Origin of the sequence: Blastococcus sp. TF02A-35, from assembly GCF_004571075.1 — a bacterium.
GTDB lineage: Bacteria > Actinomycetota > Actinomycetes > Mycobacteriales > Geodermatophilaceae > Blastococcus.
This window is the reverse complement of record NZ_SPQP01000026.1, coordinates 1-55,771: the sequence shown is the minus strand read 5'-3', so window position 1 is coordinate 55,771 and position 55,771 is coordinate 1. Positions and strand designations below refer to the sequence as shown.

56 protein-coding genes, 1 pseudogene and 1 riboswitch (1 of these 58 cut by a window edge) are annotated in these 55,771 nt (G+C 75.0%); of the genes and pseudogenes, 35 read left to right on the top strand and 22 right to left on the bottom strand.

Annotated elements, in window-relative coordinates:
• On the bottom strand, positions 1–1,061 hold the 5' end (the start) of the coding sequence (locus tag E4P43_RS13335; RefSeq protein ID WP_135145941.1) for a DEAD/DEAH box helicase. Its footprint begins 1,162 nt before the window's first position; 1,061 of the gene's 2,223 nt are visible here — the first part of the coding sequence; the start codon lies at positions 1,059–1,061; its stop codon lies beyond the left edge, outside the window.
• An 81-nt stretch (positions 1,062–1,142) separates the two neighbouring features.
• On the opposite strand from E4P43_RS13335, the gene E4P43_RS13330 reads away from it, so the two are divergent.
• Positions 1,143–1,976 carry a PHP domain-containing protein gene (locus E4P43_RS13330; protein WP_167759178.1) on the top strand — a complete coding sequence of 278 codons (834 nt, stop codon included), beginning with the start codon at positions 1,143–1,145 and terminating at the stop codon, positions 1,974–1,976.
• A 6-nt stretch (positions 1,977–1,982) separates the two neighbouring features.
• Here the strand turns inward: E4P43_RS13330 and E4P43_RS13325 are convergent, their stop codons facing one another.
• A complete protein-coding gene (locus tag E4P43_RS13325; RefSeq protein ID WP_135145939.1) occupies positions 1,983–3,140 on the bottom strand; it encodes a benzoate/H(+) symporter BenE family transporter in 1,158 nt (385 codons plus the stop codon).
• A gap of 42 nt (positions 3,141–3,182) precedes the next feature.
• Here E4P43_RS13325 and E4P43_RS13320 point away from each other — a divergent pair, with 42 nt between their 5' ends.
• Positions 3,183–3,716, top strand: a complete 534-nt coding sequence (locus E4P43_RS13320) for a GNAT family N-acetyltransferase (RefSeq protein WP_135145938.1) — start codon at positions 3,183–3,185, stop codon at positions 3,714–3,716.
• A gap of 4 nt (positions 3,717–3,720) precedes the next feature.
• Here the strand turns inward: E4P43_RS13320 and E4P43_RS13315 are convergent, their stop codons facing one another.
• Together E4P43_RS13315 and E4P43_RS13310 are read right to left on the bottom strand one after the other, a co-directional pair.
• Positions 3,721–5,433 carry a signal peptidase I gene (locus tag E4P43_RS13315; RefSeq protein ID WP_135145937.1) on the bottom strand — a complete coding sequence of 571 codons (1,713 nt, stop codon included), beginning with the start codon at positions 5,431–5,433 and terminating at the stop codon, positions 3,721–3,723.
• A 64-nt stretch (positions 5,434–5,497) separates the two neighbouring features.
• Entirely contained in the window at positions 5,498–5,899 is a 402-nt protein-coding gene (locus tag E4P43_RS13310) for a hypothetical protein (protein ID WP_135145936.1), read from the bottom strand.
• Between the two features lie 379 nt (positions 5,900–6,278).
• Between E4P43_RS13310 and E4P43_RS13305 the strand changes: the two genes are divergently transcribed.
• Together E4P43_RS13305 and E4P43_RS13300 are read left to right on the top strand one after the other, a co-directional pair.
• Positions 6,279–7,463: a Cache 3/Cache 2 fusion domain-containing protein gene (locus tag E4P43_RS13305; RefSeq protein ID WP_245159119.1), complete on the top strand. Its 1,185-nt coding sequence runs from the start codon at positions 6,279–6,281 to the stop codon at positions 7,461–7,463.
• A gap of 77 nt (positions 7,464–7,540) precedes the next feature.
• Positions 7,541–8,629, top strand: coding sequence for a PP2C family protein-serine/threonine phosphatase (locus E4P43_RS13300; RefSeq protein ID WP_245159118.1), 1,089 nt, complete (start codon positions 7,541–7,543; stop codon positions 8,627–8,629).
• Positions 8,630–8,632: 3 nt separating this feature from the next.
• Here the strand turns inward: E4P43_RS13300 and E4P43_RS13295 are convergent, their stop codons facing one another.
• The 3 genes from E4P43_RS13295 to rpsD all read right to left on the bottom strand — a co-directional run bounded on the left by E4P43_RS13295 (position 8,633) and on the right by rpsD (position 11,712).
• On the bottom strand, positions 8,633–9,154 hold the full coding sequence (locus tag E4P43_RS13295; RefSeq protein WP_135145935.1) for an RNA 2'-phosphotransferase: 522 nt from the start codon (positions 9,152–9,154) through the stop codon (positions 8,633–8,635).
• Between the two features lie 10 nt (positions 9,155–9,164).
• A complete protein-coding gene (locus E4P43_RS13290) occupies positions 9,165–10,850 on the bottom strand; it encodes a SpoIIE family protein phosphatase (protein ID WP_135145934.1) in 1,686 nt (561 codons plus the stop codon).
• Positions 10,851–11,109: 259 nt separating this feature from the next.
• Positions 11,110–11,712, bottom strand: a complete 603-nt coding sequence (gene rpsD, locus E4P43_RS13285) for a 30S ribosomal protein S4 (RefSeq protein ID WP_135145933.1) — start codon at positions 11,710–11,712, stop codon at positions 11,110–11,112.
• A gap of 65 nt (positions 11,713–11,777) precedes the next feature.
• Here rpsD and E4P43_RS13280 point away from each other — a divergent pair, with 65 nt between their 5' ends.
• The 4 genes from E4P43_RS13280 to E4P43_RS13265 all read left to right on the top strand — a co-directional run bounded on the left by E4P43_RS13280 (position 11,778) and on the right by E4P43_RS13265 (position 15,295).
• Positions 11,778–12,533: a DUF2470 domain-containing protein gene (locus tag E4P43_RS13280; protein ID WP_135145932.1), complete on the top strand. Its 756-nt coding sequence runs from the start codon at positions 11,778–11,780 to the stop codon at positions 12,531–12,533.
• A 46-nt stretch (positions 12,534–12,579) separates the two neighbouring features.
• The gene (locus E4P43_RS13275; RefSeq protein WP_135145931.1) at positions 12,580–12,990 is read left to right on the top strand and encodes a DUF4345 domain-containing protein; all 411 of its coding nucleotides are present in this window, start codon (positions 12,580–12,582) and stop codon (positions 12,988–12,990) included.
• A gap of 106 nt (positions 12,991–13,096) precedes the next feature.
• The gene (locus E4P43_RS13270; protein WP_209313876.1) at positions 13,097–13,816 is read left to right on the top strand and encodes a DUF998 domain-containing protein; all 720 of its coding nucleotides are present in this window, start codon (positions 13,097–13,099) and stop codon (positions 13,814–13,816) included.
• A gap of 81 nt (positions 13,817–13,897) precedes the next feature.
• Positions 13,898–15,295: a solute carrier family 23 protein gene (locus tag E4P43_RS13265; protein WP_135145930.1), complete on the top strand. Its 1,398-nt coding sequence runs from the start codon at positions 13,898–13,900 to the stop codon at positions 15,293–15,295.
• 82 nt (positions 15,296–15,377) lie between these two features.
• Here E4P43_RS13265 and E4P43_RS20240 read toward each other — a convergent pair.
• A pseudogene (locus tag E4P43_RS20240) lies at positions 15,378–15,941 on the bottom strand (hypothetical protein); the annotation flags it as partial.
• A gap of 166 nt (positions 15,942–16,107) precedes the next feature.
• Between E4P43_RS20240 and E4P43_RS13255 the strand changes: the two are divergent.
• The 3 genes from E4P43_RS13255 (at position 16,108) to E4P43_RS13245 (ending at position 18,845) form a co-directional block, all read left to right on the top strand.
• Positions 16,108–16,503: a hypothetical protein gene (locus E4P43_RS13255; RefSeq protein WP_135145928.1), complete on the top strand. Its 396-nt coding sequence runs from the start codon at positions 16,108–16,110 to the stop codon at positions 16,501–16,503.
• Between the two features lie 129 nt (positions 16,504–16,632).
• Positions 16,633–17,865 carry an EAL domain-containing protein gene (locus E4P43_RS13250; protein WP_135145927.1) on the top strand — a complete coding sequence of 411 codons (1,233 nt, stop codon included), beginning with the start codon at positions 16,633–16,635 and terminating at the stop codon, positions 17,863–17,865.
• 50 nt (positions 17,866–17,915) lie between these two features.
• Positions 17,916–18,845 carry an oxidoreductase gene (locus E4P43_RS13245; RefSeq protein WP_135145926.1) on the top strand — a complete coding sequence of 310 codons (930 nt, stop codon included), beginning with the start codon at positions 17,916–17,918 and terminating at the stop codon, positions 18,843–18,845.
• Between the two features lie 61 nt (positions 18,846–18,906).
• Here the strand turns inward: E4P43_RS13245 and E4P43_RS13240 are convergent, their stop codons facing one another.
• Complete coding sequence (locus tag E4P43_RS13240) at positions 18,907–19,467, bottom strand: hypothetical protein (RefSeq protein ID WP_135145925.1); 561 nt, start codon at positions 19,465–19,467, stop codon at positions 18,907–18,909.
• A gap of 47 nt (positions 19,468–19,514) precedes the next feature.
• Positions 19,515–20,648 carry a serine hydrolase domain-containing protein gene (locus E4P43_RS13235; protein ID WP_135145924.1) on the bottom strand — a complete coding sequence of 378 codons (1,134 nt, stop codon included), beginning with the start codon at positions 20,646–20,648 and terminating at the stop codon, positions 19,515–19,517.
• 123 nt (positions 20,649–20,771) lie between these two features.
• On the opposite strand from E4P43_RS13235, the gene E4P43_RS13230 reads away from it, so the two are divergent.
• From E4P43_RS13230 to E4P43_RS13205, 6 genes are all read left to right on the top strand, one after another.
• Positions 20,772–21,413 carry an NAD(P)H-binding protein gene (locus E4P43_RS13230; RefSeq protein ID WP_135145923.1) on the top strand — a complete coding sequence of 214 codons (642 nt, stop codon included), beginning with the start codon at positions 20,772–20,774 and terminating at the stop codon, positions 21,411–21,413.
• A 434-nt stretch (positions 21,414–21,847) separates the two neighbouring features.
• Entirely contained in the window at positions 21,848–22,168 is a 321-nt protein-coding gene (locus tag E4P43_RS13225; protein ID WP_135145922.1) for a hypothetical protein, read from the top strand.
• Between the two features lie 116 nt (positions 22,169–22,284).
• Positions 22,285–24,216, top strand: a complete 1,932-nt coding sequence (locus E4P43_RS13220; protein ID WP_135145921.1) for a RiPP maturation radical SAM C-methyltransferase — start codon at positions 22,285–22,287, stop codon at positions 24,214–24,216.
• A 2-nt stretch (positions 24,217–24,218) separates the two neighbouring features.
• Positions 24,219–24,623, top strand: a complete 405-nt coding sequence (locus tag E4P43_RS13215; RefSeq protein ID WP_135145920.1) for a hypothetical protein — start codon at positions 24,219–24,221, stop codon at positions 24,621–24,623.
• A complete protein-coding gene (locus E4P43_RS13210) occupies positions 24,623–25,753 on the top strand; it encodes a S8 family peptidase (RefSeq protein WP_135145919.1) in 1,131 nt (376 codons plus the stop codon). The genes E4P43_RS13215 and E4P43_RS13210 overlap by 1 nt, the downstream gene beginning before the upstream one ends.
• A gap of 83 nt (positions 25,754–25,836) precedes the next feature.
• On the top strand, positions 25,837–27,063 hold the full coding sequence (locus E4P43_RS13205; protein WP_135145918.1) for an EAL domain-containing protein: 1,227 nt from the start codon (positions 25,837–25,839) through the stop codon (positions 27,061–27,063).
• A gap of 9 nt (positions 27,064–27,072) precedes the next feature.
• Here the strand turns inward: E4P43_RS13205 and E4P43_RS13200 are convergent, their stop codons facing one another.
• The 4 genes from E4P43_RS13200 to E4P43_RS13185 all read right to left on the bottom strand — a co-directional run bounded on the left by E4P43_RS13200 (position 27,073) and on the right by E4P43_RS13185 (position 31,915).
• Positions 27,073–27,693: a dihydrofolate reductase family protein gene (locus tag E4P43_RS13200; protein ID WP_135145917.1), complete on the bottom strand. Its 621-nt coding sequence runs from the start codon at positions 27,691–27,693 to the stop codon at positions 27,073–27,075.
• A 68-nt stretch (positions 27,694–27,761) separates the two neighbouring features.
• Positions 27,762–28,670 carry a diguanylate cyclase gene (locus E4P43_RS13195; protein ID WP_135145916.1) on the bottom strand — a complete coding sequence of 303 codons (909 nt, stop codon included), beginning with the start codon at positions 28,668–28,670 and terminating at the stop codon, positions 27,762–27,764.
• Positions 28,671–28,817: 147 nt separating this feature from the next.
• A complete protein-coding gene (locus E4P43_RS13190; protein ID WP_135145915.1) occupies positions 28,818–29,900 on the bottom strand; it encodes an alkene reductase in 1,083 nt (360 codons plus the stop codon).
• 125 nt (positions 29,901–30,025) lie between these two features.
• The gene (locus tag E4P43_RS13185; RefSeq protein WP_280791004.1) at positions 30,026–31,915 is read right to left on the bottom strand and encodes an ABC transporter ATP-binding protein; all 1,890 of its coding nucleotides are present in this window, start codon (positions 31,913–31,915) and stop codon (positions 30,026–30,028) included.
• Positions 31,916–31,981: 66 nt separating this feature from the next.
• Between E4P43_RS13185 and E4P43_RS13180 the strand changes: the two genes are divergently transcribed.
• Positions 31,982–32,398: a MarR family winged helix-turn-helix transcriptional regulator gene (locus tag E4P43_RS13180; RefSeq protein ID WP_209313875.1), complete on the top strand. Its 417-nt coding sequence runs from the start codon at positions 31,982–31,984 to the stop codon at positions 32,396–32,398.
• 27 nt (positions 32,399–32,425) lie between these two features.
• The gene (locus E4P43_RS20860) at positions 32,426–32,551 is read left to right on the top strand and encodes a hypothetical protein (protein ID WP_280791003.1); all 126 of its coding nucleotides are present in this window, start codon (positions 32,426–32,428) and stop codon (positions 32,549–32,551) included.
• A gap of 22 nt (positions 32,552–32,573) precedes the next feature.
• On the opposite strand, the gene E4P43_RS19950 is transcribed toward E4P43_RS20860, so the two are convergent.
• Together E4P43_RS19950 and E4P43_RS13175 are read right to left on the bottom strand one after the other, a co-directional pair.
• Entirely contained in the window at positions 32,574–32,750 is a 177-nt protein-coding gene (locus E4P43_RS19950) for a hypothetical protein (protein ID WP_167759177.1), read from the bottom strand.
• Positions 32,751–32,834: 84 nt separating this feature from the next.
• Complete coding sequence (locus E4P43_RS13175; protein ID WP_167759176.1) at positions 32,835–33,332, bottom strand: DUF1992 domain-containing protein; 498 nt, start codon at positions 33,330–33,332, stop codon at positions 32,835–32,837.
• 135 nt (positions 33,333–33,467) lie between these two features.
• Between E4P43_RS13175 and E4P43_RS13170 the strand changes: the two genes are divergently transcribed.
• The 3 genes from E4P43_RS13170 (at position 33,468) to E4P43_RS13160 (ending at position 37,931) form a co-directional block, all read left to right on the top strand.
• A complete protein-coding gene (locus E4P43_RS13170) occupies positions 33,468–34,940 on the top strand; it encodes a SulP family inorganic anion transporter (protein ID WP_135145913.1) in 1,473 nt (490 codons plus the stop codon).
• A gap of 70 nt (positions 34,941–35,010) precedes the next feature.
• The gene (locus E4P43_RS13165; protein ID WP_135145912.1) at positions 35,011–36,024 is read left to right on the top strand and encodes an ATP-dependent DNA ligase; all 1,014 of its coding nucleotides are present in this window, start codon (positions 35,011–35,013) and stop codon (positions 36,022–36,024) included.
• A gap of 65 nt (positions 36,025–36,089) precedes the next feature.
• Positions 36,090–37,931 carry a sensor domain-containing diguanylate cyclase gene (locus tag E4P43_RS13160; RefSeq protein ID WP_135145911.1) on the top strand — a complete coding sequence of 614 codons (1,842 nt, stop codon included), beginning with the start codon at positions 36,090–36,092 and terminating at the stop codon, positions 37,929–37,931.
• Positions 37,932–37,944: 13 nt separating this feature from the next.
• Here the strand turns inward: E4P43_RS13160 and E4P43_RS13155 are convergent, their stop codons facing one another.
• Positions 37,945–38,931 carry a sensor histidine kinase gene (locus tag E4P43_RS13155; protein WP_135145910.1) on the bottom strand — a complete coding sequence of 329 codons (987 nt, stop codon included), beginning with the start codon at positions 38,929–38,931 and terminating at the stop codon, positions 37,945–37,947.
• A 151-nt stretch (positions 38,932–39,082) separates the two neighbouring features.
• On the opposite strand from E4P43_RS13155, the gene E4P43_RS13150 reads away from it, so the two are divergent.
• Complete coding sequence (locus E4P43_RS13150; protein ID WP_135145909.1) at positions 39,083–39,577, top strand: phosphoribosyltransferase; 495 nt, start codon at positions 39,083–39,085, stop codon at positions 39,575–39,577.
• Positions 39,578–39,788: 211 nt separating this feature from the next.
• Here the strand turns inward: E4P43_RS13150 and E4P43_RS13145 are convergent, their stop codons facing one another.
• A complete protein-coding gene (locus E4P43_RS13145) occupies positions 39,789–40,904 on the bottom strand; it encodes a methyltransferase (protein ID WP_245159117.1) in 1,116 nt (371 codons plus the stop codon).
• 91 nt (positions 40,905–40,995) lie between these two features.
• The gene (msrA, locus tag E4P43_RS13140) at positions 40,996–41,658 is read right to left on the bottom strand and encodes a peptide-methionine (S)-S-oxide reductase MsrA (RefSeq protein ID WP_135145907.1); all 663 of its coding nucleotides are present in this window, start codon (positions 41,656–41,658) and stop codon (positions 40,996–40,998) included.
• Between the two features lie 101 nt (positions 41,659–41,759).
• Between msrA and E4P43_RS20235 the strand changes: the two genes are divergently transcribed.
• From E4P43_RS20235 to E4P43_RS13115, 6 genes are all read left to right on the top strand, one after another.
• Positions 41,760–42,416 carry an SRPBCC family protein gene (locus E4P43_RS20235; RefSeq protein ID WP_209313873.1) on the top strand — a complete coding sequence of 219 codons (657 nt, stop codon included), beginning with the start codon at positions 41,760–41,762 and terminating at the stop codon, positions 42,414–42,416.
• Positions 42,413–42,793: a metalloregulator ArsR/SmtB family transcription factor gene (locus E4P43_RS20230; protein WP_245159116.1), complete on the top strand. Its 381-nt coding sequence runs from the start codon at positions 42,413–42,415 to the stop codon at positions 42,791–42,793. Before E4P43_RS20235 ends, E4P43_RS20230 begins: the two co-directional genes overlap by 4 nt.
• A gap of 48 nt (positions 42,794–42,841) precedes the next feature.
• On the top strand, positions 42,842–43,864 hold the full coding sequence (locus E4P43_RS13130) for an NADP-dependent oxidoreductase (protein WP_209313872.1): 1,023 nt from the start codon (positions 42,842–42,844) through the stop codon (positions 43,862–43,864).
• A gap of 28 nt (positions 43,865–43,892) precedes the next feature.
• Positions 43,893–44,099 (top strand): hypothetical protein, encoded by a 207-nt coding sequence (locus E4P43_RS13125; protein WP_135145906.1) that lies wholly within the window; start codon positions 43,893–43,895, stop codon positions 44,097–44,099.
• Complete coding sequence (locus E4P43_RS13120) at positions 44,096–44,782, top strand: alpha/beta fold hydrolase (protein WP_135145905.1); 687 nt, start codon at positions 44,096–44,098, stop codon at positions 44,780–44,782. Before E4P43_RS13125 ends, E4P43_RS13120 begins: the two co-directional genes overlap by 4 nt.
• A 73-nt stretch (positions 44,783–44,855) precedes the next feature.
• Entirely contained in the window at positions 44,856–45,299 is a 444-nt protein-coding gene (locus E4P43_RS13115; RefSeq protein ID WP_135145904.1) for a rhodanese-like domain-containing protein, read from the top strand.
• Here the strand turns inward: E4P43_RS13115 and E4P43_RS13110 are convergent.
• Together E4P43_RS13110 and E4P43_RS13105 are read right to left on the bottom strand one after the other, a co-directional pair.
• Positions 45,283–45,837: a GNAT family N-acetyltransferase gene (locus tag E4P43_RS13110; protein ID WP_135145903.1), complete on the bottom strand. Its 555-nt coding sequence runs from the start codon at positions 45,835–45,837 to the stop codon at positions 45,283–45,285. The two genes, E4P43_RS13115 and E4P43_RS13110, sit on opposite strands and share 17 nt — an antisense overlap.
• 16 nt (positions 45,838–45,853) lie before the next feature.
• On the bottom strand, positions 45,854–46,660 hold the full coding sequence (locus E4P43_RS13105; protein WP_135145902.1) for an SDR family NAD(P)-dependent oxidoreductase: 807 nt from the start codon (positions 46,658–46,660) through the stop codon (positions 45,854–45,856).
• Positions 46,661–46,867: 207 nt separating this feature from the next.
• Here E4P43_RS13105 and E4P43_RS13100 point away from each other — a divergent pair, with 207 nt between their 5' ends.
• The 5 genes from E4P43_RS13100 to E4P43_RS13080 all read left to right on the top strand — a co-directional run bounded on the left by E4P43_RS13100 (position 46,868) and on the right by E4P43_RS13080 (position 51,694).
• Complete coding sequence (locus E4P43_RS13100) at positions 46,868–48,160, top strand: Nramp family divalent metal transporter (RefSeq protein ID WP_135145901.1); 1,293 nt, start codon at positions 46,868–46,870, stop codon at positions 48,158–48,160.
• 27 nt (positions 48,161–48,187) lie between these two features.
• A riboswitch (TPP riboswitch) is annotated at positions 48,188–48,291 on the top strand.
• Positions 48,291–48,914, top strand: coding sequence for an ECF transporter S component (locus E4P43_RS13095; RefSeq protein WP_135145900.1), 624 nt, complete (start codon positions 48,291–48,293; stop codon positions 48,912–48,914). Its footprint overlaps the riboswitch before it by 1 nt.
• Before the next feature lie 11 nt (positions 48,915–48,925).
• Positions 48,926–50,389, top strand: a complete 1,464-nt coding sequence (locus E4P43_RS13090) for an ABC transporter ATP-binding protein (RefSeq protein ID WP_245159115.1) — start codon at positions 48,926–48,928, stop codon at positions 50,387–50,389.
• The gene (locus E4P43_RS13085; protein ID WP_209313871.1) at positions 50,386–51,141 is read left to right on the top strand and encodes an energy-coupling factor transporter transmembrane component T; all 756 of its coding nucleotides are present in this window, start codon (positions 50,386–50,388) and stop codon (positions 51,139–51,141) included. The genes E4P43_RS13090 and E4P43_RS13085 overlap by 4 nt, the downstream gene beginning before the upstream one ends.
• A 118-nt stretch (positions 51,142–51,259) precedes the next feature.
• A complete protein-coding gene (locus E4P43_RS13080; RefSeq protein WP_135145899.1) occupies positions 51,260–51,694 on the top strand; it encodes an ATP-binding protein in 435 nt (144 codons plus the stop codon).
• A gap of 12 nt (positions 51,695–51,706) precedes the next feature.
• On the opposite strand, the gene E4P43_RS13075 is transcribed toward E4P43_RS13080, so the two are convergent.
• Positions 51,707–54,259, bottom strand: coding sequence for a SpoIIE family protein phosphatase (locus E4P43_RS13075; protein ID WP_245159114.1), 2,553 nt, complete (start codon positions 54,257–54,259; stop codon positions 51,707–51,709).
• A gap of 1,261 nt (positions 54,260–55,520) precedes the next feature.
• On the opposite strand from E4P43_RS13075, the gene E4P43_RS20225 reads away from it, so the two are divergent.
• A partial coding sequence (locus tag E4P43_RS20225; protein ID WP_209313870.1) for a hypothetical protein occupies positions 55,521–55,771 on the top strand: 251 nt, incomplete at its 3' end.

Here is a 55,771-nt window from a genome sequence, read left to right as displayed (position 1 = left end):
AGGAGCAGGACGTCGGCGTGCTCGACGGCGCGGCCGGCACGGCCGACCTGCTGGTAGTAGCTGACCGGCGACGACGGCGCCCCGAGGTGGACGACGAAGCCGAGGTCGGGCTTGTCGAACCCCATGCCGAGGGCCGACGTGGCGACCAGCGCCTTGACCCGGTTCTCCCGCAGCGCCTCCTCGGCGTCCTTGCGGTCGGCGTCGTCGAGCCGGCCGGTGTAGGCGCGCACCTCGTGGCCGGCGTCGCGCAGCAGGTTCGCCGTCTCCTCGGCCGCGGCGACGGTGAGCGTGTAGACGATGCCGCTGCCCGGCAGGTCGTCCAGGTGCGAGGCGAGCCAGGCCAGCCGCGCGCGGTCCGACGGCAGCCGCAGGACGCCCAGCCGCAGCGAGTCGCGGGACAGCGGGCCGCGGACCGTCGTCACCTCGACGCCGCCGGCGCCCAGCTGCTCGGCGACGTCGGCCACCACGCGCTCGTTCGCCGTCGCCGTCGTGGCCAGGACCGGCGTGCCGGCCGGGAGCGTGCCCAGCAGGTCGCGGATGCGGCGGTAGTCGGGCCGGAAGTCGTGGCCCCAGTCGGAGACGCAGTGCGCCTCGTCGACCACCACCAGGCCGCAGCGGGCGACCAGCCCGGGGAGCTGCTCCTCGCGGAAGCGCGGGTTGGTGAGCCGCTCGGGGGAGACCAGCAGGACGTCGACGTCGTCGGCCGCGAGGCGCGCGGCGATGTCGTCCCACTCGGTCATGTTCGCGCTGGAGATCTCGACCGCGCGGATGCCGGCGCGGGAGGCGGCGGCCACCTGGTCGCGCATGAGGGCCAGGAGCGGGCTCACGAGCAAGGTCGGTCCCTTGCCCCTGCGGCGCAGCAGCGCCGTCGACACGAAGTAGACCGCCGACTTGCCCCAGCCCGTCCGCTGCACGACGAGCGCCCGCTGCGAGCGCTCGACCAGCGCGGCCACGGCGGCGTCCTGCCCCTCGCGGAAGACCGCGTCGGGCCGGCCGGTGAGCTCGCGCAGGATCTGCAGGGCCTCGTCGGCGATCTCCGACGGCGGGGCAGCGGTGGTCATGGGCACGACAGTAGGCACGACCGCCGACAGCGACGGGTGCCCGCGCGCGACCTGGGGACACGGGTGGAGAATCCACAAGCGATGGAACACGAGGGACAGCTCCCGCCCGACAACCACGTGCACACCCACTGGTCGTGGGACACGCCGGACTCCTCCACGATGCGCAAGGCCTGCGAGCGGGCGGTCGCCCAGGGGCTTCCGGCGATCGCGTTCACCGAGCACCTGGACTTCACCGTCTGGCAGGCCGAGGACCGCGCCACCGAACAGGGGCTGGTCGACCGCTACCCGGCCCACCAGCTGCCCATCGACGTCGAGGGCTACTTCGCCGAGCTCGCCGAGTGCCGCGACCGCTTCCCCGAGCTGCGCATCTGGTCCGGGATCGAGACCGGCGAGCCGCACCTGTTCGCCGCCAGCATCGCCAAGCACCTCGAGGACTCCCCGGTCGACCGGGTCCTCGGCTCGCTGCACTCCCTGGCCGACGAGGGCCGCCTGGTCGGCGTCGGCCGGCTGCTGCACGGGGACGCCGACGCCACGATGCGCCGCTACCTCGGCGAGATGGTCGGCATGATCGAGGGCAGCGACGTCTTCCAGGTCCTCGCGCACGTGGACTTCCCCCGGCGGTACTGGCCCGGCGGCAGCCACCGGTACGTGGAGAAGGACTACGAGGAGGAGTACCGGGCGGTGTTCCGGGCGCTGGCCGGCAGCGGCCGCGCGCTGGAGATCAACACCAGCAGCCCGCTCGCCTCCGCGGACCAGATCCGCTGGTTCCACGAGGAGGGCGGCGAGGCGGTCAGCTTCGGCAGCGACGCGCACGCGCCCACGGCCGTCGGGCAGAAGTTCGAGCTGGCCGTCGCGGTCGCCGAGGCCGCCGGCTTCCGACCGGGGCGCGACCGCTTCGACTTCTGGCGCCGCTGACGCCCCTCAGGCGGGGGACGGCCGGAACCACGCCCACAGGGCAAGCCCCACCACCAGCGACCAGAAGGCCGAGCCGACGCCGCCGACCGTGATCCCGCTGACGGCGACCAGCAGGGTCCCCAGGACGGGGATGCGGTCCTCGGCGCGCGCCAGCGCGGCGCTCAGCGACGACGCCAGGACCGGCCACAGGGCCAGCCCCGCCGCCGCGGCGACGAGACCGGCCGGCGCGCTGACGACGAGCGCGGCGACCGCGGCGGAGACGAGCGCGAGCCCGACGTAGGCCAGGCCGGCGGTGCGCGCGGCGAGGTAGCGGCGCGCGGGGTCGGCGTCGGCCTCCGGTCCGGCCGCGAGAGCGGCGCTGATCGCCGCCAGGTTGATCGCGTGACCGCCGAACGGCGCGCCCAGCACCGTGCCGGCGCCGGTGACGGCCATGGCCGGCCGCCAGGGCGCCCGGTAGCCGTAGGACGCGAGGACCGCCATCCCCGGCACGTTCTGCGAGGCCATCGTGACGAGGAACAGCGGCAGGGCGAGCCCCACCACCGCGACCGACCCGAGGTCCGGGGTCGTCCACTCCAGCCGGGGGACGAGCGCCGCCGCCGCGACCCCGCCGTCGCGCAGGGCCAGCCAGCCGATGAGGCCCAGGGTGACCAGGAACGCGGCCGGCACCGCCCAGCGCGGTGACAGCCGCAGCAGGACCACCCAGACCACGACCACCGGGACCACCAGCCAGGGGATCTCCAGCACCGCGCGGACCGGCTGCAGGCACAGCGGCACCAGGACGCCGGCGAGCATCGCCTGCGCCAGCACCGGCGGGATCGCCCCGATCGCGCTGCCGAGGCGGGGCCACACCGCGGTGAGCAGGACCAGCGCCCCGACGAGGACGAACGCGCCGACGGCCACCTCCCAGGACGGCGCGGAGGCGGTGGCCAGCAGGGCCGCGCCGGGGGTCGACCAGGCGACCGTGACCGGCATCCGGGTGCGCTGGGCCAGGAGCACGGTGCTCAGGCCCATCGCGACCGACAGGACCACCAGCCCGGAGGCCGCCTGGCCCGGCGAGGCGCCGACCGCGCGCAGGCCGGTGAGCACCACGGCGAAGGAGCTGAGGAACCCGACGAGGGCGGTCACCAGCCCGGCGACGGTCGTCGACGACGGGGCGGCGGGCACGGCGCGCGACGCTAGCGGAGCCGCTCTCTACCGTTGGTGATCATGGGTTCCTCTGCTCCGGTCGTGCGCGACGCCACCGCGGACGACGCGGCCGCCTGCGCCGCGGTCTACGCCCCCTACGTCACCGACACGGCGATCACCTTCGAGCTCGAGCCGCCGTCCGCGGCGCAGATGGCCGAGCGCATCGCCGCGGCGCAGCGCGCACACGCCTGGCTGGTGCTGGAGGAGGACGGCGCCGTCGTCGGATACGCCTACGCCGGCCCCTACAAGGAGCGGGCGGCGTACCGGTGGTCGTGCGAGGTGAGCGTCTACCTGGACGGCGGACGACGTCGGCGCGGGGGCGGGCGCGTGCTCTACGAGGCGCTCTTCGCCCGGCTGGCCGAGCGCGGCTTCCGCACCGCCGTCGCCTGCATCACGCTGCCCAACGAGCCCAGCACCGGGCTGCACACCGCGATGGGGTTCGAGCCGATCGGCACCTACCGGCGGATCGGCTTCAAGCACGGGCGGTGGCTCGACGTCTTCTGGACGCAGCGGGCGCTCGGCCCCTACGACGACGAGCCGACCGAGCCGGTCTGAGCGGTCAGGCCATGCGGCCGCGGAGGCCGCCCACCCGCGGCAGCGGCGTCGTGAAGTCGTCGGCTGCGGGCGCGGTCGCCGGGCGGGGCGCCGGCACCGGGGGCTTCCCGCGGCGGCCGGACCCACCGGGGACGACGAACCGGTAGGTGGCGTCGACGTCGCGCACGGCGAAGGTGTCCTCGTCCTCGCCGGCGTGGTGCAGCACGACGGTGTCGAAGCGCTCCGCCACCCGGTGCAGCGACTCGGCGTCGGAGACGTCGATGACGGTGCCGCCGGCGGCGAGGGCGGCGACCGGCACGATCCGGTCGGCGTGGCGGACGACGAACTCGTCGGCGGGGTCGTCGCGACCGCCCCGGCTCAGCCAGGCGCCGACGGCGGCGCAGGCCACGGCGAGGGCCAGGACGAGGACCGCGACCCCGCGGGCGACGCCGATCGGGACGGTGGCCCCGGCGACGGCGAACGACCGGGGGACGACCTCGTCGGTCGGCACGGCGGTCTCGGTGAGCGTGCTCAGCACGGTGTCGGCCTCACCGGCCAGCCGGAGCGAGGTCGGGTCGAGGGCGAAGGCGAGGGTCGCGGGCGGCTCGGTCTCGAACGGGATCCCCTGGACGGTGCCCGAGGTCGCCGTCGTGGGCGTGATCCGCAGCGTCGCACCGGCGGCGGCGCCGCCGACCTCCGCGTAGTGCTCCTCCAGCACCGCGGCGGCCGCGGCCGCGTCGACTTCGACGCTGGCGGTCGCGGCGCCGTCCTGCACCGGGACGACCGGCCCGCTGTTCAGGTAGGCGCTCCAGCCGTCCGGGGCCTCGATCGAGACGTCCAGGCGCAGGACGCCCTGGAGGTCGGCGAGGCCGTCACCGGTGACGGTGCTGGCGTAGGACACGGTCAGGCCGGTCGAGAGCTTGGTCCAGACCGTGTCACCGGTCTCGATGACCCCGGCCGGGTAGGTGGTGCCCCGGGCGGCGGTCCCGGAGTAGGTGAACGTCCCCTCCTCGGTCACCGCGACCGTCTCGCTGCCCGCCTGCGTGGAGGGGGCGAGGAACAGCCCCGCGGCCGCGACGGCGGCCACGAGCGCCACGGACCCGGCGGCCAGCGCCACCTGGCGGGCCTTCGCGCGCACGAGGAGGGGGACCGCGCCCGCCGACGGGCGGAGGACCGACAGCGCCGGCCCCGTGAGGGCCGGCAGGGAGACGGACGGGACGGACAGGGAGGGCATCGGGAGCGACGGCGCGCGGCGACGCCGCGACCGGCGGCCCCTGCTCTCCTTGCCGACCTTGGCCGAGCCCACGACCAGGACGGTGGCGAGTCCGACGACCGCCAGCGTCCACGGCGAGGTGAGCGTGGCCAGCACGTGGCCGCCGTTGGGGACGCGGAAGAACAGCGTGCCGAGGATCTCGTCCCGGGTCGGCCGGTCCTGGTCCAGGAAGTCGTTGTTGTCGCCCTGGGTGACGAACCCGTCGGCGTCCGCGGCGACGATCCGGTGCATGACGACCGTGTCGAGGGACTCGCTGCGGTAGGCGACGACGTCGCCCACCGAGTAGGTGGCGGCCTCGCTCAGGACGGCGATGTCCCCGGCGGAGAAGCCGGGCTCCATGCTGCTGCCGTACGTGGTGACGTACGTGGTGCCCCCGCCGAGCGACTGGGGCCAGAACAACCACAGGGTCGCGAGCACCAGCGCGGCTGCGGCGCTGGTGCTCGCGACTCGTGATGCGGCTGTCATGGAGGCACCGATCGGGGTTCGGGCGAGGCGGCCACGAGGGCCGCCTCGCCCAGGACGGGACTGCTTAGTTCGAGGTGACCGTCAGCGAGGTCTTGTCGAAGGACGTGATCAGCGGCGGCGTCGTCATGGTGCAGGTGACGAGGTTGTTGGCCGCCACGTAGCTGCAGGTGGAGGCGCCGTTGGAGATCGGGGCCGGGCTGCCGCCCAGGCCGTACAGGGTCATCCGCGACGACATGCCGGTGAGGTCCTCGGTCACGGTGAAGGCGACGCTCTGCAGGCGCGCACCGTCCGCGGCGGTCGGGGTGTAGGCGATGTTCGTGACCGTCACACCGGAGGTGACCAGCTCGCCGTAACCGGCGACGTTGTTGTCCACCGTCCCGAAGTTGTTGCTGGCGGTGAAAGCGGTGGTCGTGAGGCCGGCAGCGGCAACCGCGACTCCGGCGAGCAGAACGCGCGACTTGCGCATTGCCTGTGTCCTGTTCTCTCAGCGGCCCTGCCCGCCCGGATGCCTGTCATCCGGGTCATCGGCACTGGCCTGTCGTTCGACAACCAGGTCTTCGGCAACGCCCGGCACATTCTTAACTCTTGTCCCAAAAGAAACTGGAGTCTCCGTGTCGACAATTCTGGGAAGGTGACCGAATACCATTCTGGGAATTGGTCGGACGAACCGCCGTCGCTGCGCGGCGTGCCTCCTCGGATCGCCGGCCCAGCGGCCTAGGTTGTTCCGGAACCTCCTGCCCCCGGGCACGTCGAGGTGCGTTCTCGAGGTGCGGAGGAGGAGTCGGGTGGTGCGCTCGTCGACGTCGGTGGGGGCTGCGGCGCCCGCAGCGGGCACGGCCCCTCGGGTGACCGCTCCGCGGCGCGCCCCGGAGCGCGACACGAGCATGGAGGCGGCCGCCCAGCAGGCCGGCGTGCTCGCCCAGGCCTCCCGCGAGGTCTCCGACACCTCCCGCGAGGCCGCCGCCTCGCTCGCGGAGCTGCGCGTCGCCATCGGCGACATCTCCACCAGCACCAGCCGCGTCTCCGCCGTCGCGGAGGAGGCGGTGCGGGACGCCCAGGCCGTGGACGAGCGCATCGCCGCGCTGCAGACCGCCAGCGAGTCCATCACCCAGTTCGTCCGCATGATCACCGCGATCAGCCAGCAGAGCCGGTTCCTCGCGCTGAACGCCTCCGTCGAGGCGACGCGGGCCGGCGAGCTGGGCCGCGGCTTCGCCGTCGTCGCCGACGAGGTCAAGGAGCTCGCCGGCCGCACCGCCCAGGCGGCGCAGGACATCGACGCGCAGATCAAGGCCGTGCAGCACGAGACCGCCCAGGCCGTCCAGGTGATCCAGCGGATCACCGGCACCCTCGGCTCGATCGCCGAGGCGCAGGACGCCATCGCCGCCGCCGTCGAGCAGCAGCGGGCCGCCACCGAGCGCGTCGTCGAGAACGTGGACCGGGCCGCGAGCGGCTCGGCCCGCATCACCGACGCCGTCGGCCGGCTGGCCGAGAGCCAGCGGGTCGTCTACGTCCGCCGGGCGCTCGCCGTCGCCGAGCAGTGCCTCGCCGACCTGGGCGGGGCCCGCCTCGGGGAGCACCGCGCCACCGTCAGCGTGAAGGACCAGGCCACCGGCGCCGCCCACACCGCGCAGCTGCCCGATGTCCTCATCGGCGACGTCCCGCTGGAGCGCAGCGACGACCCGCGCCGTCCCGTGCCGCTGGTCGACGAGGTGGTGCGGCAGGTGGGCGGCAGCTGCACCCTCTTCCAGCGCCTGGACGACCAGGGGAGCATGGTGCGGGCCGCGACCACGGTGCTCAACCCCGCGGGCCGGCGCAACATCGGCACCTACATCTCCCGGGTGGGCGCCGACGGCACCCGCAACCCCGTGCTCGCCGCCGTCCTGGCCGGGGAGGTCTACACCGGCGAGGCGACGGTCGCCGGCCGGCAGTACTTCACCGCCTACGCCGGCCTGCACGACGACGCGGGCGTCCTCATCGGGATGCTCTACGTCGGCATGCCCCTGGACTCGATGCCCGGCTCGCCGGGCTGACGGCCGCCCCCGGGGCGTCCACTAGGTTGGAGGCTCGGTTCAACAGCAGCCGTGGCACCGGACCGGACGAGAGGTACGTGGTGAACCGGTCGGGACGCGTCGACGTGGCGCTGCCGGCCGTCGTCCTCCTCCTGGTCGTGCTGGCGGAGGTGGCCACCGGCCGCCAGCAGGTGGTGCTCGGGCTCAGCGTCATGGCCCCCCTTGTGGCCGCCACCTCGCTCAGCCGGCAGGCCACCGTCGCCTACGCGGCCACCACCTTCGTCGTCGCCACCCTGCTCGGGCTGTACTCGCAGCAGTACACCGCGGAGTCGGTGGTGGCCCAGTCGATCCGGCTGCTCGCCGTCGTCCTGGCCGGCTTCCTGGCCGTCGCCACCTGCGAGCGGCGGCTGCGCAACGAGGCGCACACCGCCCGGCTCAGCGCCGAGGCGGCCGCCACGCGCGCCGCGGTGCGCACCAGCGAGACGCTGCAGCGGGCGCTGCTCGGCTCGCCCCCTCGGGTCCCGGGGATGGAGACCGCCGCCCGCTACCTGCCCGGCGAGCAGGGCGCGCAGGTCGGCGGGGACTGGTACGACGCCTTCCCGCTGCCCGACGGCCGGATGATGCTGGTGATCGGTGACGTCGCCGGCCACGACGCGCCCGCCGCCGCGACGATGGCCCAGACCCGCGGCATGGTCCGTGCGCTCGCCGGCTCGGGGCACAGCTCACCCGCAGCGCTGCTCACGGCCCTGGACGCGGTCCTGGAGCAGATGGGCCTCGACACGCTGGTGACGGTGGCGGTCGCGACCGTCGACGTCCGCGGGGACGGCGCGACGGCCCCGCTGTGCTGGTCCAACGCGGGCCACCTGCCGCCGGTCCTGGTGCGCGCCGACGGCACCGCCGACCTGCTGGAGCGGACCCCCGAGCGGCTGCTGGGCGCGGGACGGGCGAGCGCCCCGCGGACCGAGCACGAGGTCGAGCTGCACCGCGGCGACTCGGTGCTCTTCTACACCGACGGCCTGGTCGAGCGCCGCGGCATGACCCTCGACGACGGGACCGCCTGGCTGCTCAGGGCGCTGTCCCGCGTCGGGCAGGAGCAGCTGGACCGGGTCTGCGACGGCCTGCTCGGCGCCCTGGGCTCGCGCGGCGACGACGACATCGCGCTGCTGGCCGTCCGCCTCCCCCGCTGAGCCTCAGCCCTCGAGCAGCGCAGGGTACGACGGCGGGACGGCGTCGACCAGCCAGACGCCGTTGGCCGAGCGGCTGAAGGTCGTGCCGTCGTCGGCCAGGCGCGCGGCGTCGACCCGCAGCACCACCGGACGGCCGCGCCGGGCGCCGACGGTGCGCGCGGTCGCGACGTCGGGGCTGAGGTGCACCGCGTGCCGCCGTCCCGGCCGCAGCCCCTCGGCGAGGATCGACGGGAGGAACCGCTCGACCGTCCCGTGAAAGAGCACGGGGGGCGGGCGCTCGGGGGCGTAGCCGAGCTCGACGGCGACGCTGTGGCCCTGGACCGCGCGGATCCGGTCGCCGCGCAGCTCGAACCGGCGCTTGTCGTTGGTGGCGACGACCCGCTCCAGCTGCTCGCGCGTCAGGTGGAGCGCGGCCAGCAGCCGGTCGACGTCCGCCCAGCCGGCCGGGTCCAGCTCGAGACCGACGGAGTCCGGGCGGTGGCGGAGGACGTAGGACAGGCGCTTGCTGGCCCGGACGACGTCCACGTGCCGGTCGTCAGCCGCAGCGGAAGAGGACGAAGGCGACGTCGTCGTCCGGGGCGTCGCCGAGCAGCCGCTCGGTGAGCAGGGCGCCCAGCTCCGCCGGGCCGAGGTTCCGGCCCTCGACGAGGGCGTCGGTGGCGCGGCCGATCCCCTCGTCCAGGGCCTCGTCGCGCCGCTCGACCAGGCCGTCGGTGTAGAGCAGCAGGGTCGAGCCGGGCGGCATCTGGACCTCCGCCTCGGGGCGCTCCCGGCTGTCGTCGACGGCCAGGGGGAGGGCGCAGCCCTCCTCCAGCTGCCTGGTGGTGCCGTCGGCGGCCACGAGCAGGGCCGGCGGGTGCCCCGCGCTGCTGTACCGGACGGTGCCCCTGCGCGCGTCGATGACGGCGCAGAACACGGTGCTCACGGCGGCCCCGGGGACCAGCGCGGCGAAGCGGTCGAGCGCCGTGAGGACGTGGGCCGGGGAGCGGCTCTCCAGCAGCAGCGCCCGTCCGGCACTGCGGAGCTGGCCCATCACCGCGGCCGCGGACAGGCCACGGCCGACCACGTCACCGACGACCACGCCGTAGCCGCCGTCGGGCATGTCGACGACGTCGTACCAGTCGCCGCCCACCTCCAGCGTGCCGGTGGCCGGCTCGTAGTGGACGGCGAAGCCCTCGGGCAGCACGGTCGGCCCGAGCACCGCGCGCTGGAGGGTGACGGCGACGTCGGTGAAGAACTGGGCCCGTGCCCGCTCCGACTGCGCCCGCTCCTCCGCCCGGCGCCGCTCGGCCGCGACCGCCTGCGCGTCGGTGACCGTGGCGGCGACCTGGCCCGCCGCCAGGGACATGAAGACGCGGTAGTCCTCGTCCAGGGGCAGGTGCGGGCTGGCGCCCAGGACCAGCGCCCCCACCGGGCGATCGGCGCCGGCAGCGGTGAGCGGCAGGACCACCGCGGTGTCGACGTCGGCGTGGGCCACCGGGCTGGCGCCGGCGGTGGCCAGGCCGGGGAACTGCGAGGCCAGCCCGGTCACCGTCTGCGGCTCACCGGTCGCCATCGCCCGGCGCACCTGCTCGGGGATGGGCCCCGTCGCCAGCTCCCCCTGCACGGCCAGGCCCTGCGCGGCGACGAGCCGCACGTGGCCGCCGTCGTCGTCGGTCAGGTAGACGATGCCGAACGGGCAGTCCTCGCGGGCGTCGGCCAGGATCCCGAGGGCGGTGGAGACGGCTTCGGTGGTGTCACCGTGCGCGGCGCGCGGGAGGCTGCCCAGCCGCTGCAGCACGCTGAGCCGACGGGCGGCGAGCACCCGGTGCGTGGTCTCCACGACCGTGTCGAGCAGGCCGACCACGTGACCGCCCGGCTCGACCACGGGGCTGAAGGAGAAGGAGAAGTAGGTCTCCTCCTCCCAGCCGTTGCGGGTCATGACCAGCAGCAGGTCCTCGGACCACGTGGCCCGCCCAGCCATGACCTCCGCGACCATGGGGTTCAGCGCATCCCAGATGTCGGACCAGACGTCCCGCGCGGAGCGGCCCAGCGCGGAGGGGTGCCGGGCGCCCAGCATGGGGGCGTAGTCGTCGTTGTAGATCATGACGAGCTCCGGCCCCCACATGAGGAGGAACGGGAAGCGCGAGTTCAGCGCGGTGCTGACGGCCGTCCGCAGCGTCGGGGACCAGTCCGCCTGCGGGCCGAGAGCGGTGGTCGCCCAGTCGTGCTCCAGGACCATCTGCTGCAGCTCGGTCCGGGGCGCGCCCGGTACGAGCTCCGCCAGATGCCTGTTCAGTGCCGCTCCCCCCACCGCCGGGCACGCCTCCGCCGGCCCGCCGGGGCCGCGACCGTGCTCGTGGGCATTCTTCCACCGCCGCTCCCGCGGGACGCATTGGGCACGACCGTTCCCCGGGTGGCGGCGATGGCGCGGCGGCACCGAACCGCACGAACTCGTGGCGATCAGCCCGCGATGACCACGAGTTCGTGCGGTCCGGGGGTCAGCGGGAGTAGTACTCCACGACCAGCTGCTCCTCGCAGACCACCGGGACCTCGTCGCGGGACGGCGTCCGCTCGTAGCGCGCGACCAGGTCGGCCAGCCGCACCTCGAGGTACTTCGGCGCCTCGGCGTGCGCACCGGAGGCGGCGACGACGAACGGCTCCTTGGTGCGCGACTTCTCCGCGATCTGCACGAAGTCGCCGGGCTTGAGCCGGTACGAGGGCCGGTCGACCCGCTTGCCGTTGACCAGCACGTGCTGGTGGGTGACGAACTGGCGGGCCTGGTAGATGGTCCGGGCGAAGCCGGCGCGCAGCACCGTGGCGTCCAGCCGCGACTCGAGGTCCTGGATCAGCGCCTCGCCGGTCTTGCCGCCGGTGCGCTTGGCCCGGTCGAAGGCCGCCCGCAGCTGGGTCTCGGAGATGTCGTACTGCGCGCGCAGCCGCTGCTTCTCCTTGAGCCGGGTGGAGTAGTCGCTGTCCTTGCGACGCTTCCGGCCGTGCTCGCCCGGCGGGTACGGGCGGCGCTCGAAGTACTGGACGCACTTCGGCGTGAGCGGGATGCCCAGCGCACGACTGAGCCGGACCTTGGGACGGGGCGTGTTCACTCAGGACCTCCGGTTTGGTTAGGCTCACCTTACTACTCGCTCCCGAGATCTCCGAGGTGGTCCCGATGACGGCCGGCCCGACCCACTCGTCCGCAGCCGTCGACCGGCAGCCGCCGGCGGCCGAGCGCGCCCGCACCGTCGCGCTGCGCCCGACCGCTGCCCTCCACGTCGCCGGGGCCGGCACCTGCCCGGTGCTCGCCGCGACGACCACGGGCGACGGCGACGTGCTGCTCGTCGTCCCCGCTGCCGGCGGCGCCGCCGCGGCGCTGCAGGCCTCGCCGCTGGGCGACGTCCCGGCCCGCCTGACGGTCACCGACCGTGCGCCGCTGGAGCTGCGCCACCCGGTGCGCGCGCTGGTGCAGCTCTCCGGCTGGCTCACGCCGGTCCCGGCCGACGACGTCGCCGGGCTGGTGCTCGACTTCGCGGAGACCTCGCCGGTCGACGCGCTGTTCGAGGTGGGGCTCTCCGCCGTCCTGGTGCGGATGGACCTGGCCGAGGTGACCCTGGAGGAGTCGGGGCAGTCCGTCGACGTGGACCCCGACGACTACCGGGCGGCCGCGCCGGACGCGGTGAGCCGGGTGGAGACCGACCTGATGGTCGCCGAGCGCCGGCCGCTCTCCCGCCTGTGCGGCCGGGTCCAGCACTGGGCCGGACGGCGGGACGACGTGCGCCTGCTCGGGCTGGACCGCTTCGGCGTCCGGTTCCGGGTGCAGAGCCGGCGCGGCTGCTACGACCTGCGGGTGCCGTTCGCCGTGCCGCTGACCGGGCCGGAGGGGTTCGCCGACGCCGTCGACCACCTGCTGACCTGCGGACCTGCCTGACCGTCCGCGCTGGTCGGACCGCCGCGGCTGTGCCACGGTCGCTGCCATGACCACCTCCGACGGCGGCCGTCGCGCCCTGCAGATCACCCTGGGCGCGGTCGCGGCCATCCCCTTCGCCTCCGGGCTCGCAGGCGCGCTGCTCGGCCCGGCCTCGCTGCCCGGGGCCGGCGGCGCGGTGACGCCGGAGGTGGAGAACGAGTACCGCTACACGCACGCCGTGTACGCCGCCGTCGGGCCGCTCGTCTGGGCGGCCCTCCCCCGGATCGAGCGGGAGGGTGCGCTGGTGCGCGCCGTCTCCGGCGCCCTGTTCGTCGGGGGCGCCACCCGGCTGCTGGCCTGGCGCGCGGCCGGCAAGCCGCACCCGGCCCTGGTCGGGGCGGCGGCCCTCGAGCTGCTCGGCACGCCGGTGCTGGTGGCCTGGCAGCGCCGCGTCGCCGCCCGGGCACACCGGCTCTGACCTCCGCCTGAGGCACCGGCCTGGCTCGCCCGACGCCGCCGATGAGTTCCACCCGGCGGGCCCGTCTGAGTACCGACGGGTGCAGCAACGCGGGAGGAACGCGGACATGACCATGCAGGCAAGCCACGGCGACGCCGTCCGGGACACCGGTCCCACCTACCTCGACCGGCCGTCGGCCGTCACGCGGTCGCTGCTCGGGTACGGGCCGCTGGCCGCGGTCGTCTACCTGGCGTCGGGCGTGACGCAGGGGCTCACCCGCGACGGGTTCGACCTCGGGCGGCACAGCCTGAGCCTGCTGGCCAACGGCCCGCACGGCTGGATCCACGTCACCACGCTCGTCGTCACTGGCCTGATGACCATCGCCGCCGCCGTGGGCGTGCAGCGGGCGCTGCGGGGGGCCGCGGACCGCACCTGGGCCGGTCGGCTGCTGGCGGGCTACGGGCTGGCGCTGGTGCTGGGCGGCGTCTTCGTCGCCGACCCGATGGACGGCTTCCCCCTCGGCACGCCGGCCGGCGCTCCGGTGGAGCCGACGCTGGGCGGGGTCCTGCACCTGGCAGCCGGTGGGCTCGGCTTCGCCTGCCTGGTCGCGGCCGCGGTCTCCCTCGCCCGCCGGTTCGCCCGCGAGGGGCGGACCCGCTGGGCGGCGTCCTCGGCGGTCACCGGGGCCGTCGTCCTCGCCGGGTTCGCCGGGGTGGCCGGCGGAGGGGCCTCCCCCCTGGCGGTGGCCGGTCTCTGGGCCGCGGTCGTGACCGGCTGGGCCTGGGTCGCCGCCGTGTCGGTGCACCTGTACCGGCGCACCCCGCACCCGACGCGCCCACGGGGCTGACACCCCGGCGGCCCTGACCGGGTGGCCCCTCCGCCTCTGGAACGATGCGCGCCGACGTTCCCGCAGGTCGAGGAGGCACCGATGGCGTTCGGCTGGAAGCTGTACGGGGACGGGAAGACCCCGCCGCTGGGCGAGGCGGTGGCGCCGGACGAGCGGCTCTCCTGGCCGCGCACGGTGGGCATCGGCGCGCAGCACGTCGTCGCCATGTTCGGGGCGACGTTCGTCTTCCCGCTGCTCATGGGCCTGGACGCCAACCTGGCGATCATGATGAGCGGGATCGCGACGATCCTCTTCCTGCTGGTCGTGCAGGGGAAGGTGCCCAGCTACCTGGGCAGCTCCGCCTCGTTCGTCGGTGGCGTGGTCGCCGTGCGGGCGGCCGGGGGGACGGACGCCGAGGTCCTGGGCGCGCTGCTGGTGTCGGGCGTCGTGCTCGCGCTGGTCGGGGTGCTGATCCACGTCGCCGGCGTGCGGCTGGTCAACCGCGTGCTGCCGCCGGCGGTGACCGGCGCCGTGGTCATGCTCATCGGCTTCAACCTCGCGCCGGTGGCGACGGCGACCTACTGGCCGCAGGACCAGTGGGTCGCGCTGGCGACGATGACCTTCGTCATCGTGGCCTCGCTGCTGCTGCGCGGCTTCCTCGGCCGGATATCGATCCTGCTGGGCCTGGTGTTCGGCTACCTGCTGTCGATCGTCCTGGACTGGGCGGCCGGGCCGCTGGGCTCGACCGGGGAGAGCCGGGTCGACTTCAGCGCCGTCGGCGACGCCCCGTGGTTCGGGCTGCCGACCTTCAACGGGCCGAGCTTCTCCTTCAACTTCGCGCTGCTGGTGCTGCCCGCGGTGATCGCCCTGGTGGCGGAGAACGCCGGGCACGTGAAGGCCGTGGCCGAGATGACCCGGCGCGACCTGGACCCGGTCATCGGGCGGGCGGTCTTCGCCGACGGCGCCGCGACGGTGCTGGCGACGTCGGTCGGCGGCTCCCCCACCACGACGTACGCGGAGAACATCGGCGTCATGGCGGCGACGCGGGTCTACTCGACGGCCGCCTACTACGTGGCCGCGGTGGTGGCGATCGTGCTGGGCCTGGTGCCGAAGTTCGGCGCCCTGATCAACGCGGTCCCCGGCGGCGTCCTCGGCGGGATCACCGTGGTGCTCTACGGGATGATCGGCCTGCTCGGCGCCAAGATCTGGAAGGAGAACCGGGTCGACTTCGCCAACCCGGTCAACCTGGTGCCGCTGGCCGCCGGGATCGTCATCGCCATCGGGAACGCGGGCGACGACGCCCCGCTGCTGCAGATCACCGACGACTTCTCCCTCGGTGGCATCGCGCTGGGGACCATCGTCGCGGTCGTCGGCTGGCACGTCGCCCGGGCGCTGGCGCCGGCGGAGATGAAGGCCTCGCTGCTGCGCGAGGGCCCGCACCCGGCGGCCGGCTCCACGTTCGGCCACGTGCACGGCGAGGAGACGCAGACCCCGCGCTGACAGCTCCACCGCGGCGACGGGTCGGTCGCGCCCGCCGCCTGACCGAGCCGCCCCCGGCTGCATCCCGCGGGCTCGCGGGCGACTAGGAGTGGTCCGGCGGGTGCTCGGCGCGCCACTCGTCGAAGGCGGCGAGGAAGGACTCGGCCATCTCCTTCTCGGCCACCAGCTGCTCGCGGTCCCGGTCGTCGACCATCCGCTCGCTCAACGCCATCGTGTTGAACCGGATCGCGCGGAAGTAGGGGATAAACGAGGCGGGCCGGAACGCCCGCTTCGACGGGTGCGGCTCGACCCCTTCGGGCTCCCACCCGGCGGCGGCCACCGGGTCGAGCCCGAGCTGCTCCACCGCGGCGAGCACCGGCTCGTCGTCGGTCCGGTCGGTGAAGTCCCGCGACAGCTCGCGGAAGACCTGCCGCCCGTCCGGGGCGACCGCGACGACGACCGGCCGGAAGATCGACGCGTCCTCGTCCCAGGCGCCCAGCGGCTTGGCGAGGCGCTCACCGTCCGGATCGCTCACCCAGCGGAAGGGGAGGTGCCAGGTCCGGTTCATCGCCAGCTGCACCTCCGGCGGGTCGACGGAGGCGAGCACGACCTCGGTGCCGGCGTCGGCGAGGCGGGAGAGGGACCGGGCCAGGCGGACCGCCTGGGCGCAGCAGTACGGCTACCAGTCGCCCCGCAGCCCGACCAGCAGGAGGGCAGCGCGCTCGTCCGAGCGCAGGGCGAGGAGATCGGCGTCCATCCCCCGACCGTACGGACGACACGGGTCCCCCGCAGCCGGGCTGCCGGAGCGCCGATCCCGCCGTAGCCTCCGGCGCGTGGGGACCGACGAGGCGCCGTCGGAGTTCGTCGAGCAGATGTACCTCGCCGTCGTCGAGGAGTCGTGGCTGTGGGAGGTGCCGCTGGGCGTCTCCGACGGTCACGGTGGCTACGAGCACGGGCCGTGGGACCCCGCCGACTGCTCCCGGCAGCTGCTGCAGTGGTTCGACGCCGGGCTCGTCCAGCTGTACGCGGACCCGCCGGACGACGCCCCGCGTCCGCAGAACGTCCGCGAGTGGCGGGCCTGGAACGACGGCCGCTACCGCCTGCTGCCCCACCCCGACATCGCTCGCGCCGTGCTCGCCGACCCCGTGCGCTGGACCGGCACCTCCGACATCGGCTTCCTGCGCCTGTGCCCCAGCGACGCCGGCATGAGGCCCGACGCAGCCTGGTGAGCCGGCCCGGCGCGGCGTGACACCGGTCACCCGAACGAGGGCAGAATCGGAACGAGTTCGGCCGTGCGCCTTCAGGCGCCGGGCCGTGGCGCCGATCGACGGGGCACTGGGATCCACGGGGGAGGTCGCGTGCAGGAGTACGGCTCCGAGGCGGAACGGCAGATCGCCCAGCTGCTCCGCACCGCCCGCACCAAGCTCGGCCTCAGCGTGGCGTTCCTCAGCCGGATCGACGAGACCACGCGCACCCTGCAGATCGTCGACTCCGCCCTGCCGAGCATCCAGGCCGGGTACAGCGGCCCCCGCGACACCGGCTTCTGCCTCGCCGTGGTCGAGGGACGGCTTCCCCAGGTCCTGCCCGACGCCCGCACGCACCCGGAGGCCGTGCGCCTGCACCCCGCCGACCTGCCGCAGATCGGGCCGCACATCAGCGTGCCGGTCGTGCTCAGCGACGGCGAGCTCTACGGCACCTTCTGCGCCTTCGGCCTCACCACCGAGCCCGACATCACCGCCCGCGACGTCCTGCTCATGGAGATCCTCGCCGAGGCCGCCGCCATGGTCATCGAGCCGCAGTTCCGCCTCGACCAGCAGCACGCAGTGATCCGGGACCGGCTGGCACCGGTGCTGGAGGCCGGCGGCCCGGACGTCGTCCTGCAGCCCATCGTCAGCCTCTGCAGCGGCGCCCGGATCGGCGCGGAGGCCCTCAGCCGGTTCCCGCTCGCGTGGGAGCGCTCCCCGGACGTCGTCTTCGACGAGGCGCACCGGATCGGGGAGGGCGACCGGCTCGAGCTGCTCGCGCTCGCCCGCGCCGTCGCCCTGCTCGACCGGGTGCCCGGCTACGTGTCCGTGAACGTCTCGCCGCAGACCGTCGTCACGCGGGCGTGCGGCGAGCTCCTGGCCCGCCTGCCGCTGGACCGCGTCCTCCTCGAGCTCTCCGAGCACGACCCGGTGCACGACTACGCCGTGCTGACGCGCGCCCTGGCGCCGCTGCGCGAGCGCGGGATGCGGCTGGCCATCGACGACGTCGGTGCCGGCTTCTCCTCGCTGCGCCACATCGTCATGGCCGCCCCCGACGTGATCAAGCTCGACCGCAGCATCATCAGCGGCGTCGACCAGGACCCGGTGCTGACCAAGCTCGCCCAGTCGATGGTCGAGTTCGCGCACAGCTTCGGCGCCTCGGTGATCGCCGAGGGGGTCGAGACGGCGGAGGAGTTCGCGCTGCTGCGCAGCCTCGGCGTCGACGGCGGGCAGGGCTGGCTCTTCGGCGGTGCCGCGCCGCCCGACCAGCTGGCGGACCTGGGCGTCGTCCTCGCCCTCCCCCCGGCCGACCCGCGGGTGCCGGGCCCGACCGCACCACGCGCCTGACCTCCGCACCCCGTCCTGCCGGGCGGCGTCGCGCCCAGCAGACTGCGGTCATGGCCTGGACCCCGGACGACATCCCCGACCTGAGCGGCCGCGTCGCCGTCGTGACCGGCGGGAACGGCGGCCTCGGGCTGGTGTGCGTGCAGGAGCTGGCGAAGGCCGGCGCGCACGTCGTCATCGCCGCGCGCGACCAGGAGAAGGCCCGCAGCGCCGAGGAGTACGTGCACGCCCGCAGCCCGCAGGCCTCCACGGAGATCGTCCCGCTCGACCTCGGCTCCCTCGCCTCGGTCGCCTCCGCCGCGGAGACCGTCCAGCGGACGCACCCCCGCATCGACCTGCTGCTGAACAACGCCGGCGTGATGGCGATGCCGAGGCGGAGCACCGAGGACGGCTTCGAGATGCAGCTCGGCGTCGACCACCTCGGCCACTTCGCGCTCACCGCGCACCTGCTGCCCGCACTGCTGCGCGCGGACGCCGCCCGCGTCGTCACCGTCACGAGCACTGCCCGCTTCGGCGGGGGCCCGGTGAACGCGGCGGACCCGCACCTCACCCGCCGCTACGGCCCGTGGCGCGCCTACGCGCAAGCCAAGTGGGCCAACTACCACTTCGGGCTGGGGCTGCAGCGGCAGCTCGAGAAGGCCGGCGTCCGCGCCACGAGCAACATCGCCCACCCGGGCCTGTCGAACACCGACCTGCAGTCACGAACCGTCCGGGAGGGCGGCGCCGGCTGGGTGGGCGCCTTCTCGGAGGTGCTGGCCAGACGCAGCGGCATGCCCGCGGCCCTCGGCGCCCGCCCGCAGCTGCGCGCGGCCACCGACCCCCGGTCCCGGGGCGGCGAGCTCTACGCGCCGCGGTACGCCTCGAACGGCCCCGCCGTCCGCCGTCCGGTCCTGCGCCGCTGGGACCTCGACCGGCGGATCGCCGACCTGTGGGCGCTCTCCCAGCGCGAGACCGACGTCCTCCTCGACGTCAGCCGCGCCTGACGACCGTGCGCGCACCCACCTCACGGGCGCAGCCAGAGGTGGACCCGCGCACGCTGACGGTCTAGGGCAGCCGGCCGGTCGCCTTCAGCTCGACCGCGGTCAGGACCTCCCAGCGGATGGCGGTGCTGCCGGGCCGGACCAGCCGCCAGTAGCGGTCGAACCGCGCCCTGGTCTGCGCGTCGGTCGACATCACCCGGGTCTCCGAGCTCAGCTCGGTGCCCCGCCCGCTCGGCGTCAGCCGGAAGTCCATCGCAGCCTTCACCCACCCGCGCTGGGTGAACCGGCGGAAGGCGGCGGCGTCGAGCTCCGGCCCGCTCTCGCCACCGGAGAGCTTCCAGGCCTCCAGCGCGCCGCCGAACACGACCGCCGTCGGCTCCTCCGACGCCAGCAGCGGTACCGGCAGCGCGTCGAGGAACGGGCGGTCGTGCAGCTCCCCGAACCCGCGGCCGGACAGCACCACCGGGAGGAACCGGGCGGCCGACAGCGTCAGCGTGACCGGCAGCTCCGACAGCCGCACGGCGTGCAGCGCCTCCCACACCGCGGACGGCGGGGCGGCGATCCAGCGCGACTGCCGGGTCACGTGCTCCGGCCGCGGAAGCACGGCATCGAGGTCCGTGGTCATGGGGACAGACCTACCGCACCCCGATGATCTTCGCCGCCCGACCGCGGTCAGCGCAGGGCGTCGTACACGGCCCGCACGTAGGCCTCGCTGCGCGGGGAACCGATCAGCCCACCGCCCATCCGGTTCATCATGTAGGTGATCGTCAGCCGCCGGTCGAGGTCCATGACCGCCAGCGAGCCACCCCAGCCGCCCCAGAAGAACGTCCGGCCCGAGGGCACGTAGGGAACGGTCGGGGAGCCGAGGCAGAAGCCCATGCCCCAGCGGAACGGCGCCCCCAGCACGAGGTCCACCCCGTCGGCCTGCTCCTCGAAGACCTTCTCGATCGTCGACGGCGACAGCAGCCGCACCCCGCCGGCCTCACCGCCCAGCGACAGCGTCCGGAGCACCTTCATCACGCCGCGCGCGTTCGAGTGCCCGTTGAGCGCACCGAGGTCCGCGGCGCGCCACTCCGGCGAGTTCGCCGCCTTCGCCGACGCCGTCGGGCCCGTGAAGGTCCTCACCGCGACCGACTCCGGGTCCAGCGTCCGCGGGTCGACGTCCGGCGGCGGGGGCGGGACCACCGGGGCGATGCGGGAGACCTCGGACTCGCGCGCCCCGATCTGGAAGTCCGCGCCCAGGGGGTCGGCGATGTGGTCGGCGACGAACCTCTTGAACGTGGTGTTGGTGATGCGCCGGATGACCTCGCCGACCAGGTGCCCCTGGTTGTTCGCGTGGTAGCCCGAGGCGGTGCCCGGCTCCCACCACGGCCGCTGCTGCGCCAGCCGCTCGGTGGCCGTCGGCCAGTCGTACATGTCGCGGATCGAGAACGGCTGCTCCCAGCCGGAGACACCGGAGGTGTGCGAGAGCAGGTGCCGCACCTGCACGTGCTTCTTGCCCTTGGCGCAGAACTCCGGCCAGTAGTCACCGACCGGGGCGTGCAGGTCCAGCTCCCCGCGCTCGACCAGCACCAGCGCGGCCAGCGCCAGCACGCACTTCGTCGTCGACCAGACGTTGACGATCGTGTGCTCCGACCACGGCTCGGTCCGGGCCTCGTCGCGGTAGCCGCCCCACAGGTCGACGACGGTCTCGCCGTCGAGGTCGACGGCGACCGACGCACCCAGCTCCTCGCCGTCCAGCTGCTGCGCGAGCGCCTCGCGCACGCCGGCGAACCGCTCGTCGCACCGCCCGTGGACCTCCGCCATCGACCCCTCCTCGCCCGCCGGCGACCCCGTCGTCGCCCCTGGGGAATGAGACCACGGCCACATCCGCGGCGGCACCCGCGGTCGGGGGCGGAATGGCCGTCCGACCGGGCGGGTTCCCCGGGCATGACACGGATCAGCGTCTTCGGCGGAACGGGCTACACCGGCACCCACCTCGTCTCGGAGGCGGCGCGGCGCGGGCACGAGGTGACGTCGTTCAGCCGGTCCCTGCCGGAGCAGCAGGTCGACGGCGTGCGGTACGAGCAGGGCTCGCTGCTGGACGAGGCGACCCGGCGCGCCGCGCTGGAGGCCGCCGACGTCGTCGTGGTGGCGGTCGCGCCCCGCGGCGACATGGCCGGCTCCGTGCGCGACGGCATCCGGGCGCTCGCCACCGAGGCGGAGCAGGCCGGGGTGCGGCTCGGCGTCGTCGGCGGCGCCGGGTCGCTGCACGTGGCCGAGGGCGGGCCCCGGCTGTTCGACACCCCCGACTTCCCGGCCGAGTACCGGCCGGAGAGCCTCGAGATGGCCGGCGCCCTCGACGACCTCCGCGCGACCGGCCGCCTCGACTGGTTCTACCTCTGCCCGCCGGCCGCCTACGGCGGCTTCGCCCCCGGCGAGGCTCGCGGGACCTACCGCGTCGGCGACGACCTGCTGCTCACCGACGAGCAGGGGAACTCCTTCATCGGCGGTGCCGACTTCGCCCAGGCCCTGGTCGACGAGATCGAGACGCCGGCCCACCGCCGGGCGCGCTTCACCGTCGCCTACTGAGCCCTCCGCCGACCGGCTGGGGGAGCCGCCGGACGACAGGGCACGGACGTGGGCGCTGGCCATCTCTGCCAGCGCCCACGCCGACACCCCGCAAACTTCTCCAACGCAGAATCGGCCAGAATGGTCGGCCGCAATTCACTTCGGTGCGGCACGAATGAAAGCGTGCGCACACCCCTTGACGGCGCAACTACGGCCTCGCCACCCTGCGCCTCGCATTCCTTCCACTTCCCTATCGGCGCACTCGCTTCCCCCATCGCGCTTCACGGATGACCTGTGCCATCCATTCCAGGTGCGGTCCGGGAATGGCAACCTGCCGTCAAGACGTGCGTTGCTGAGGCATGGGCTGCGAATGCCTCGGCTCCCCTCGTTCACGGACTGAATGGTGGGCGCTGGGTCGACCACGCACCGTCCACCCACCATTCCCGGAGGTACCCATGGCCCAGATCCCCGTGACCCAGGCCGACGTCCAGAGCCTCGGCGACAAGATCGCCGGTCTCGAACCCCAGCTCTCCGAGCAGGAGAAGGCCCTGCTCACCGGCGTCATCGCCGCGGCGTCGGAGTCCTTCAGCTCGGGCACCGGGCAGACCGTCGCCCGGGGAGGCAACCAGGACACGCCCATCTCGGTGGGCGTCGAGGGCGACCTCCCGCCGCTGCGGGACGCGTTCGTCGGCGCGTTCACCCCCGGCGAGGTCAGCGACGCCGGCGGCGCCGCGGCCATCAAGGTCGGCGGCAGCATCACGGTCACGATCGAGTAGCAGCCCTCCACGCGGACCCGTCACGGACGGACGCCGACCGGCGCACCCGCCCGTGACGGGGCCGCGCCGCCGGCTCCCCACCTCCTCCCCCGCACCGGTTCCAGAAGGGCCCTGCCATGTCGGCCGTTCCGCTGACGCTGTCCCGTCCCCCCGGCCGCGGCGCTCCCGGCCGCGACACCTTCCTCACCCCCGAGCAGCGAGCGCAGTGGCCGGTGGCCCTGGTGTCGATGCCGTTCATGGAGCACGACCGCCCGTCGATCCAGCTGGGCCTGCTGAAGGCCATCGGGACCGCCGCGGGCTTCCCCGTGACCACGCTGCACGCCAACCTGGACTTCGCCGCCCGGATCGGCACCGAGCGCTACGTGGTCCTCTGCGAGCAGCGGGGGCGGATGGTCGGCGACTGGCTGTTCTCCGTCGAGGCGTTCGGCGACGCCGCGCCGGACCGCGACGCCCGCCTGCTCGACGACTTCGCCGACGACCTGACCCACCTGGGCGGCACCGCCGACGAGGTCCGCGAACGGCTGCTCGCCACCCGCCTCGAGGAGGTGCCCGCGTACCTCGACGCGCTGGAGGAGGCGCTCCCGTGGGGGTCGATGAAGGTCGTCGGCTTCACCTCGACCTTCCAGCAGAACGCCGCCTCGTTCGCCCTCGCCCGGCGGCTGAAGGCGCGGCACCCCCACCTGGTCACCGTGTTCGGTGGCGCCAACTTCGACGGGGAGATGGGGCTGGAGCTGGTCCGGACCGTGGACTGCATCGACTACGCCGTCATCGGGGAGGGGGACAGCGCGTTCCCCGCCCTGCTCGACGCCCTGGCGGCGGGCGAGGACCCGGCGGGCATCCCCGGCGTCGCCCGCCGGCGAGGAGGACAGGTGGTCTCGACTCCCCCGGCCCCGCCGCTCACCCAGCTGGACGACCTGCCCATCCCCGACTACGCCGAGTACTTCCAGCGCACCGAGGACCTCGGGCTGCTGCCGCGCACCGGCCACCGCAACGTCTGGATCCCGTTCGAGTCCGCCCGCGGGTGCTGGTGGGGCGCCAAGCACCACTGCACCTTCTGCGGCCTCAACGGCGGAACCATGACATTCCGCTCGAAGTCGCCGGAACGCGTCTTCGACGAGCTCGCACACCACGCGAAGCAGTACCGCAGCTTCAAGTTCGGCGCGGTCGACAACATCCTGGACATGGGATACCTGAAGAAACTGCTCCCGGCGATCGTCGAGAGCGGCGCCGACTACGAATTGTTCTACGAGGTGAAGGCAAACCTCTCGCGGGCGCAGCTGAAACTGCTCGCGCAATCCGGCGTCACCCGCATCCAACCCGGCCTGGAATCGCTCAACTCGCACGTCCTCGCATTGATGCGCAAAGGCATCCGCGCTGCTCAGAACGTCAACCTGCTGCGCTGGGCGCAGTACTACGGCATCGGGGTGGCGTGGAACGTGCTGTGGGGCTTCCCGGGCGAGACCGAGGAGGACTACGCGGAGATGGCCCGGGTCGTCCCGCACCTGGTGCACCTGCGTCCGCCGGGCAGCGCGAGCCGGATCTGGATGGAGCGGTTCAGCCCGCTGTTCACCGAGCCCGACTCCTTCGGCCGGATGCGCCGCACACCCGAGGAGGGCTACCGGTACGTGTACCCGGCCACCGTGGACGGCGAGCGGATCGCCTACTTCTTCCAGTACGAGCTGGAGGACGCGCTGCCCGACAGCGTCTACGACCCGCTACGGACGGCGATCGCAGACTGGAACCAGGCGTGGCAGGGCGAGGAGGCCCCGGTGCTCACGTACTGGTCGGCGCCCGACTTCCTCCAGATCTACGACAACCGCACCCCGCAGAACCCGGGCACGTACACCTTCACCGGCGAGCTGGCGGAGATCTACCTGGCCTGCAGCGACCGGCCCACGACCGCCTCCGCCGTCCGGGACAAGCTGGGGCTGCGCCGGTCGGTCGAGGAGCTCCGCGAGGTCTTCGGCGAGTTCGGGGCCCGCGGCCTCATGTTCCTGGACGGCGACCTCGCCGTGGCGCTGGCGCTGCCGGCCGTGCCGGGGCGGTAGCCGTGACCGGTCCCGACGCCGGCGCGCCGTCCGCGGCGGGCCTGCCCGAGGTGATGCGCCCGAACGTGCGCGAGACGTTGTCGGAGGCCCTGCGGGACCCCGACGAGCGCGCCCGCATGGGCATCGACACCGACGAGGACGCGCCCGTCCCGATCATGGTCGAGCTGAACATCGCGCACCCCGGGGGGCTCGAGGCGGCCCGCGCGCGGCTGGTCGAGCTGTTCGCCCGCGAGCTGGGGGAGCCGGCCGGCCCGCGCGCCGTCTCGGGGTCCCTGTTCACCGCCCGGCTCTCGGTCGCCGACAGCCGGCGGCTGGTCGCCGCCGACGCCGCCGAGCCCGACCGCCGGCGCCGGGCGATCTACCGCGTCTGGCCCGACTTCCCGGTGCGACCGCTGAGGAGCAGCTGATGGACAGGTCCGTGGCCACCATCAAGGCCGACGCGGCGCGCCGCTCCTTCCAGGCCGACGGCGCCGGGATCGTGTGGGCGGTCATCGACTCCGGGATCGACGGGGCGCACCTGCACTTCCGGGAGCACGACACCCTCGGCGGATCGGTGGCGGAGCTGCACCGCGACTTCTCCGCCGTGCACGCGGACCCGGCCGAGTCGGCCGCGGCCGCGCTGCGCGACGGCTACGGGCACGGGTCGCACGTCGCCGGGGTGATCGCCGGCGAGCTGCCCCGTGCGGCGTGGGCCGAGGCCAAGCTCCGGGTGACCGAGCGGGTGCGCGACGTCTCGACCGGCGACATCGTGCACGAGGACCGGTCCCTCGACGGGATCCCGGCCCTCGCGGGGGTCGCCCCGCGCTGCAAGCTGGTCAGCCTGCGGGTCCTCGACGACAAGGGCGCCGGGCTGACCTCGGCGATCATCGAGGCCCTGCGCTACGTGCGCCAGGTCAACGTCGGCGGGAAGGGGCTGCGGATCCACGGGGTGAACCTCAGCCTGGGGTACGAGTTCGACGCACAGTGGTTCGCCTGCGGCCAGAGCCCCTTCTGCGTCGAGGTGAACGAGCTGGTGCGCAGCGGCGTCGTGGTCGTCGCGGCCGCAGGGAACACCGGCTACGGCCGGGTGGCCGCCCGCACGCGGTCGACCAGCACCGGCATGGCGCTGACCATCAACGACCCCGGCAACGCCGAGCTGGCGATCACCGTGGGGGCCACCCACCGCGACCAGCCCTACACCTACGGCGTCTCCTACTTCTCCTCCAAGGGACCCACGGGCGACGGGCGCCAGAAACCGGACGTCGTCGCCCCCGGCGAGAAGATCACGTCCTGCGCGGCCGGAGCGGCCCTGGCCCGGCTGGGCGACCTCGGCCCGGACGGCGCCCGGGCGGTCTACCTGGACGACGACGGGACCAGCATGGCCGCCCCGCACGTCTCCGGGGCCGCGGCGGCCTTCCTGTCGGTCAAGCGCGAGTTCATCGCCGACCCGGCGCGCGTGAAGCAGGTCTTCCGCGACACCGCCTCGTCGCTGGGGCGGGTGCCGGACTTCCAGGGTGCCGGGCTGGTCGACCTGATGCGGGCGATCAGCTCCGTGTGACCGCCCACCCGGCCGGGTGACGCCGCTCCAGCGCCGGCCCCGCCGTGCCGATGGAGGGGAATCGTCCCGGTGGAGGGGAGCCCGTGAGCAGAGATCGCTCGCCGGCCGAGCAGCAGATCGCCGACCTGCTGCACACGGCCCGCAAGTCGCTGCGGCTCAGCGTCGCCTTCCTCAGCCGGCTGGACGGCACGACGCAGCACCTCGAGGTCGTCGACACCTCGGTGCCGTTCCTCTTCCAGGAGGGCTACCAGCAGCGCCAGGAGGCCACCCTGTGCCAGGCGATCCTGGACAGGAAGCTCCCGCAGGTCATCCCCGACCTCAAGGACCACCCCGCGGCGATGGCGCTGCCGGCCGCACGCATGCCCCGCCTGCGCAGCTACGTCTCCGTGCCGGTGACCCTGAGCGACGGCTCCCTGTACGGCACCTTCTGCGCCGCCGGGCTCACCACCGACAAGAACCTCACCCAGCGCGACAAGGCGCTGATGGACGTGCTGGCGTCCGCCGCCGCCGTGATCATCGAGCCGGAGGTCCGCTCGCAGGAGCGGCGCGAGGAGATCTCCGGCCGCCTCGACCCCCTCATCGCCGCCGGCGGGCCCACGGTCGTCCTGCAGCCGATCGTCTCGCTCGCCACCGGCAGCCGGGTGGGCGCCGAGGCGCTCAGCCGGTTCCCCGGCGACTGGGGCCTGCCCCCGGACGTCTGCTTCGCCGAGGCGCACAGCATCGGTGCCGGCCACCGGCTGGAGGTGCTGGCCCTCGAGCGCGCGGCAGCCCTGCTGGACCGGGTCGAGGGCTACGTCTCCATGAACGTCTCCCCCGCCACGCTGCTCACCCCGGAGTGCGGCGAGCTGCTCGGCCGGCTGCCGCTGGACCGGATCCTGCTGGAGCTCTCCGAGCACGACCAGGTCGAGGACTACGCGGCGCTGACCGCCGTGCTGGCGCCGCTGCGCGAGGACGGGCTGCGGCTGGCCATCGACGACGTCGGCGCGGGGTTCTCCTCGCTGCGGCACATCGTGGTCACCGCCCCCGACGTCATCAAGGTCGACCGCAGCATCGTGGCCGGCCTGGACGCCGACCCGGTGCTGGCCAAGCTCGTCGCCTCGCTCGCCGACTTCGCGCACGGCTGCGACGTCCAGGTGGTCGCCGAGGGCGTGGAGACCGTCGCGGAGCACGCGGTGCTGCGGGAGCTGGGTGTCGACTACGGCCAGGGCTGGCACTACGGCCGTCCAGGACCGCCCGAGGCCCTCGCGGCGACGGCGGCACCGCGGATCCCCGCGCCCCGTCGCGAGCCCACCGCGACCGCGGACGTCTGACCGCCCCGCTCAGCCCGGCAGCGTGAAGTCGCCGGTCGTCAGCGCGCCCCCGCGCCGGTAGGTGGCGACCAGGGCACCGGCCGGCGTCGTCCTCGAGGCGGTGAGCCGCCAGGTGCGAGGGACCGCTCCGTCCCCGAACAGCCGCTTGCCCTCCCCCACGACGACCGGGAAGACCACCACCCGCAGCTCGTCGACGAGGTCCTCGCGCAGCAGGGTCTGCACCAGCCCCGCCGAGCCGTGCACCTGCAGCTCGCCGCCGTCCGCGGCCGTGAGCGCCCGCACCGCGCCGGGGACGTCGCCCTCGAGCAGCCGCGCGGTGTCCCAGCCCAGCGAGGTGAGGGTGCGCGACGCGACGTGCTTGGGCAGCGTGTTCAGCGCCGTCGCGATGGCGTCGCCCTCGGTCGGCACCTTCGGCCAGTGCGCGGCGAAGATCTCGTAGGTGGTGCGGCCGAGCAGGAAGTCCTGGGCCGTCGCGAACCAGGCGTCCATCTGCGCGCCCAGCTCCTCGTCGAAGTGCGGCACCAGCCAGCCACCCCAGCGGAACCCGCCGGTGGTGTCCTCCTCCGGGCCGCCGGGGGCCTGCATGACCCCGTCGAGGGTCAGGAACGTGGTGACGACGAGCGGGCGCACGAGAACCTCCTGGGGGGGTGGGTGTCACCGGGTCAGACGCCCCGCCCTCGGGGAACTCATCGCCGGCCTCAGGTGGACCGTGGCCGCCTGCGGCGCTGGTGGCTCTTCGCGCCGTACATGGCACGGTCGGCGCGGGCGACGACGTCGTCGGCCGGCTCCCCGGGCCGGCCGATCGCGGCGCCCACGCTGACGCCCACCCGCAGCGAGCCCTCCGGGCCCGGGAACGGGGCGCTCAGCCGGACGGCGACCCGCGCCGACAGCGCCCTCAGCTCCTGCTCGTCCGCGTGCGGGCACAGGATGACGAACTCGTCGCCCCCGAACCGGGCCACCAGGTGGTCGGGCCCGGCCACCTCCGCGAGCCGGCCCGCGGCCTCGACCAGCAGCCGGTCGCCCGTGGCGTGGCCGTGCAGGTCGTTCACCGCCTTGAACTCGTCGAGGTCGCAGAAGAGCAGGCCGCACCCGTTCGGCTCCTCGGCGCGCAGCCGGACCTTCAGGGCGTCGAACAGCGCACCCCTGTTGGCGACGCCGGTCAGCGGGTCCGTCCGCGTCTGCTGGCGCAGCCGGGCCTCGCGGGCCCGGTCGTCGGTGACGTCCAGGCCGACGCAGGCGATGGCGTAGGGCCGGCCGTCCTGGTCGCGCAGCACGGTGTTGCGCATGGTCACCCGGCGCCGTCCACCGCCGGCGGCGATCCAGTCGCCCTCCTGCGGATGGGCGCGGCCGGACTCGATCGCCGACCGGACCGCGTGGGCGGCCAGGGCGGCGTCCTCGGGTGCCACCCAGACCTCCCAGAACCGCTGCCCGACCAGCTCCTCGGCAGTCCGGCCGGTGAAGAGCTGGAGGGCGGGGTTGGCGAACAGGACCCGGCCGTCGGCGCCGACGACGCACAGCAGCGCCTCCACCGCTTCGACGAAGTCGTGCACCAGGCGTGCCTGCGACGGCCTGCCGGCATCGGGGGCCGGGCCGACCTGCGCAGACACCTGGGCAGCTCCTCGAACTCCTCGGACGAATCCGTTCCGGGCGGGGCCAGGAAGATACGACGGATCGCCGGCTCGTGGGCCGTCCCCGGCGCCACCGCCGCGGGCTACCCCGCCGCCCCGGCGTTCGCACGCCGGGGCGGCAACGGTTCAGCGGCCGGAGGCGGCCAGGAACGGGTAGTCGGTGTAGCCCTCGGGCCCCGAGGCGTAGAAGGTGCTCGCGTCCGGCTCGTTCTCCGGGTGCTCGCCGTGCCACCGCTCGACCAGGTCGGGGTTGGCGATGAGGGCGCGCCCGACCGCGACGGCCTCGGCGTGCGCGTCCTCGATCAGCCGCACGGCCTCCTCGCGGGTGGTCACCGTGCCGAAGCCGCTGTTGGCGATGAGCGGCCCGCCGAAGCGGCGGCGCAGCTCCTGCACCAGGTCCCCGGCGGGCTCGCGGTGCAGGACGCTCAGGTAGGCCAGCCCCAGCGGGCGCAGCTGGTCGACGAGGGAGCCGTAGGTCGCCAGGACGTCGGCCCGGTCGGTCTCCAGGGCGCCCTGGATGTTGTGCTCGGGGGAGATGCGCAGGCCGACCTTCCCGGCGCCGACCCGCTCGGCGACCGCCGTCACGACCTCGACGACGAAGCGGGCGCGGTTCTCGGGGCTGCCGCCGTAGACGTCGTCCCGCTGGTTCGACGCCGGTGAGAGGAACTCGTGCAACAGGTAGCCGTTGGCGCCGTGCAGCTCCACGCCGTCCAGGCCGGCGGCCACGGCGCGCTCCGAGGCGGCGACGAAGTCGGCCAGCGTGGCGCGGGCCTCCTCGGTGGTGAGGGCGTGCGGCACCGGGAAGGGCTTCTTCACACCCCCGCCCACGTGCACCTCGCCGTCGATCGCGAGGGCGCTCGGGGCGACGACGCGGCCGCCGGTGAGCTCGGGGTGCGAGACGCGGCCGCCGTGCATGACCTGCATGACGATCCGCCCGCCGCGGGCGTGCACGGCGTCGGCGACCCGTCGCCAGCCCTCGGCCTGCTCGTCGGTGACGATGCCGGGCTGCCCGGCGAACGCGCGGGACTCCTCGTTGGGGAACGTGCCCTCGGTGATGATCAGGCCGGTGCCGGCCCGCTGCTCGTAGTGCTCGACGACGATGTCGCGCGGGATGCCGGCGCGACCGGAGCGCATGCGGGTGAGCGGGGCCATGACGACGCGGTTGGCGAGCTCGAGGTCGCCGAGCCGCACGGGGGAGAACAGGTCCATGCCCGGCGCAACCGGCCCGCGCGACGGATCGATTCCTGGGTGCGAGGCTCGTCACCCGGGCGCGAGATCTGCACACTCGCCCCCTTCAGGGCGCTGATGGGCGCGAGTGTGCAGATCTCGCCGGCTCACGAGACGAGCTCGGCCGCCCGCTCCGCGGCGCCGACCAGCCGGGCGTAGCGACCGCCCCGCGCCAGCAGCTCCTCGTGCGTGCCCTGCTCCACGACCCGGCCCGCGTGCAGGACGGCGATCAGGTCGGCGTGGCGCACGGTCGAGAGCCGGTGGGCGATGGTGATCGTGGTCCGGCCGCGGGCCGCCTCGTCCAGCGCCACCTGCACCGCCCGCTCGGTCTCGTTGTCCAGCGCGCTGGTCGCCTCGTCCAGCACCAGGATCCGCGGGTCGCGCAGCAGCGTGCGGGCGATCGCCAGGCGCTGCTTCTCCCCGCCGGAGAACCGGTGCCCGCGCGCGCCGACGACGGTGTCGTAGCCCAACGGCAGCGCGGCCACCAGGTCGTGCACCTGCGCGCGGCGGGCGGCGTCCACCATCTCCGCCTCCGTGGCCCCCGGTCGGGCGTACTGCAGGTTCTCGCGGATCGTGCCGTGCAGCAGGTAGGTCTCCTGGGCCACGACGCCGACCACGCGGGCCAGGTCGGCCAGCGTCACGTCGCGCACGTCGACGCCGTCGACGGTCACCCGGCCCTCGGTGGGGTCGTTCAGCCGCGCGACCAGCGAGGCCAGCGTGCTCTTGCCGGAGCCGGTCTCGCCGACCAGCGCCAGCGTCGTCCCGGCGGGGACGGTGAGGTCGACGCCGCTGAGCGCCGGTCGCGCGCCGTCGGGGTAGGTGAAGCCGACGCCCTCGAAGCGCACCTCCCCGCGGACGTCCGCCGGGTCGAGGGGGACCGGCTCGGCCGGGTCGCCGATGTCGACCGGCAGGTCCAGGTACTCGAAGACCCGGCTGAACAGCGCCATCGACGCGGTCAGCGAGACGCCGATGTCCAGCAGCTGCATCAAGGGCCGGAAGAGCGCGCCCTGCAGCGTGGTGAAGGCGACCAGGGTGCCGATGGTCATGCCGCCCGACGTCGCGGGCAGGCCGGCGGCGAGGTAGATGAGCGCCGGGATGCCGGCGAAGACGATGCTCATCGTGGCCATCCGCCAGCGGCCGGCGAGCTGGGAGCGGACCTCCAGGGCGACCAGGTCCTCCGACGTGCCGGCGAACCGCTGGGACTGCGCCGGCCCCGCGCCGAGCGTCTTGCCGAGCAGCACCCCGCTGACGCTCAGCCCCTCCTCGACCTGCGAGTGCAGGTCGGCCAGCGAGCGCTGCCGCTGGGCGGTGATCGTGCGGCGCATGCGCGCGACCCGGCGGGTGAGCACGACCGCCGGGGGCAGCACGACCAGCGACAGCAGCGACAGCCGCCAGGACAGCGCCGCCATGGCGACGACGGTGCCGATGACGGTCGTGGCGTTGGACGCGAAGGACGTCGCGGTCGAGGTGACCACCGACTGCATGCCGCCGATGTCGTTGGTCAGCCGCGACTGCACCTCCCCGCCCCTGGTGCGGGTGAAGAAGCCGAGCGACTGGCGCTGGAGGTGGGTGAAGACCGCCGTCCGCAGCCCGTGCATGACCCGCTGGCCGACGGTGGTGGACAGCCAGGTCTGGACGACGCCGAAGATCGCCGTCACGACCGTGACGGCGAGCATGCCGCCGACGGCCCAGAGCAGCAGCGGGACGTCCTGCTCGGGGATCGCCCGGTCGATGACCAGCCGGATCAGGAACGGCGTGGCCAGGGCGACCGTGGACGACGCCACGATCAGCGCGACGACCACGGCCAGCTGCCACCGGTAGGGGCGGAAGAGGGCAGCGACCCGGCTCCACCGCACCGGCGCGCGCTCCAGCTGCGCGACGTCGGCCGCGTCCGGCCGGCGGCCGATGCGGTCGGCGCCGCCACCACCACCGCCGCCACCACCACGGCCGCCGCCCGGGCCACCGCCGCCCATCGTCATCGGCTCGATGCCGACCACCTCCCCATCCGATGCTGAGGTTACCTCACGGTGTGGTAACCGCAGCGTCACCGGTACGATTCCCCCGTGCGCGGTGACGGGACGACGGACCTGGGCGACCTGGTCATGCGCGTGGCCCGGACCCAGCGACGGCGGTTCCGCGACCTCCTCGGCCCCTGGGACCTCTCCCCGCACCAGGCCCGCGCGCTCGGCGTGATCTGCGCGGGGGACGGGGTCCGGCTCTCCGACCTCGCCGGGCGGCTGCGCATCGCGCCGCGCTCGGCGACCGAGGTGGCCGACGCCCTGCAGGAGCGCGGGCTGATCGGGCGGTCCCCCGACCCGGGCGACCGGCGGGCGGTGCTGCTGCGGGCCACCGACGAGGGCCGGCGGGTGCGCGAGGAGATCGACGCCGCGCGGGCCGCCGACGCGGAGGAGCTCTACGGGCGCCTGCCGGCCGAGGACCGGGAGACCCTCGCCCGCATCCTGCGCGCCCTCGCCGACTGACGCCCGGCGCTCTGCCACAGTGCCGCCATGACCGATCCCCGGACCTCCCGCGGGGTGCGGCACCCGGCGGTGCGCCGCGCGGCGCTGGTGCTGGGGCCGCTCGCGGTGGCGCTGTTCGTGCTGACCACGACAGCGGCGTCGACGAGCCACTGACGCCGCGAGCGGCCCCCGACGGTCAGGTGACGGGGTCGGTGCTGCCCGGCCGCGGCTTCACCTCGTCGCCGGTCACGCCCTGGTCGCCCTGCGGGCGGGCCTCGTCCCCGGCGCCCTCGACGTCCTCCGGGACGAGCGGGGTCTCCTCCTGGACGTTCTCCCGTGCCTGCTCGCGGTCGGTGCCCGGCACCTCGGTCATGGCGTCCTCCTCGTGGTCGTGGACCCCGCACCTACCCGCACCGCGGCGGGCCGACCGCGGATCCGCCGACGGCGAACGCGGCGCTCAGCGCCGGCGGAAGCGGGCCACGAGCCGTCGGAACCGACGCTGCGCGCGCACCTCCACGACCTCCGGTGCGGGGGAGGGCAGCACCGGCGGACGCGCCCGGCGCCAGCCGGACACGAGCGCCTCGACGTCGGCCAGCCCCGGCACCGGGGACCACCGGCTCTCCTGGGGCTGCCGCCAGAAGGCCTCCACGCGCGCGTTGTAGTCCTCGGCCACCGCCCGCACCTCCGCCTCGGAGGCGAGGTGGGCGACGCGCCCGGACAGCTCGTCGCGCTCCCGGCGCAGCGCCAGGCCGGGCGGGAGCATGGCCGCGGTGTCCACGCCCTCGCGGCGGGCCTTGGCGACCGCCCAGTCGTAGGCGTTCTCCTCCCGGTTCCGCCGGGGCAGGGGGTGGCCGGCGCCGTCGAGGTTCTCGAAGGCCCCCCGCTCCGCCGCACGGGCGATCTGGGTCTCCACCCAGGTCTCGAAGGAGACCCCCGGCGGCTTGCGCTCGGTCACGTACCGGTCGTTCCCCCGGCCGGGGGTGACCAAGCACGCATCTCCCGCGGCTCCCGGGCAAGCCGTGTTGCTCCCGCAGACTCGACGGCGACCGCGTCCCGCCGCCGGGAACGCCACCTCCCCCCGGAACGGAACATGTCCTCACCCCTGCCCGAGCTGCGCCTCCGCCGCCCCGCCTGGCTGGACCCCCGGGTCGCCCGCACCGAGGTCCTCGCCGGCCTCGTCGTCGCCCTCGCCCTCATCCCCGAGGCGATCAGCTTCTCGATCCTGGCCGGCGTCGACCCCCGGGTCGGCCTCTTCGCGTCGTTCACCATGGCCGTCGTCATCGCCTTCACCGGTGGTCGGCCGGCGATGATCAGCGCCGCGACCGGCGCCATCGCGCTCGTCGTCGCCCCGCTCGCGGTGGAGCACGGGCTGCAGTACCTGATCGCCGCGGTCATCCTCGGCGGCGTCGTCCAGGTCCTGCTCGCCGCGGCGGGGGTGGCCCGGCTGATGCGGTTCATCCCGCGCAGCGTGATGGTCGGCTTCGTCAACGCCCTGGCGATCCTGATCTTCAGCGCGCAGGTCACGCACCTGGTCGACGTGCCGTGGCTGGTCTACCCGATGGTCGCCGCGGGGCTCGCGATCATCTTCCTGCTCCCCCGGCTGACGACGGCGGTGCCGGCTCCCCTGGTCGCGATCGTCGTCCTGACGCTGCTCACGGTGAGCGCCGGGTGGGACCTCCCCGACGTCGGGGACGAGGGTGAGCTGCCCGAGAGCCTCCCGTTCCTCGCCCTCCCCGACGTCCCGTTCACCGTGGAGACGTTGCGGGTCATCGCCCCGTACGCGCTGGGCATCGCCTTCGTGGGCCTGATGGAGTCCCTCATGACGGCCAAGCTCGTGGACGACATCACCGACACCCGCTCGGACAAGACCCGCGAGTCGTGGGGCCAGGGCGTCGCCAACATCGTCACCGGCCTCTTCGGTGGGATGGGCGGCTGCGCGATGATCGGGCAGACGATGATCAACGCGAAGGCCTCGGGTGCCCGCACCCGGCTGTCGACCTTCCTGGCCGGGGTCTTCCTGCTGGTCCTGGTGGTGGCGCTCGGCGACGTCGTCGGCGTCATCCCGATGGCCGCCCTCGTCGCCGTCATGGTCTTCGTGTCGATCGCCACCTTCGACTGGCACAGCCTGCGCACGCTGCCGTCCATGCCGCGGAGCGAGACCGCCGTGATGCTCGCGACGGTGGCGGTCACGCTGGCCACCTCCAACCTGGCGATCGGCGTCGGCGTGGGGGTGCTCGTGGCCTGCGTGCTCTTCGCCCGCCGCGTCGCCCACCTCGTGTCGGTGACGCGCACGACCGACGACGAGGGCCGGGCGGTCTACGCCGTGCACGGCGCGCTGTTCTTCGCCTCCAGCAACGACCTGGTCCACCAGTTCGACTACGCCGGGGACCCCGCGGAGGTGGTCGTGGACCTCTCGGGAGCGAACGTCTGGGACGCCTCCACGGTCGCGGTCCTCGACGCCGTCACCCACAAGTACGCCACCCGGGGCAAGACGGCGACCGTCGTCGGGCTCGAGGGGCACTCCGCCGCCCGCTTCGAGCGGCACAGCGGGCAGCTGGGCTGACCGGACCCGAACGGGTGTGAGCCGCGACGGCCGGCGTGCGCGCCGGCCGCGGGGTCGGCAGGCTGTCCGGGTGCCCCTGTCCGCTACCGGCCTGCCCGCGCTGCCGCCCGAGCTGTCCGGGCCCGTGGCGGTGCAGCTGGCCAAGCCGGTGCGCGCGATCCCGCAGCCGGCGGCGCTGGCCGGCGGCTGCCGGTACGAGCCCAAGTGGGACGGCTACCGCCTGGTGATCGTGCGCGACCGGAGCTCGACCCGGCTGTGGTCCAAGCAGGGCCGCGACCTCACCGACCGCTTCCCGGACGTCGCGGCCGCGGCGCTGGCGCAGGTCCCGGCCGGCTCCGTCGTCGACGGCGAGGTCGTGATCTGGAACGGCGAGCGCCTGGACTTCGGGCTGCTGCAGCGCCGCATGGTCACCGCGGCCGGCCGGATCGCCGCCCAGGTGAGCGCGGCACCGGCGTCCTACGTCGCGTTCGACCTGCTCGCCTCCGGCGGGGAGGACCTCCGCGGCCGCACCCTGACCCGGCGGCGCGCCGCCCTGGAGGCCATGGCCGGGCGCTGGGCACCGCCGCTGCAGCTCTCCCCCGTCACCGCCGACCTCGACGAGGCCCAGCAGTGGTTCACCGACTTCCGGCCCGCCGGGATCGAGGGGCTGGTCGTCAAGGGCGCAGCCACCCGGTACGCCCCCGGCCGGCGCGACTGGCTCAAGGTGAAGAGCTGGGAGACCACCGAGGTCCTGGCCGGCGGGGTCATCGGCCCGGTCGAGCGGCCCAGCCAGCTGGTGGCCGGCCGCTACCGGGACGGCGAGCTCGTCGTCGTCGGCCGCACCAGCCCGCTGTCCCCGCAGCAGTCGGCCGAGCTCGCGGCCGTGCTGCGCCCCGCCGGCGACCACCACCCCTGGCCGGAGCGCATCGGCACCGGCCGCTTCGGCGGCGGCAGGCTGTCGGTCCCGCTCACCCGCGTCGAGCCCACCGCCGTGGTCGAGGTGAGCGCCGACGCGGCCCTCCAGGCGGGCGTGTTCCGGCACCCGCTGCGGTTCGTCCGCGTGCGCCCCGACCTGCACCCGGAGGACCTGCCGCCCGTGCCATGACCTGCACACATCCCCCTGGGGGATGAGGTGGTCAAGGTTCTCCCCGGACGTGACGATGGGGTCGCGTGAACGGCTCCCACGCTCCGACCGCCCGTGCTGCCTGGCTGCACGCGGCGCTGGCCGTGCTGAGCGTCGCCCTGATCGTCACCGTCGTCCCCCACGGCCCCTGGCGGCCCGCCGCCGAGATCCCCCTCTTCGCCCTGGGGCTGGCCGGCGTGCGGGTCGCCCTCCGCCACCACCGCACCCAGCTCGTCGTCGCCTGGCGGGGACTCGGGCTCGGCCTGCTGTTCTTCGCCCTGAGCTGCGTCGCCGACGTGTGGAAGCTGGCCGGGGTCGCCACGGACGTCACCGCCCCGCTGGAGTCCGCCCTCGACATCGCCGCCTACGGGGCGTTCGTGGTGGGCGCCATAGCCGTGGTGCGGGGTGGCCGCCGGCACCGCGACCGCTCGTCCTGGCTCGACATCGCCACCCTCCTGCTGGCCACCGGGCTGGCGATCCTCGCCGTGCGCGGTGACCGGCACTCCATGTCGGCCAACCTGATCGAGGTGGGGATCGGCACCCCGCTGCTCACCGCCGTCCTCCTCATCGTCTGCGTCCCGCTGGCGCTCTCCCGCACCCGGTCGGTGACGACGATGGCCCTGTTCGCCGCGGCGGCCCTGGCCTTCGTGGGCTACGGCGGCGCGATCCTCACCGAGTCCGCGCTGCGCACCTCCACGCTGCTCGACCCGCTGCCGCTGCTGTCCGTGGCGGCGATCGCCCTGGCCGGCCGGCACCCCTCCGTCGCGCGCATGGGCCTGACCCCGACGTCGGAGCAGGACGCCACCTCCAGCCGCGTCCTGGCCGTCGGCGCCGCTCTCCTCGTCAGCCCCGCGCTCCTGGTGCTCTGGACCGCCGGCCACGGCGGCATCGGCTACGTCCTCGGCGCGGGAAGCGCGCTGCTCACCGGGATGGCGCTCTGGCGGCTGTTCGCCCTGAACCGGGAGCGCGAGCGCACCCGGTCAGCCCTGGCCGCCAGCGAGGCGCGGCTGCAGATCCTGCTCGAGAACGCCGCGGACGTCATCGCCATCGTCGACGCCGCCGGCGCGGTCGCCTACATGAGCCCGGCGGTGCAGTCACTGCTCGGCCGGCCCGCCGCGCACTACGTCGGCCGCGACGCCATCTCCCTGGCCGACCCCCGCGACCAGCCCCGCCTGCGGGCCGCCGTCGCCGCGGCCGGCCGGTCCGGCGACCCGGACTCCGGCGTCGTCGACACCGACATCCGCGTGCAGCACAGCTCCGGCGGGACGCGGTGGGTCGAGATGCGCATCAGCGGCCGCGTGGACGCCGTGGGCATCGAGGGCTGGGTCGTGAACTTCCGCGAGGTGACCGACCGGAAGCTGTTCGAGGACGAGCTCCGCCGCCAGGCGCGCACAGACCCGCTGACCGGGCTGCTGAACCGGACGGCCTTCAACGAGCGGCTCGAGGCGGCCACCGCCGACGTCGACGCCGTCACGCCGCCCGCCGTCCTCTTCGTCGACGTCGACGACTTCAAGACCGTCAACGACACGCTCGGCCATGCCGCCGGCGACGAGCTGCTGCTCGCCGTCGCGGGCAGGCTGTCGGCCCAGGTGCGCGGCGACGACGTCGTGGCCCGCCTGGGCGGGGACGAGTTCGCCCTGCTGCTGAACGGCGCCGACGGCGACCGGCTGCGCGACGTCGCGGACCGGCTGCTGGTCGCGATGCGGTCCCCGGTGCAGCTGGCCGGGCAGGCGGTCACCGTGTCGGCGAGCATCGGTGGCGCGCTGGCCGAGCCGGGCTGCACGGCCGAGCAGCTGCTGCACCGCGCCGACACCGCCATGTACACCGCCAAGCGCAACGGCAAGGACAGCCGCGCCCTGCTCGACGCCACGGAGTCCGTGCTCGCCTGACCGCGCGGACGCGTCAGCGCAGGCGCGTGCTCAGCCGTACGGTGACGCCCGGCTCGAGCGGCAGTACGTCCACGTGGTCCCAGAGCTTGCGGGCCAGCCACAGCCCCATGCCCCCGAGCGCCAGGTCGTCGCCGTGCGCCGGCCGGAAGCCGGCGAAGGGGTCGTCGAAGCCGGGGCCGCTGTCGGAGATCGCGCAGACCAGGCGGTCGGCGTCCACCCAGACCCGGGCGGAGACGGGGCGGGCCCCGTGGCGGAACGCGTTGGAGGCCACCTCGCTGGCCGCGAAGTGGAGGTCCTCGTCCAGGTCGGGGTCGGTGACCCGGGCCCGGATGACCCGGCGCAGGTCGCCGCGCAGCTCGGCCAGCGACGGCGCATCGGTCGCGGTGAACACCGGGCCGGCGCCCTCGATCGGCTCGCGGGGCAGCGGCAGCCGGAGGGCGAACTCGCGCGGGTCGCGGAAGGAACCGCTCGGGACGTGACGGCCACCGGAGAGCAGCTGCGGGTGGGTAGCGCCGACACCGGCCAGCACCTCGGCGGGCAGCACCCGGCGGTCGAACAGGCACAGCGCCGAGAGCGGCTCGTCCGCGAGCAGCCGGTTGGCGGCGGCCTCGTAGCGCAGCCCCTCGCGCCAGTTCCGCGCGGCGGCCCCGAACTGCACCTGGCCGACGATCCGGAGCCGGCCGGAGCCGGTGCCCGCCGCCCGCCGCACCCACTCGCGGGTCACCGCCATGGCGTCGGCGACGCGGGTGCCCAGCAGGCAGATCCGCGCGTCGGACTCGACGGCCGAGGCGCGCTCCCCCAGCGCCGCGGTGATGAGGGCGACGGTCTCGGGAGGGCAGCACAGCAGGACCGTGTCCCCCGCGCCGAGCCCCTCCTCCACGTAGGGGACGGCACCGGCCACGATCTCGTCGTCGGACCCGGCAACGAGCCCGGTGTGCGAGCGCCCGGCCGGGTCGCAGGCTGCGGCGAGCTCCCGGCCTGCGTCCACCGCCTCAGACATGCCGCCCTCAGATCATGCGGGCCGGAGCGTTCCCGGCCGGTTGGTTGAACATTGTGTGACATGGACGCCGGGGGTCAACCACCGGCCCCGCGCAACGGACCGCCGCCGAGATGACTCCCGTCCGCAATGTTCCACGTGCACCATCCGTCCCGTGGACCACGACCGCGAGGTGCTGACGTACGAGGCGTTCGGGCATGCAGCCCGTGACCTGGCCGAACAGGTCGTCGACGACGGGTTCGAGCCGGACCTGGTGCTGTGCATCGCCCGTGGCGGGCTCTTCCTCGGCGGCGCGCTCGGCTACGCCCTGGACGTGAAGAACCTCTTCGTGATGAACGTCGAGTTCTACACCGGCGTCGACCAGCGGCTGGACCTGCCGGTGGTCCTGCCGCCGACCCTCGACGTCGTGGACCTGACCGGCGCGCGGGTCCTGGTGGCCGACGACGTCGCCGACACCGGCAAGACGCTGGAGCTGGTGCGGAACTTCTGCGCCGGCCACGTGGCCGACGTGCGCACCGCGGTCGTGTACGAGAAGCCCGGCTCTCTGGTGCGCTGCGACTACGTGTGGCGCCGCACCGACCGCTGGATCGACTTCCCGTGGTCGGCCGAGCCGCCGGTGCGCCGGCGCCCCGGCCCCTCGGGGTCCTGAGCCGGCACGCACATAGATCGACGGCGGCGGGATCTCTCCCGCCGCCGTCGTCCCCCCAGGCCGCCCCGTCGCCGCGTCGTGCTCCGGACCCGCGACCAAGTTCCCGGTACCGGGCGTTCCCGGTGCCGTATGCCCCTACATCGGCGGCCTGGAGGCCGAACTACAGGGCAATCACCCGAACGGAGGACCTTCCTCGTTCCGTAATTGCCGGTCAGCGGCGGGTGGAGACCGTCACGGTGAACTTCGGCGTCTGCTCGGCCAGCCGGGTGGGACCGACGATGCGGGAGAGCCCGGGCGTGTAGCGGAGCGCGGAGTTGTAGACGGTCCAGAGCTCGCCGCCCGGGCGCAGCACGCGCGCCGCAGCGGTGAACAGCCGCTCCGCGACCGTGGTGACGACGGCGGCCCCGACGTGGAACGGCGGGTTGAGCACCACCAGGTCGACGCTCCCCTCCCCCAGCGAGGCCCCGGCGTCGTCCCGCACCACCCTGACCCGGTCGCCCAGGCCGTTGGCCTCGGCCGTCGCGCGGGCCGATGCGACGGCGGCGGCGGACTGGTCGGCGGCCAGGACCTCCAGGCCCGGCCGGCTGCGGGCCAGCGCCGCGGCCAGCACGCCGGTGCCGCACCCGAGGTCGAGCGCGGTGCCCGCCGCCGGCATCCGGTCCAGGCAGGCGAGCAGCGCGCGGGTGCCGATGTCGACCTTGGTGCCGGCGAACGCCGCGCCGTGCGCGCAGACCGTGAGGCCGAGGTCCTCGTGCCGCTGCCGCCGCGGGAAGGACGACGCGCCCGGCCGGGGGCCACGGGCCACCAGCACGCGCGACTTCTGCCGCGCGAGGGTCGCGGAGACGTCGTCGAACGAGCCCCGCAGGACGTCGTTCATCGCGTGCGTCATGTGCTTGACCCGGCCGCCGACGAGCAGCGTTACGTCGGGGGCGGCGACGGCGGCCACCGCCTCGGCGATCTCCCGCAGGGCGTCCAGCGCCTTGGGCGCCTGGACCAGCACCACCCGGGCGCCGGTGGCCACCTCCGCCAGCGGCAGGGACCGGTAGCTCCCGGCGAGCCCGGCGCGCTCCGCGTTGGCGGCCAGCGCCAACTCCCCCACCAGCAGGTCCTGGGCCACCCGGACGTCGCTCGCCCCGTGCAGCGCCACCGCGCCCAGGGTCAGGGCCCCGTAGGAGTCGTCGACGACCGCGACCTCACCCGGGCCGGCCAGGGCCAGGGCGGCGGCCGCCTCGTCGAGCAGCAGGCGGTCGGTCGCGTCGACGGCGACCAGGTCGGGCGCCTCGACGTCGGGCTCGCGGCGGAGCAGGTCGAACAGGTCGGAGGGCACCCCACCACTGTCCTGCATCGCCGAGATGCGGCTCGGGCCGGCATCCGGGAGACCGGATGCCGGCCCGAGGGAGATCTCGGCGAGGCCGGCGCTACTCGGAGCTGTCGACGCCCAGGCCGATCGGGCAGGAGACGCCGGTCGAGTGCACCGGGCAGTACCCGTTGGGCACCTTGTAGAGGTACTGCTGGTGGTAGTCCTCGGCGTAGTAGAAGTCGCCGAGCGGGGCGATCTCGGTGGTGATCTCGCCGTAGCCCGCGGCCCGCAGGCGCTCCTGGTAGGCGTCACGGGTGGCGCGGGCGGCCGCCTCCTGCTCGGACGAGGCGTAGTAGATCGCCGAGCGGTACTGGGTGCCGATGTCGTTGCCCTGGCGCATGCCCTGCGTGGGGTCGTGGTCCTCCCAGAACACCTTCAGCAGCTGCTCGTAGGAGATGACCGCGGGGTCGAAGACGACCAGCACGACCTCGGTGTGCCCGGTGCGCGCCGAGCAGACCTCCTCGTAGGTCGGGTTCGGGGTGTAGCCGCCCGCGTAGCCCGCGGCCGTCGAGTAGATGCCCGGGGTCTCCCAGAAGACCTTCTCCACGCCCCAGAAGCAGCCGGCGCCGAAGACCGCGGTCTGCATGCCCTCGGGGAACGGCGGCTGGATGCGGTTGCCGTTGATCGCGTGCACCTCGGGCACGTGCGGCAGCGGGTCGGGACGCCCCGGCAGCGCGCCCTCGGGCGCGACCAGCTCGGTCTTGGCACGGGAGAACAACATGCCTCGAGCGTAGGACGGTCGTGCAACACCGATCCCCCTTGCCCCGGCGGCCCCGGCACCCCTAGCCTGCTTTCATAAGCTGCAACTTATGGAGGTTGGCCATGACGACCATCGACCCGATGCGCACCGCCGGACTGGTGACGCGGGAGGTTCGCAGCGGCACCCGCGACGGCGTGCCGACGCGGATCGCCGTCGCCCGCCGCACGTACCCCGCGGACCGGGCCGACCTCTGGAGCACGTTGACCGACGCCGAGCGCATCCCGCGCTGGTTCCTGCCGGTCAGCGGCGAGCTGCGGGTGGGCGGCCGCTACCAGACCGAGGGGAACGCCGGCGGCGTCGTGGAGCGCTGCGACGAACCGGAGTCCTTCGCCGTGACCTGGGAGTTCGGCGGGCAGGTGTCGTGGCTGGAGGTCCGGCTGACCCCGGCGGAGGCCGGGACGACGCTGGAGCTGGTCCACGAGGCACCCGTGGACCCCGAGTTCTGGCGCCAGTTCGGACCGGGCGCGGTCGGCGTCGGGTGGGACCTGGCGCTCATGGGCCTGGGCCTGCACGTCGAGAGCGGGGAGGCGGTCGACGCCTCCTTCGGCGAGACGTTCGCCGTCTCCGACGAGGGCGTCGCGTTCGTGCGCCAGGCGGCCGGCGGGTGGGCCGACGCCGCGGTGGCCGACGGCGACGAGGCCGGCGCCGCGCACGAGGCCGCGGAGCGGACTGTCGCCTTCTACACGACCGTGCCCGAGGACCCCTCGAACGCCGGGTGAGCGGGATCTTCGAGGCGCTGGGCGACCCGACCCGGCGCCGCATCCTCGTCCTGCTCGCGGGGGGCGAGCAGCCGGCGGGCGGGGTCGTGGCGGCCCTGCGGGAGCACGCCGCCATCTCCCAGCCCGCCGTCTCCCAGCACCTTCGGGTGCTGCGGGACGCCGGGCTCGTGACCGTGCGCCCGGACGGGACGCGACGGCTCTACGCCCTCGACGGGGACGGCCTCGAGGCGGCGCGGGCCTGGCTCGCCGACCTCGTCGACCCCCTCCGCCCGTTCGCCCAGCCGCTGGACGCCCTGGCGACCGAGCTCGTCCGCGGCCGCCGCGAGCGCCGGAGCGCCCCGGCCCGGCGGGAGGGCCGGGGCAGCCGGCCGGCCTGACCCGGGGCCGGTCGAGCGCCGGCCCCGGGTCCACGGCACGATCGCGGCGTGACCGTGCACACGCGTGAATGGCAGCTGGCCGCCCGCCCCGTCGGGGAGCCGGCGCCCGACGACTTCCGCCTGGTCGAGCTGGACCGGCCCGACCCCACCGAGGGCCAGGTCGTCGTCCGCATGCTCGTCATGTCGGTCGACCCCTACATGCGGGGGAGGATGAACGCGGGCAGGTCCTACGCCGCGGCCTGGGAGATCGGCGAGACCATGAAGGGCGGCGCGGTCGGCCGGGTGGTCGAGTCCCGCTCCCCCGACGTCCCCGAGGGCGCGCTCATCCTGGCCGACGCCGCCTGGCGGGACGTCGCCGTGCTCGACGCGCGGCACGTGCGGGTGCTGCCGGAGCTGCCCGGCATCCCGCCGAGCTACCACCTGGGCGTGCTCGGCATGCCGGGCCTCACCGCCTGGGCCGGCCTCTTCCGGCTGGCGGAGTTCCGGGAGGGCGACACGGTCTTCGTCTCCGGCGCCGCCGGCGCCGTGGGCAGCCTCGTCGGCCAGTTCGCCCGGCTCAGCGGCGCCTCGGCGGTCGTCGGCAGCGCCGGGACCCCGGAGAAGGTGCGCTGGCTGACCGAGGAGCTCGGCTTCACCGCCGCGTTCGACTACCACGACGGCCCGGTGGCCCAGCAGCTGCGGACGGCCGCCCCCGGCGGCATCGACGTCTTCTTCGACAACGTCGGCGGTGAGCACCTCGAGGCCGCCATCGGCGCGTTCAACGAGTTCGGCCGCGCCGCGCTGTGCGGGGCCATCTCCGGCTACAACGCCACCGAGCCCGCCCCCGGGCCGCGGAACATGTTCATGCTGGTGACCAAGAAGCTCAGCCTGCGCGGGTTCATCGTCGGCGACCACGCCGACCTGCAGCCGGCCTTCGCCGAGGCGGTCTCCGGCTGGCTGCGCGACGGCCGGCTCGTGGTGCGGGAGACCGTGCGCGAGGGCCTGGACGCCGCCGTCGACACGTTCCTGGACCTCCTGCGCGGCGGGAACACCGGGAAGATGGTCGTCCGCCTCGCCGACGACCCCGCATGACCGGCCGGTCCGGGGTAAGGGGCAGCTCATGTGGCTCTTCCTGACCAGCCGGCTGCGCACCTGGCTGCTGCTCACCGTCGTCGTCCCCCTGGCCACCGGGCTGCTGCGGCGGGTGGGCCTGGCCCTGCAGCGCCGTCGCGGCCCGTCAGCGGTGAGCAACGCCCTGCTCAAGGCCGGCGACCTCGGTGACCGGGCGCGGGCGACGCTGCGCGGCCGCCGCGGACGCCGGGGGTGACCGGCCCCGTCCTGGAGACCCACGCCGCGACGGGCACGCCGCGGGCCGTGGCGCTGTTCTGCCACGGCGGGACGGTGGCCAGCGTGGAGCCGCCGAAGGAGCGGGCGCTGTCCCTGGTTCGGATGCGTGCGATCGAGCAGTTCGTGTCCGCGGCGGGCGCCGACGCCGGCCTGACGACCCACCTCCTCCGCTACCGCGTGGCCGGCTGGAACGGCGCGGCCGCCGACGCCTACGCCGACGTGCGCTGGGCGCTGGACCGGATCCGCGCCGAGAGCCCCGGGCTGCCGGTCGTCCTGGTCGGCCACTCGATGGGCGGCCGCGCGGTCCTGCGCGCGGGAGGCCACGACGGGGTGGGCGCGGTCTGCGCGCTGGCGCCCTGGACCCCGCCGGGGGAGCCGGTCGAGCACCTGCGCGGCCGGTCGGTGACGATCCTGCACGGGCGCGGGGACCGCTGGGTCCCGGCGCGGCTGTCGGAGGAGTTCGCGGCCCGGGCCGCGGCGGCCGGCGCGGAGGTCGCCCGGTTCACCGTCGTCGGGGGCCACAGCATGCTGCGGCACGCGCACCGGTGGCACACCTTCGTCCGCGACGTCGTCCTCGCCGGTGCAGGGCTGGGGCCGGTGCCGGCCGACGTCGCCCGCGCGCTGGCCCGTCCCGCCCCGGAACGGGTCGCCGTCCCGCTGTAGACGGCGGGATCCCTGCGGTTGTCGGCAGCCGGGACGCTGTCGCCGTCGCGACGCCGTCCCTACCGTCACGAGCATGATCGACTGGGACACCGCACCTGCCGACGCCGCCGCCCACTTCGCGCACCGGCTGGCCGTGGAGACCGACGTCAGCGACGTGCACGCCGCCCTGGACTCCGGCCGGCCCGGGTTCGTCCTCCTCGACAGCCGCAGCGAGGACGCCTGGCGGCAGGGGCACGTGCCGGGCGCCGTGCACCTGCCGACCCGGGAGATCGCGGCCCGCGCGCCCGCCGAGCTCGACCGCGCCGTCCCGGTGGTCACCTACTGCTGGGGGCCCGCCTGCAACGGGGCCACCCGGGCAGGGCTCGCGCTGGCGCTGCTGGGGTACCGCGTGCGGGAGATGATCGGCGGGTTCGAGTACTGGGCGCGGGAGGGCCTCCCCATCGCCACCGCCGACGGCGTCCACCGCCCGTCGGTCGACCCGCTCACCGCCCCGGCCGGCGTCAGCTGCGGCTGCTGAGCCCCGGCGCGGGGTCGTCGGACAGGCGGCCCCAGACCAGCTCGTCGTGCTTGAGCCCGTCGCCGTAGCGGAACGAGCGGCGGAGGCGCCCCTCGTAGGTGAAGCCGGCCTTCTCGGCCACCCTGCCGGAGGCGGTGTTCTCGACCGCGTGGCACAGCTCGATGCGGTCCACGCCGAGCGACGCGAACACCCACCGGCAGGCGGCGTCCACCGCCCGCGGGGCGACCCCGCGCCCGCGCGCCGCCTCCGCCGTCCAGTACCCGACCTGGGCGTTGCCCTGCACCAGGTCGATCGAGTGCACGGTCACCGAGCCGAGCAGCTCCCCCGCCGCCGCGCCGACCACGGCCCAGGACGCGCGGTTGTCCTGGGCGCGCAGCCGGGCGACCAGCGCGACGGCGTCGTCCCGGGTCGCGAGCGCCCCGCCCCCGGACCACAGCCGCGACGCCGCGTCCTGCTGCAGGGCGAAGACGGTGTCGACGTCGTCGTCCCGCCACGGGCGCAGCAGCAGCGTTCCGAGGTCCAGCGGCGGTGTCTCCACCCCTCGATCCTGCCGGTCAGCCCTGCGCCGACCCGGGGGCGGTCATCGGCTTGTGGCTCTTGCCGGCGATCGCGTCGGGCAGGACCGCCGACAGCTTGCCCATCAGCTTGCTGGTCACCGAGCCGGCGAACACCGACGCCTCGCCCTTCATCAGCCCTTCGAAGCCCTGCCGGGCGACCTGCGCCGGGTCGTCCTTGCTGTCCGAGGCGCCGAGCTTGGTGTCGGTGGCATCGGCCCGGTCGAAGAACTCGGTGTCGGTGGGGCCGGGCAGCAGCGCGGTCACGGTGACGTTCGTGTCGCTCAGCTCCTCGCGGATGCCCAGCGCGAGGAACTGCACGAAGGCCTTCGACGCGGAGTAGACCGCCTGGAACGGCTCCGGAGCCTGCGAGGCCACCGACGAGGTGAACAGGATCCGGCCCTCGTCGCGGGCCACCATGTCCTGCACCACCCGCTTGGCCAGGTGCACGGTCGAGGCGCAGTTCAGCTGGACGATCCCCAGCTCCGCGTCCAGGTCGGTCTCGCTGAAGCGGCCGGCCACGCCCACCCCCGCGTTGAGGGCCGCCGCGGCCAGCGGGCGGCCGGCGCCGCGCACGGCGGCGACCACCTTCTCCACCTCCGCCCGCTCGGTGAGGTCGGCCCGGATGTCGGAGACGGCCGCACCGCGCTGCTGGAGCTGCAGCTTCGCCGCGTCGAGCTCGTCGTCCTCCGCGACGACGACCAGGTCGAAGCCGTTGTCGGCGAACTGCTTGGCCAGCTCCAGGCCGATGCCGCTGGAGGCACCGGTCACGAGGGCGAGGGGGCGGGGCGCTGCTGCGTCGGTCACGGGACCTCCACGGTCGAGGGGGCGGACGGACCGTTCCTGCCCACTGGGCGCCGGGTCCACCCGCCGGGGCCGAAATGGCCATGAAGGCCCCTCGGGGGAAGGCCAGGCTGACCTTGGCCCCGGGGGGCCACGACTAGGCCCCGGCGTGACACCCCCCGTGGGCAGGACAGGAGCGACCGCCCACCCGCTCCACCCTGCGAGGCCGCCGTGTACCTGTCGAAGACCGAGGCCGCCGTGCTGCCGACGACGCTCGTGGCCGCCCCGCGGCCGGCCGCTCCCCCGGCGGGCAGGCGCCGCATCTGGCCGATGCTCGGGCCGGCCTTCGTCGCCGCGGTGGCCTACGTCGACCCCGGCAACTTCGCCACCAACTTCTCCGGCGGGGCGGCCTTCGGCTACACGCTGCTGTGGGTCATCGTGGCGGCCAACCTCATGGCGATGCTGGTCCAGACGCTGACGGCGAAGCTCGGGCTGGCCACCGGCCGCGACCTCGCCACGCTCTGCCGCGAGCGCCTCCCCCGGCGGGTGACCTACGTGCTGTGGCTCCAGGCCGAGGCGGTCGCGATCGCCACCGACGTCGCCGAGATCGTCGGCGGGGCCGTGGCCCTCTACCTGCTCTTCGGCGTGCCGCTGCCCGTCGGCGGGCTGATCACCGCCGTCGTCGCCTTCGTGCTGCTGGCCGCCCAGTCCCGCGGGCACCGGCCCTTCGAGCGGGTGATCACCGGGCTGCTGCTCGTGATCGGCCTGGGCTTCGGCTACACGCTGGTCGGCGCCGGCGTGGACCTCGGCGGCGTGGCCGGCGGCATGGTGCCCTCCTTCGAGGGCTCGGAGAGCATCCTCCTGGCCACCGGCATCCTGGGCGCCACCGTCATGCCGCACGTGATCTACGTGCACTCGGCGCTGACCCCCGGCCGCTACGGCGACGTCGTCACCGCCGGGCGCACCGAGGGCGGACGGCGCCGGCTGCTGCGCGCCCAGCGGCTGGACGTCGTCCTGGCGATGGGGCTGGCCGGCCTGGTCAACGCCGCGATGCTGGTCATCGCCGCGCAGCTGTTCACCGGCGGCAGCGGCGCCGACACCCTGGAGGGCGTGCACGCCGGCCTGGGCGACCAGCTCGGCACCGGCGCGGCCCTGGCCTTCGCCGTCGCGCTGCTGGCCAGCGGCTTCGCGTCGTCGTCGGTGGGCACGCACGCCGGCCAGGTCGTGATGGCCGGCTTCCTGAAGCGGCACATCCCGGTGCTGGCCCGGCGGCTGGTCACCCTCGTCCCGGCGCTGGCGGTGCTCGTGCTCGGCGGGGACCCGACCACCGCCCTGGTGTGGTCGCAGGTGGTGCTCTCCTTCGGCATCCCCTTCGCGCTGGTGCCGCTGCTGTGGCTGACCAGCCGGCGCGACCTCATGGGCGGCTGGGTGAACCGGCGGGTGACGACGGTGGCCGGCTGCCTCGTCGCGGCGCTGATCATCGGCCTGAATGCCCACCTGATCCTCGGCTTCGTCCTGGGCTAAGGTCGTCGCGCACCACAACTGAACACACATTCACAGCAGGGGAGCGCTTCGGCGCTGAGAGTGCGGGACACCGCAGACCCTCGAACCTGATCCGGGTCATGCCGGCGCAGGGAGTCTGGAGGACAGAGACATGGCCGAACCGGCCGTCCGTTCGTCGTACCCCGAGACCACCGGGCAGGGGCCCGGCACCGTCCGCTGGCGCACCGTCGACATCGTCGTCACCGCCGTCCTGGGCGTCGCCTTCGGCGCCGTCTTCTGGGCGTGGAACCTCGTCGCCGAGGTCGCCTCCACGCCGCTGGACTTCTTCCCGCCCATCAAGGGCCTGCTCAACGGCGTGTTCCTGATGCCCGGCGTCGTCGCCGGCCTGCTGGTGCGCAAGCCGGGGGCGGCGGTCTTCGCCTCCACGCTGGCCGCAGCGGTGAGCCTCCTGCTCGGCTCGCCCTACGGCGGGATCATCGTGGTCTACGGCCTGGTGCAGGGCCTCGGCGGCGAGCTGGGCTTCCTGCTCACCCGCTACCGCAGCTTCGGCTGGACGACGGCGCTGGTCGCGGGCGTCACCGCCGGGCTGTCGACGGCGATCCTCGACATCACGCTGTACTACGCCGAGGTCTCGGCGGGGCTGAACATCGCGTACGCGGCCTTCACCGTGCTCTCCAGCGTGCTGCTGGCCGGTGTCCTCGGGCTGCTGCTGGTCCGCGCCCTGGCCCGCACCGGGGCGCTGGGCTCGTTCGCCGCTGGCCGCGCCCGCGTCTGACCGCGCACCGGGTGCTGAGGAGGAGCTCTCCGGACGGCCGGTCGCTGCCCGCGGGTGCGGGCGGGGACCGGCCGTCCCCCGGCGACGCCCCCGCCCGGGTCGTCGCCCGCGGGTTCGGCGTGCGGCACGCCTCCCGCCGCGCCTGGGCCATCCGCGACGTCGACCTCGTCGTCGAGCCGGGCGAGCGGGTGCTGCTGACGGGTGCCTCCGGGGCGGGCAAGTCCACGCTGCTGGCCGCGCTGGCCGGCATCCTGGACCGGGAGGCCACGGAGTTCGCCGGTGAGCTGACCGTCGACGGCGTCGCCCCGGCCGCCGCGCGCGCCCGGCTGGGGATGCTCGCGCAGGACCCCGACAGCCAGCTGGTCATGACCCTCGCCGGGGACGACGTCGCGTTCGGGCTGGAGAACGCCGGCCTGCCCCGGGCCGACATCTGGCCGAGGGTCGACGAGGTGCTGGCGGCCGTGGGCTTCCCGTACGGCCGCGACCGCCCGACCCAGGCGCTCTCCGGCGGGGAGAAGCAGCGGCTGGTGCTCGCCGGTGCCCTCGCCCGGCGGCCGGCGCTGCTGCTGCTCGACGAGCCGACCGCGCAGCTGGACCCCGCGGGTGCGGCGCTGGTGCGCGCCGCCGTTGGCCGGGCGACCGCCGACCGGCGGGTGACCGTCGTCGCCGTGGACCACGACGCCGCGCCCTGGCTCCCGCTCGTCGACCGCGTGCTCGAGCTACGCCCCGGCGGCCTGGTCGAGCAGCCCCCGGGCTGGCGCCCGCCACGGCGGTCCGAGGGGCTGGTGCTGCCGCCGGGCGGCGGTGGGCCGCTGCTCCTGTCCGCCGCGGCGGCCGGGTTCACCTACCCGGGCGCGGCGGCACCCGCGCTCGCGCCGACCGACGTGGACCTCCTGGCCGGCCGGGCGCTGGCCGTGACCGGTCCCAACGGGCGCGGGAAGTCGACGCTGGCCCTCCTCCTCGCCGGGCTGCGGGCCCCCACCACGGGCCGCGTGGAGGCGACCGACGAGCTCGCCGCCGGGGTGCGCCGGGGCGACCGCGGGCCGGTGCGGTGGCGGGCCGGCGAGCTGGTCACCCGCATCGGCACGGTGTTCCAGCACCCCGAGCAGCAGTTCCTCACCGGTCAGGTGCGCGACGAGCTGGCCCTGGGACCGCTGCGCTCCGGGTCCGGGGCCGCGGCCGCCCGCGCGACCGCCGAGCAGCTGCTCGACCGGCTGGGGCTGGCCGACCTCGCCGACGCCAACCCGTACACGCTGTCGGGCGGCCAGCAGCGGCGGCTGTCCGTGGCGACGGTGCTGGCCACCTCACCGCGCGTCCTGGTCCTCGACGAGCCGACCTTCGGCCAGGACGCGGCCACCTGGCGGGAGGTGGTCACGCTGCTGGCGGAGCAGCGCGCCCGCGGGTGCGCCGTCGTCACCGTCACCCACGACGCCGACCTCGTGGCGGTCCTGGCCGATGCGGAGCTCGCGCTGTGACCGCCACCCTCGGCCCGATCCCGGGCGTCCGGCTGTCGCGGGTCAACCCCGTCGCGCAGCTGACCGCCATGGGCGTGGTGACCCTCGTCCTGCTGACCAGCCTCGACGTCGTGACGCCGGCGGTCGTCGTCGCGGCGGAGCTGTGCCTGTTCCCGGCGGCCGGGCTGACCGACCCCCGCGACCTGTGGCGCCGGACCTGGCCGCTGCTGCTGGGGGCCGGGTCCGTCGGCGTGGTGAACGTGCTGCTCTCCGACGACGCCGGCGCGTTGACCGGTCTGGGGCTGGCGCTGCGGGTGGTCGGGCTCGCCCTGCCCGGGATCCTGCTCGTCGCATCCACCGACCCGGTACGGCTCGCCGACGCGCTCACCATCCACTGGCGGGTCTCCACCCGGTTCGCCTACGGGGCGCTGGCGGCGCTGCGGCTGGCCCCGCTGCTCGTGACCGAGTTCGAGACGGTCCGCCTGGCGCGGCGCACCCGCGGGGTGGAGGCCGGCCGCAACCCGGTGGCCCGGGTGCGCCTGCTCGCGGGGGTGGCATTCACGCTGCTCGTGGGTGCCGTGCGCCGGGGGTCGCGGCTCGCCACGGCCATGGACGCCCGCGGTTTCGACTCCGGCATCCCCCGCAGCAACGCCCGGGGGTCCACGCTGCACCGGCGGGACACCGCGTTCGTGGCCGGCACCGTGGTGGTCTGCGCCGTGGCGGTCACGCTGAGCGTGCTGACCGGGTCCTGGTCGCCGGTCTTCGTCGGCTGACCGCCGCACCGGAGGGTGATCCGCGCAACACCATGTTTGGCGTCGCCCGGAACGGCCCATACGTGACTGTTCGGCCAGCACAGCGACCCGCGGGCCAGGAACCGAGGAGAGCACGCGCGTGACAGGGCAGGCGGCCGGCACGACGTGGCCGTCGGCGTACCCACCCGCCGCCGACGTCGTCCTGTCGTGGCAGCTCAGCGCGGTGGCGGAGCTGCCCGGCGTCCGTGCCGACGTGCGCCGGGAGCTGACCGAGGTGGCGCGTGGGTCGGTGACGCCGGACCTCATCGACCGGCTCGTCCTCGCGCTCGACGAGATGGCCTCCAACGCCCTGCGCCACGGCGGCGGTGACGTGCGGGCGCTGGTCGCCCGCACCGACGCCGCCTACCTGATCGAGGTGACCGACCAGGCCCCGCAGACGCCGCCGTCGCCGGCCGTGGGCCGCGACCCGAGCTTCGGCGGTCTCGGGCTGTACCTGATCGCCGAGCTCGCGGCGCAGCACGGCTGGTACGCCACCGACGGCCACAAGCACGTCTGGGCGCTGCTCGCCCGCTGACCCGCCCGCGCGTCAGTCGTCCTGCGGGTGCAGCCGCAGGGCCACCAGCGCGACGTCGTCCTGCAGGCCCTCCGGCCGCAGCCGGGCCAGCAGGGCGTCGCACAGCTCGGCCAGCGGCAGGCCGGCCAGCTCCCGCAGCGCGGTGGCCAGCCGCTCGGTGCCCTCGTCGAGCGAGAGGTCGCGGCCCTCGACCAGCCCGTCGGTGTAGAGCAGCACCGTCGAGCCGCGCGCGACGGTCGTCTCCGTCTCCGTGCGCCGGGCCGCGGGGTCCACGCCGAGCATCAGCTCGGCCCGCTCCCCGGACAGCTCCTCGACCCGCCCGTCGGGGTGGACCACCATCGGGGGCGGGTGGCCGGCGTTGGACCAGCGCAGCCGGGTGAGGCCCGCGGCCCGCTCCTCGTCGGTCTGCTCGACCCGCACGATCGCCGCGGTCGCCAGCGTGCCCATGCCGAGCCCGTCGACGGCGGCGTCGAGCTCGCCGAGCACCCGCGCCGGCCCGATCCCGTCGCGGTAGGCGACGCCGCGGAGGATGCCGCGCAGCTGGCCCATGGCCGCCGCGGCCTCCGTGTCGTGCCCGACGACGTCGCCGATGACCAGCATGGTGGCGCCCGAGGGCTGCAGGAAGGCGTCGTACCAGTCGCCGCCGACCTGGGCGGCGGCCATCGCGGGGTGGTACCGCACCACGATCTCGGTGTGGTCGGGCTGCGGCGGCGCGGTGAGCATGCTCCGCTGCAGGCCCTCGGCCAGCTGCCGCTGCTCGCGGTAGAGACGGGCGTTGTCCAGAGCGAGCGCCATCCGGCCGGCCACGTCGTGCGCCGTCGAGACGTCCTCGTCGTCCGGCACCGGCCGGTCGGCGGACCGGTAGACGCTCAGCGCGCCCAGGGTCCTGCCCCGGGCGGCCAGCGGCAGGGTGAGCGCCGACCTCGGGGCCAGCTCCCGGAACGCGTCGCGCACCTCGCCCGCCGGCAGCGTGCGCCCCACGGCCTCGGCCACGTCGGGGATGACGAACACCTGGCCGGAGGCCAGCGCCCGGAGCACCGGGGCCCCGGGCTGCAGGGAGGCCAGCCGCAGGGCGGCGTAGCGGGCCACCGCCGCGCGCATGGACGGCGTCGTGTGCCAGCTGGCGACGTCGCGCATCCGGCCGTCCTCGTCGACCAGGCTGATGATCACCCAGTCCCCGAGCTCGGGGACGAGCAGCTCGGCCACCCGCTGCAGCGCCTGCTCCTCGGCCGCCACGCTGCCCAGCGAGACGGACATGGCGCTGGTCGTCTGGGCCACCAGCGACAGGCGGGCCGTGCTGCGCCGCGCCTGCTCCTCGGCGGCCCGGCGCTCGGTGACGTCGAGGAAGGAGACCGACAGCCCGTCCGGCGTCGGCCAGGCACGCACCTCGAACCAGGCGTCCAGCGGAGCCGGGTAGTGGGCCTCGAACATCTGCTGCCGGCCGGTGGACACCGCCGCCCGGTAGCTCCGCTCGAAGTCGCTGCCGACGGCGGCCGGGAAGAGATCCCACACGACGCCGCCCAGCAGGTCCTCGCGCGAGGCGCCGAGGACGCGCTCGGCCTCGGCGTTGACGTAGGAGAACCGCCACTCCCGGTCCAGGGAGAAGAACGCCGCCTTCATCGCCTCGAGCAGGCGGGCGATGCGGACGTCCTCCTGCCGCTGCGGTGTGGTGTCGTAGCCGGCCCCGAGCAGCCGGACGGCGGTCCCGCCGTCGCCGGCCACCGCGCGGCCGCGGCCCCGGATCCAGCGGGTCTCGCCGGACGGCAGGACGATCCGGAACTCGGCGTCGTACTCGCCGACCGTGTCCGCCGCGGCCTGCAGGGCGCCCAGCGTGCGCTCCCGGTCGTCGGGGTGCAGCCGGGCGGCGAAGGCGTCGATGGTCTGGTCGAAGCCGGCGCGGTCGTAGCCGAACAGGGCGAGCAGCCGGTCGTCCCAGAGCAGCCGGCCGCTGGTGAGGTCCCAGTCGAAGCTGCCGATGCCGGCGGCGTCAATCGCCAGCTCGAAGCGCAGCCGGCTGCCCTCGAACTCCGCGGTCAGCGCCATCAGCTGCAGCTCGGTCGCCACGGAGTCGGCCAGCTGGTTGAGCACGGCGACGTCGCGCTCGCTCCAGGTGCGGGCGTCGGGCCCGTAGACGCAGAGCGCGCCGACGGGGCGGCCCTCGGGGACGACCAGGGGGACGCCGAGGTAGGAGCCGATCTCCCCCGTGCGCACCGGCTCGCGGTCCTGCACCTGCGGGTCGGTCGCGGCGTCCTCGACCACGAGGGGGGCACCGCCGGCCACGGCGACGGCGCACAGCGAGTGGGACAGCGGGATCCGGGCGCCGAGACCGCCGGGGGGCAGGCCGCTGCCGACGACCGCGGTCTGGACCTCGCCGAGCAGCGAGATCTGGGCGGTGGGGCAGTCGAGCAGCCGGACCGCCAGGTCGGTCAGCCGCTGCAGGCTGGGGGCCCCGACGGCGCCGGCGGCCAGGTGGCGGACGAGCGCGAGCCGGCCGGGGTCGGAGAGGTCGGCGCCGGAAACGGGGCCGTCCGGGCGCAGGCCCTCGGCGTGCTCGGCGTCGGTCACGGCTCGTCCCCCCTCCCGGTGTCCGCGGCGACCGACGGTGCGGGCAGTGCCGGTGTCAGCGTCGACACAGAGCGTTCCACACCGGCCGGAGAGCTGCGCGAGGCCCGGGAGGGAGGCCGCACGGTGGGAGCGGCCGAGGCGGGCGCCCTCGGCGGGGCCGGACGGGGTGAGGTCCGGCCCGCGCTCGGCGGGCGCCCGCCGCTCGGCGGCGGTAGCGGACGGGGAGGCCGTCCGCCGGCGCGGGCCACGGCCGGCTCCGCGACGTCGTCCTCCTGGACCGGAGCAGCGGACCGGGGGCCGTGTCCGCGGTCCCCGCGACGTCCGCCTCGCACCTCCGGGCGCCGCTGGCGGTCAGAGACCCGCGTCGCGTGGTTCGCGCCGCCGGGTACCGGCAGGGCCCGTCGTCCCCCGGACGGTTCCGGGCCGGCAGCCGCCGTCGTCCGCGGTCCGGGCCTCCCGGGAGGGTCCGCGCGCTGCGCAGTGCAGTCGGCGGTGGGTCGAGGCCGGATCCGTGGAACGACGAGGTCTGCGGGCGTCCGGGGGGACACCGTCGGGGTGGACAGGGTGCGGCCGAGGGGGCTCGGCCTGGAGGGAGGACGTGGTCGGGGATCGGGACGACGGTCAGCGGCCACCCGGGGAAGGGGGCGGCCGGCTCTCCGGCGTGCTCGACGGTGGGCGGGGGGACGACGCCCGCGGCCGGGTGCCGTGGGCGCGCTGCAGCATCAGCCAGGCGCGGGGCGCCGGGCGGGGGTGACGAAGGTGCCCGCTCGTGGGCGGCGCGCTATGAGGCGCCGTCCGCGGGCCAGGTTCGTCGGGGTGGGGGCGGGGAGCCCCTGGCCGAGCACGCGAGCGGGTCCCCGCGTGCCCGGGCGTCACCGGACCCCCGCGGGGAGCGCGGTGCCGGCACCCCCGGGACCGGGCTCGAGGCCCCGGAGCGGCGGACCGGTGGGATCGGCTGCGTGGACCTCGCCCCGTACCGACCCGGTGACGGCCAGTCCCGCGCTGGATGCCGGGCGACGCGTGGCCGGCTCCAGGTCGCGGGCTCCGTGGGGCCCGGGTGGGTGGGGCGTGCGGTCGCCTCAGGTGCGGCCGTACCGGTCCGCGGCCCCGGCGACGACGCCGGTCCCGCGGGAAGGAGCGCCGCGGCGGGGGAAGCCGCCACGGGCTGGACCGAGGGGGTGCTGGGCATCTCGCGCAGCACCACGGGGGGCTCGAGCTCCCGGCGGACCGGGGCGGGGGCGCCCCAGGCCAGGTGCTCGCCGTGCTCGCCGGCGCCCCACAGGGCGACGCGGCGGGTGAGGGCACGCAGGGCCGCGCGGCGGCGGCCGGGGGTGGCGGGGACGTGCCGCGCCGCGGGCCAGGCCAGGTTCTCCTGCTGCTCACCGGCGCCCCAGAGCGCCGCGCGGCGGGCGATGCCGCGCAGACCGCCCAGCGGCTGGCGGACCCGCTCGGGCACGACGACGACGCGCGGCGTCAGCGGGGCGGCGGCCCGGGGTGGAGCCGCCGTAGATC

Bases quoted from the DNA above. Each gene is read 5' to 3' on its own strand.
- E4P43_RS13280 (WP_135145932.1), top strand. From the start codon at position 11,778: ATGACGGCCGGCCCGACCCACTCGTCCGCAGCCGTCGACCGGCAGCCG.
- E4P43_RS19950 (WP_167759177.1), bottom strand. From the start codon at position 32,750: ATGACCGAGGTGCCGGGCACCGACCGCGAGCAGGCACGGGAGAACGTC.
- E4P43_RS20860 (WP_280791003.1), top strand. From the start codon at position 32,426: ATGACCGATCCCCGGACCTCCCGCGGGGTGCGGCACCCGGCGGTGCGC.
- msrA (WP_135145907.1), bottom strand. From the start codon at position 41,658: ATGTTGTTCTCCCGTGCCAAGACCGAGCTGGTCGCGCCCGAGGGCGCG.
- E4P43_RS13225 (WP_135145922.1), top strand. From the start codon at position 21,848: ATGGCCCAGATCCCCGTGACCCAGGCCGACGTCCAGAGCCTCGGCGAC.
- E4P43_RS13170 (WP_135145913.1), top strand. From the start codon at position 33,468: ATGTCCTCACCCCTGCCCGAGCTGCGCCTCCGCCGCCCCGCCTGGCTG.
- E4P43_RS13330 (WP_167759178.1), top strand. From the start codon at position 1,143: ATGGAACACGAGGGACAGCTCCCGCCCGACAACCACGTGCACACCCAC.
- E4P43_RS13210 (WP_135145919.1), top strand. From the start codon at position 24,623: ATGGACAGGTCCGTGGCCACCATCAAGGCCGACGCGGCGCGCCGCTCC.
- E4P43_RS13190 (WP_135145915.1), bottom strand. From the start codon at position 29,900: ATGGACCTGTTCTCCCCCGTGCGGCTCGGCGACCTCGAGCTCGCCAAC.
- E4P43_RS13310 (WP_135145936.1), bottom strand. From the start codon at position 5,899: ATGCGCAAGTCGCGCGTTCTGCTCGCCGGAGTCGCGGTTGCCGCTGCC.
- E4P43_RS13235 (WP_135145924.1), bottom strand. From the start codon at position 20,648: ATGGCGGAGGTCCACGGGCGGTGCGACGAGCGGTTCGCCGGCGTGCGC.
- E4P43_RS13245 (WP_135145926.1), top strand. From the start codon at position 17,916: ATGGCCTGGACCCCGGACGACATCCCCGACCTGAGCGGCCGCGTCGCC.
- E4P43_RS13270 (WP_209313876.1), top strand. From the start codon at position 13,097: ATGACCATGCAGGCAAGCCACGGCGACGCCGTCCGGGACACCGGTCCC.
- E4P43_RS20235 (WP_209313873.1), top strand. From the start codon at position 41,760: ATGACGACCATCGACCCGATGCGCACCGCCGGACTGGTGACGCGGGAG.
- E4P43_RS13290 (WP_135145934.1), bottom strand. From the start codon at position 10,850: ATGGTCCTGGAGCACGACTGGGCGACCACCGCTCTCGGCCCGCAGGCG.
- E4P43_RS13220 (WP_135145921.1), top strand. From the start codon at position 22,285: ATGTCGGCCGTTCCGCTGACGCTGTCCCGTCCCCCCGGCCGCGGCGCT.
- E4P43_RS13125 (WP_135145906.1), top strand. From the start codon at position 43,893: ATGTGGCTCTTCCTGACCAGCCGGCTGCGCACCTGGCTGCTGCTCACC.
- E4P43_RS13230 (WP_135145923.1), top strand. From the start codon at position 20,772: ATGACACGGATCAGCGTCTTCGGCGGAACGGGCTACACCGGCACCCAC.
- E4P43_RS13095 (WP_135145900.1), top strand. From the start codon at position 48,291: ATGGCCGAACCGGCCGTCCGTTCGTCGTACCCCGAGACCACCGGGCAG.
- E4P43_RS13265 (WP_135145930.1), top strand. From the start codon at position 13,898: ATGGCGTTCGGCTGGAAGCTGTACGGGGACGGGAAGACCCCGCCGCTG.
- E4P43_RS13275 (WP_135145931.1), top strand. From the start codon at position 12,580: ATGACCACCTCCGACGGCGGCCGTCGCGCCCTGCAGATCACCCTGGGC.
- E4P43_RS13315 (WP_135145937.1), bottom strand. From the start codon at position 5,433: ATGACAGCCGCATCACGAGTCGCGAGCACCAGCGCCGCAGCCGCGCTG.
- E4P43_RS13115 (WP_135145904.1), top strand. From the start codon at position 44,856: ATGATCGACTGGGACACCGCACCTGCCGACGCCGCCGCCCACTTCGCG.
- E4P43_RS13320 (WP_135145938.1), top strand. From the start codon at position 3,183: ATGGGTTCCTCTGCTCCGGTCGTGCGCGACGCCACCGCGGACGACGCG.
- E4P43_RS13240 (WP_135145925.1), bottom strand. From the start codon at position 19,467: ATGACCACGGACCTCGATGCCGTGCTTCCGCGGCCGGAGCACGTGACC.
- E4P43_RS13155 (WP_135145910.1), bottom strand. From the start codon at position 38,931: ATGTCTGAGGCGGTGGACGCAGGCCGGGAGCTCGCCGCAGCCTGCGAC.